Genomic DNA, 50604 nt, shown 5'->3' with positions numbered 1-50604 from the left:
CTTTGGTGACCTCCAGCTTGATCCGTGAAACCACGGAAACCGAATCCACCAACTATGGCTACAAATTTGGTCAAGAGGAAGAAACCTACAACATTGTGGCCGCTCACGGTTACTTTGGTCGGCTGATCTTCCAATACGCCAGCTTCAACAACAGCCGCTCCCTGCACTTCTTCCTCGCGGCTTGGCCAGTGGTGGGTATCTGGTTTGCTGCCCTGGGTATTAGCACGATGGCCTTTAATCTCAATGGTTTCAACTTCAACCACTCCGTTGTGGATGCGCAAGGCAACGTGATCAACACCTGGGCAGACATCATCAACCGCGCCAACATTGGTATTGAGGTGATGCATGAACGCAATGCCCACAACTTCCCCCTCGACTTGGCTAGCGGTGAATCGGCTCCTGTGGCGATGATTGCCCCGAGCATTGCAGCCTAAAAAGGTCACTCCTAAGCCTCTCTAGTGATAAGTCCAAATCTGGCTCCCTACAGGGGGAGCTTTTTTTATGGCAATTACGGGGCGGGGAGTTGATACTGATCCACAATTTTTTGGGCAAAGGCGGGCACATGAGCGGCAAGTTTTTGGGGATAGTTGCGCCGCACATAGAGATAGTTTCGGGTGAAGTGGGAATCAATGGAAAAGCGGGCATATTCAAGCCCTTTGGGGCCAATACGCTCAATCACTAAGCCCACCAGTTTGGCCGCCCACAGGGGCAGGGTAACGCCTTTATCGTAGGCAGGAATGCTTTGTTGCACCGCAGCGTGGCGATCGCCGGCACTCGTGACGGGCTGGATTTCCAATTGATCCTGCACAAGGTCCAGCATTTCTTGGCCAAGCTCATTGCGCACCACCAGCCACTGCCAACCTAAGGGGGCCCCCATATATCCCACCACCAAATCGGCAAGGCCATTGACGTAGTCAAAGCAACTCATGCAGGAGGGGGCAAAGACATCCTTGAGTTGATTGGTTTTGAGGCCAAAGAAGGGCACGGTTTCTGTGGAGCCGTCGCTGTGCTTGAAATGTACGCGAAAGTCCTGCATGAACTCGTAGTAAATCACCGTGTCGGGCGATCGGCTGGTGGTTTCCAGGAATTTTTGCAGACCCGCACGGGTGACGTTATCCACGCAGGGGGTTCCCAGCACATAGAGCTTCTCTAGGCCCAGTTTGTCTTGAACGGCTCGCAGGGCCTGAATTTGACAGCCAACCCCAATCACCAAGAGCCGTTTGAGGCCAGCTTGTTCCACCTGCTCTAGCACCGAAAGATTGGGAGATAGGGTGGGCTTGTTTACCCGCGCCGCCAAAATCTCCTCACGGGTGCGGGCAATCACGGGCTTGGGGGTAAAGCGATCGCTCTCGCTATTTTGAACACAGACAACGCCCTCAACCCGTCCCGATTCCAACAGGGTAATGGCAATAGTGCTGACAATGCCCGTCCACTGGGCTCCCGGAATCGGCTCTGTTTTGCGAGCCGCCATCATCTCCCGGTGAACGCCAAAGTAGCACTCATCCCAGTTGTCAAGATCACGGGCACGGCCATGACTTTGCTGCTCAAGGGTCTCAAACTGTTGATTGAGGAAGGCACAGGCCTCTTTGACATAGTGGATATAGTAGGTGTCGCAGAGGCCACACTCACTGCATAGGGTCTTGGCGGGGCGGGGACTACCGGGCTTAAGGGCACGGGCTTTGCGATGGGCAGCAGTCATGGGCACTTACTTCAGCAGTGAACGGGCGCGATCGCAAATGGCTTCGGGGGTGAGGCCATTGTAGGCCATCAGTTCGGCAGGGCTAGCTGTTGTTTCGCCGCGCTGCCAAGCCAGTAGATCGCGAGGACAAGTGGCACGCAGCAAAATGGGTTCTAAAAGGGCAGAGGCCCCCCCCGTTACCCCCAAGAGGGCATCGCCGTCAAACAGACGCTGGAAGGTGGCCTCATCGGCAAAGCCGCCATCGGGTTCCGCGCAGGTTTGCCAAGCAACATCCCCAGGGCGGTAGAGGCGGCGGGGGTTAATTACCGAAACCAGCCGCACTCGATAGCCTAAATCCTCCAATTGGGGTAGGGCATGATACACGGGTTGCAAAATCATATCCCCCAGCACCGCTAGGACTAAGGTTCGTCCCCCTTGAGTGGATTCATAGAGGGTGAGTGCCCCCTCATCAAGGGCCTGTTCCGTTTGTGCAAAGGTGGTGCGCACCGGCAGTGGCGTTTTACTCGCAAAGATAGCAATTCCCTTGTTTTGGGTGTTCAGTGCCCAGCGGTAACACACTTGAATGCTGTTGGCATCTGGCGGGAAAAGGACAAAGATATTGCCATTGCGCAACAAAGCGGCATAGTAGGCTTCAATTTCCGGGCGTTGATGCGTCCAACCATTCCGTCCCTGCTCAAGGGCGCCGGCGGTAAAGAGAGTAACCGTCGAAGGGGTGGGACGGCGCAGTTCTGCCATCGCTTGGGTGACCGTTTGCCAGATGGGGAGACCATTAATGGCAAAGGATTCGTAGGAGCACCAAAGACTACGGCTGCCCATCAAACATAATCCTGCAGCTAGGCCCGCGCAGGCATCCTCGCTCAGGGGTTCGTATACTTGGCCATTGGGCAGTTGGTTGTAGAGGGGATCCGTCGTTGGGTGAATGATCTTCAGGGCTTGGTTGATGTTGCCAATCCCAGAGGCCTCATTGCCATCGGCATTGGTAACAAGGTAGCGGCGATCGCGCTGCCCCACTTCTGCCACCATGCGCCCCATGGCGGTTGTGGCCACTTTGCTTTCCCCCAAGGCATAGGCCTCAAGGGCAATCTCCCCAAGGGGAGGTAAGTCTAAGACCTGCTCTGTAACCACCACCTCCGCCGCTGGCCCGCCGGCTGCTGCCACACAGTTTTGACGCACCAGTTCCCAGGCGGCAGGAGAAAGGGCACGGGCTTTGAGGGCATTGACAATATCGGGGTTGTCGAGGGTGTGCTGGGCATAAAGGTTATGGGATTTTGCCCCCTTGGCATGAACACCTGCCCCCTTCAGTTGTTTGAGGATAAAGACGGTCAGCTTGCCAGCGAGAGCCGATCGCGCTGCCTCTTGCATTCCCTTCAGGACCGCCTGCACAAAGGCCAAGCGCTGCCCAAAGGAAAACTGAGTGCTATCGACGTAGTCCCCCGCTTGACCGCTGTCGTCAAAGTCTTTGGCATCCACCAGCACCACCTCTTGGAAACCGTTGCCGTGCCAGTAGGCCATCATTTCTGGATTGGTTTTCAGAGAAACCATGCTGTGGTGTTCTTGGCTAAAGCCATTCCAAACCAGGACAGGTAGGAAATTGGTGACCTCTGGGAAAGCGGTGTGGAAGTGCGCCATGCTGCTCATGACGTAGGGCTCCCCTAGGCCGCCATCCCCTAAGGTGAAGGGAAAGAGGGTCTGGCGGTGTAACCAAGCAGCGGCCATAGCAAAGTGCTGCCCCTGTCCCAGGGGGCCGGCCGGCGCCAGAATCCCCGGAATATAGCCTGAGAGGTGGCCAAGCAGACCATGTTTTTCGCGGAAGCGATCGCGCAGGTCCTGAACCGTATAAATGCCCATTTTCTCTAGGGAGCGATCCAAGAACAGGGCGGCATAAAAGCCTGGCGCATGGTGCCCCACTTCCGTGATGATATTTTTGTGCCCCAACATCACGAGGGCAGCATAGGCTTCTGCTTGACTGGCAAAGCCGCCAGGATGACCAGAGGCCTTACTGCCGGTCATCTGTAAGATCAGATAGCGGAGGGCATCGGCATAGAGGAGCGTTTGATAGGCGGCTTCCGGAGCCTCCAGATCCCTAAGGGCTGGCTGTTGGGTACTCAGGAGTGGCCTTTGACCATAGCGATCCCAGTCTGGCCAATCATTGCCAAAATACTGAATTCCTTCACAGAAACTGGGGACTGAAGTTACCGCTGTCATAGACCCTGACCCAACTCTTGAGTGCACGCTTAGTCTCCTATCTTACAGGGGTGGGGAGTTCCCCTGAGGGCAGTTGATCAGGGAATATCCCCGAAATAACGGTGTTGGAGTGGATTGCAGGCATAGATTGATTTTTCTTGGGGAAAGGGATTAACAATGGCGTTGGTGATAGCAGGCGATCGCAGCGGCGTGGGAAAAACCACGGTTGCCCTAGCATTAAATGCGGCTCTGAGCGCCCGGGGGCAGCGGGTACAAACCTTTAAGGTGGGCCCTGACTACATTGATCCCCTGTTTCACACGGCTATCAGTGGCCGGCCTTGCCGTAACCTCGATGTGATCTTGACCAGTCCTGAGTATGTCTGCGCCTGCGTCGGCTATCACAGTCAGGGGATGGATGCAGTGCTCATTGAGGGGGTCATGGGGCTATTTGATGGCCGGGGAGGGAGCCATGAGGGCAGTACGGCACAGATTGCCCAACTTTTGCAGGCACCTCTGCTCCTGGTCTTAGATGTCCAAAAACAGGCAGCCTCGGTGGCGGCGGTGGTCTATGGCTTTTGCCACTATGATCCATCGCTCCAGATTGCTGGTGTGGTCTTGAATCGGGTGGCCAGCGATCGCCACCGGCAACTGTTAGAAGCCGCCCTTGCCCCCCTGGGGGTGCCTATTGTTGGCGTTCTCTATCGCGATCAGGCCTTGGCACTTCCCAGTCGGCACCTGGGCTTAGTGCCACCCCAGGAATCCCGCGAGTTTCAAGCCTTGGGCGATCGCCTTGCCCATTTGGGAAACACCTGTTTTGACTGGGAGCGGCTGACACCACTGCTTGCCCCTGCCCCCACCTCCTCAGACCCTCCTTTTAGTGTTTCCCCCCTGACTCAAGTCACCATTGGCATTGCCCAAGATGCAGCCTTCCACTTTTACTATGCTGACACCTTTGATTTGTGCCACGCTTTGGGGGCAACGTTAACCCCAGTCTCACCCCTACGGGATACCCACTTGCCCCCAGATCTCAATGGGTTGATCTTGGGGGGTGGCTTTCCGGAGGTGTTTGCCCCAGAGTTAGCAGCGAATCACTCGTTCCTTGGGTCGCTGCGGCAGGCCATTCAAAGGGGCATAGCCATCTATGCGGAGTGTGGTGGCCTCATGTATCTCAGCCAAGGTATTCAAACCTTCGAGGGACACTACTACCCCTTGGTGGGATACTGGCCGCCGGTTGCCCACATGGGTAAAAAACTCACCCTTGGCTATCGCCAAGCCACGGCTTTACAAACAACGGTGTGTGTGCAGGCAGGAGAGAAGGTTCAAGGCCATGAATTTCACTATTCCTGTTTGAGTGTGCCGCCCCCAAGGCCTCTGTGGCAATTGGCGGGTGAACCAGAGGGCTGGGGCAACTCCCGAATCCACGCCAGTTATCTGCATCTCCATTGGGGCGGCCATCCCCAGTGGGCAATGCGCTTTCTCCAGCAGGCAGCAAAGGTTGGATAATGCGACCCACGGCAACGTAATTTTTGAAGGTGTTTTTTAGGGTGTTGTTGGGGAAGGTCAATGCCAAAGCAATACCGCTATGGGCTCTACCTTTGCCTTGGGCTGCTAGTGATGCTCAGGGTAACTCTGGCGGCTTGGGCAACGGCACCCTCCCAGAATCTGGAGTATTGGCAGCAGGTGATCCAACAACACCAGCAGCACCAGCAGGCAGTAGGTCAGCAGCGTCAACAACTAGAACGCCTTGAGGCAGCGGCCAGCGATCGCCTGGAGGGTTTAGAAACCAATGTGGATGCAACCACCCAACAGTTGGCGGCGGCCAGCGATCGCCTGCAAGCGGCAGAAACCCTGCTCAAGGAGCTCAAGGAGCAGCAACAGGTTCTGAGTCGCCGCTACAAGGCCAGTGTTGCTGTGATTGGCGATCGCCTACGGCGGCTGCAACGCTACCGTGAGATTCCCCAGTGGGCCATGCTCTTTGAAGCAGAGACCCTCAATGACTGGCTGGAGCAGCAGGGGCGCCTGCGTCAGGTGTATGAGCGCGATCGCCAGCACTTGGCTGCCTTGGTTCGCGATCGCCAGCGACTTCAGCAGCAGCAGCGGCAAATTCAAGTACAACAGCGATTTATTCAAGCCCTGCGCCAGCAACTCCAACAGCAGCAGGCCATCTATGAACGGGAAGCCGAAAGTCAACGCCAACTCATTGCTCGTCTGCGGAGCGATCGCCAGGCCCTTGCCGCCATTGAAGCCCAACTGGCCCGTGACAGCGTCGCCATTCAGCAACTCATTAGTCAGCGTCTCGGCTATGTCCCCAGGGGCACTCCACCCCTGCCCCGCAGTGGCCGTCTTGCTTACCCCATTCAAGCACCGCTGACCAGTCCCTTTGGTTGGCGGATTCATCCCATCTTGGGCAGGCAGCGGTTCCATGCTGGTGTGGACTTTGGAGCTGATTTTGGCACCCCCATCTTTGCTGCTGAAGCGGGCACCGTGATCTTTGCCGGTTGGTCAGGGGGCTACGGGCAAACCGTGATCTTAGATCATGGCGGCGGGATGACGACGCTCTATGCCCATGCCCAGCGGCTCCTCGTACGGGAAGGCCAATTTGTGCAACAGGGGCAGCCCATTGCTGAGGTTGGCTCCACGGGACTGTCAACAGGCCCCCACCTCCACTTTGAAGTGCGCTTGAACGGCGAACCGAGCGATCCTTTGGCCTATCTCTAGGGGGTTGGCTGCCAAAAGACCCCAAGGGCATTGTTGACCCGCGTCGTTGTCACCGCATGGCGATCCACCAACACCCCCCCTAGATAAAGGGCCGTTGAGCTGCCGCCATCCAGATTCACCGCATTGATCAAGCCCAACTGATGGACAATTTGTGCCCATTCTGCGAGGGTGGGCCCCCTACCACCTATACGGTTGTGGGTGGTGACCCAGACAATGCTGCCATCACTGCGATTTCCCATGGCACTGCGGGGTGCCGCCTGGGCATCCAAACCCGCCCCAAATTGCTCCAGTGCCGCATTCAAGACCACTCGCCCCTGATTCACCAGTAAGGGACCCGCACCGACGATATTGGGAATGCTATTAAAGGCAGCGGGCATAGCAGTGGTTTCCAGTTGCACCGCAGCCCCCGGTGGGAAGTTTGCCAACAAGGCGGAATTCAAGTTACGCGCCACCAGTAGGAAGCCCTCTGAGGGAATCGGAACTGTTTGATGGTTACTGATGGGTTGCTGCCCCACCACCTGTTCATTGCGCACCGTAATCACCACTTCACTGCCCGTTTTCCCTTGGTAGCTCGCGCCCCAACTGGGGGTATAGAGGGCAAGACCGGCTTGGACATACCCAGAATTGAACGTGACAATGGGTACTGTGCCCGTCGGCGTCCTCACCCGCTGCTGCACACTGAGGCGACCCACAACAATCTGGCCGCGATCGTCCCAGCCAATGGCACCGCGATTGAGAATCGGGCCAGAGAGCCAGTGACCCTCACTGCGAATTGCCCCCAAGGGAGCTTGGCGATCGCGATTAAAGAACCCGCCATTAATTGCTGCGGCTGCCTGCCAGCGTTGGGCCAGTTCGGGCAGCGTTGCTAAGCCCACCAAAGTTGTGGGGGTTATTCCAAGGGGACGCAGACGCAGCCCCGGCTGTCGGGGATTGATAATGAGCAGATCCACAGGGAACTGACGAGTGCCCAGGATGACCGTTTGCTGTTGCCAGCGCAGTCCCGGTGCCCATTGAATTGTGCGGGGGGGTGGCGCATCAGTGCGAAAATCAATCACCAGCCGCGGTGGATTGAGCAGCATTGAGGCCACTGGGCGAACTGTGCCGGGAATTTGGGTCTCCAATACTGTGCGATCCGGGGTAGCCGTAACTTTGACATTGGGGAGCGTGGCCAATTCTCCTGTGGCTTCAATCGTGAGACTGAGATCCCGAGGCGTCAAAGCGGTGCGGCTAAAGGTGAGGCGATTGATCTGCCAAGGGGTGGGGCGGTCCAATTCAAAGACCCAGCGATCGCCCCAAGGTTGTCGTCCCTGCCGCCAACTGAGAATTCGGGCGGGGGGTGTGCTGATCTGGAGCGTATTGCCTTGGGGTTGCACCCGCCACTGATGTTGCTCAATCCAGGGCGTAATGTCTAGGTAGCGATACATGCCATTGGCGCTAAAGCGCACAGCCAAAGGACTAAATTGGTGCTGAAACCATGCCACTGGCTGCTGAAAGGGATCTGTGGTACTGCCAAGAAGAACACCAAAGCGCTGGGCCAGACCCCCATCACTAATGCCGGTGCGCAGTTGATTTTGGGCATCGCGCCACTGCTGCCAAGCCACCGGGTAGTCGCGGCCATTTAAGTTCAGGCGATCGCCCTGAATCTCTTGGGCAAAGACAATGTTGGCGCTCGCCATCGCCACCGTCAGTGCATTCCCAAAAACTAAATAAGCTGACCGTGCAAGCACACTTGAACCAATCCATCCATACCGAGACTACGCCAGTATAGTTGACGCCGCCGCCTTAAAGATGGCTCCAATGGTCAGACTGGGTTTTGGGAAAACGGGACTATCCCTGATCTGAGGATGAGGAGACCTGCTCTGGGGGCGGTGCCACTTGGGGCTGGAATTGGAACAGGGAGTACACGACATTGCGGCGAATCATCACCATCATGTCCAAGAACAGTTCATAGCCCTCCCGTTTATACTCCACTAAGGGATCCTCTTGACCATAGCCCCGTAGGCCGACGGACTCCCGCAGGGCATCCATCTGTTGCAGGTGCTCCCGCCACAGCAGGTCAATTTGCTGCAGAATAAAGAACCGTTCTGCCTGCCGCATCAAGCCCGGTTGAATGGCCTCAATTTGCGCTTCCTTTTGCTCATAGGCAGTGCGCACTTGCTCATGCAAAAAGGCCTGCATCTCCGGTACGCTTAGGTGCGCCAGATGCTCAGGGCGCAGGTCCGCAAGTAAATGAACAAATTCCTGCACCTTGGCTACTAAACCTTCCAAATCCCATTCCTCCGGCGGTAGATCGGGATTGACATAGGCAGCAATAATGTCATCCATGGTTTTTTCGGCATACTCTAGCACCCGATCCTTGAGGTCTTCCCCTTCGAGGACTCGCCGCCGCTCAGCATAGATGGCGCGCCGCTGGTTATTCATCACCTCGTCGTATTCAAAAACTTGCTTGCGGATGTCGTAGTAGTAGGTTTCCACCTTGCGCTGGGCATTTTCCAGACTGCGAGTCAGCAGCGGCGACTCAATTGGCATATCTTCATCAATGCGCATGGCGTTCATAATACTGGCAATGCGATCGCCCCCAAAAATTCGCAGCAGGTTATCCTCCAAGCTTAGGAAAAAGCGCGTTGATCCGGGGTCGCCTTGACGTCCGGCCCGTCCCCGCAACTGATTATCAATCCGCCGCGACTCATGGCGTTCTGTACCAATCACATGCAAGCCACCGAGGGCCACCACCTCTTCGTGTTCTTGCTTGGTAACCACCTCATATTCTTCGCGGATGCGGTTAAAGGCATCCCGCAGGGCTTGAATCACAGGGTCTTGGGTCGGTGCTTTCTCCGAGGCGATCGCCAGCATGTCCTCTGCCTGCAACTCCGGCAGACTGCGCTCACCATAGGTCTTGACTGCTACCTCCACCGCCTGGCGCAGCAGCTTTTCTGCATCCTTGCTAATTTCGCAGGGGAAAAGTCCTGGTGAGGCCTTCCAATTTTTCTGCGGCCCTTGACTGAATCCTTGACCACCGCCGCGATCCATTTTTAGTCCCAACAGCATCATCGGGTCATCACTGGGGGGCATGACAATGCGGGGCATCAAATACTCCCGCACCTTAAGGCGAGCCATGTAGTCGGCATTGCCACCCAGAATAATGTCTGTTCCTCGGCCTGCCATGTTGGTTGAGATCGTCACTGCTCCCTTGCGGCCGGCTTGGGCAATGATCTCCGCCTCCCGCTCCACATTTTCGGGCTTGGCATTCAAAAGGTTGTGGGGAATTTCCAACTCCCGCAGCAGTTGGGACAATAGCTCTGACTTTTCAACACTGGTGGTTCCCACGAGCACTGGCCGACCCGTAGCGTGCACCTCAGCACATTCAGAGGCCACTGCCAGCCACTTAGCCCGCTCGGTTTTATAGACCACATCGGGAAAGTCCCGCCGCTGACTGGGGCGATTGGTGGGCACCACCGTCACTTCTAGCTTGTAAATTTTCTCGAATTCCGCCTCTTCGGTTTTGGCTGTCCCCGTCATCCCCGCCAACTTGGGATAAAGCAGAAAGAGATTTTGGTAAGTAATTGTGGCCAGGGTTTGGGACTCATTTTGAATTTCCAGGCCTTCTTTGGCTTCGATCGCCTGATGCAAGCCATCACTCCAGCGGCGACCCACCATGACCCGTCCAGTGAATTCATCCACAATCACCACTTCACCATTGCGGACAATGTAGTTCACATCCCGCTGGAAGAGTTCCTTAGCCTTGATGGCATTAAAGATGTAGTGCGCCCAGGGGTCTTGGGGGTCATAGAGATCGCTCACCCCCAACAACTTCTCCGCCTCAATAAACCCCTCATCAGTCATCAGCACATTGCGAGCTTTTTCATCCACCTCATAGTGTTCGTCTTTTTTCAGGAGCCGAGCGACCTCAGCGGCCTTGAAGTACTTCTCGGTCGGACGCTCCACTTGACCCGAAATAATTAGGGGGGTGCGGGCTTCGTCAATAAGTACCGAATCCACCTCGTCAATAATGCAGTAGTTGAAGGGGCGCTGCACCACCTCAGCCATGGACGTGGCCATATTGTCCCGCAGGTAGTCAAAGCCAATTTCACTGTTGGTGGCATAGGTAATATCGCAGGCATAGCTTTTCTGTCGCTCTTGGGGTGCCATTTGCTGCTGAATTAGCCCGACCGTCAGACCCAAAAAGCGATGCACCTGCCCCATCCATTCCGCATCCCGCCGTGCCAGATAGTCGTTGACCGTAACAATATGTACCCCCTTACCCGTGAGGGCGTTCAAGTAGGCTGGGAGCGTGGCCACGAGGGTTTTGCCTTCGCCGGTTTTCATTTCGGCAATCTGGCCATCGTGGAGAATCATGCCACCGATGAGCTGGACATCAAAATGGCGCATCCCCAGTACCCGTCGTGAGGCTTCGCGTACCACAGCAAAGGCCTCTGGCAGCAAATCATCTAGGGTCTCGCCATTGTCGAGTCGCTGCCGAAACTCAGCCGTTTTCGCCTGTAGCTCACTATCACTCAGGGGCTGAATTTGCTCCTCCAGCAGGTTGATCTCGACCACAAGGGGTTGATACTTCTTAACCTTGCGCTGATTGGGGTCGCCAAATAGGGCTTTCAGCATGCGACGGGCACCATGGATACAAAGCTGTATACTTTACATCCTATAGCAACTGCCTGTTCCTCGCTGTCAAGACGTAGCCTAGACGTATTGACTGATGTCCTCTTGGCAGACATCGCTGAGGTAGGTCAGGGCGCGAAACCGCAGCATCATCACCTCCTCATAGAAGGGATTGAGTTTACATAGGGGGGGAATGGTAATGACTGGCCGACCAAAGAGGGAGAGGGTGCGGGCAAAGGGACATTGGGCAGGAATCCAGCGACAAATGCGGTGGGCGATCGCCGGCGTGGTAATTGGATAAGTCATTAGCCATTGGCGGATTTTGGTCATCAAAGAAGCGGGCGGGCGTTGGGTAAGGAGTTGATTCATGGGACTATCCTCACAATTGCGCATACCCTCACGGTAAAAGATAATCTATGTAAATAGCAACATGCTTTTAATATAAAAAATCTTTATCAATAATAAGCATTGCTAAACTTGCAGCAGGTTCAGGCGAGGAATGGCCCTCCTTCCGCTCAGCAGAGTGCTAAACTGTTCATCAACTCAAACTCCGATGAAGTTTTGTCTAGAAATCTTTCAATTGCTTGTATAAACTCATTTGCTATTTTTGCCCATTCATCTTGGTCTTGCTTAAATTTCCTAAGGAAGATACTCAATGAGTCCACTGGTTGCTAACTATTACCTGACCTACCGCTGTAATGCCCGCTGCCATTTCTGTGATATTTGGGCGCTGGAACCGGGCAAAGAAGCTGATTTTAGCGCTATCCAAACCAATCTCCGCGACTTGAAGCGCTTGGGCGTGAAATATGTGGACTTTACGGGGGGCGAACCGCTGCTGCGTGCCGATGCCCCAGCCATCTACCGCGAGGCCAAGCGTCTTGGCTTCATTACCAGCATGACAACAAATACCATTCTCTATCCCCGTCGTGCCAAGGAAATTCAGGGGGTGGTAGATTTCTTGAATTTTTCCCTCGATGGGCCGGATGCTGCCACCCATGATCAGTCGCGGGGCGTGAAAATTTTTGACACGCTGGTGGAATCGGTCAAGATTGCCCTCGAGCTGGGTGAATATCCCGTGCTGAACCACACCGTGACAGCCCAGAACTATGAGCGAATTGGGGAAGTCGCTGAATTTGCCCAAAGTTTAGGGGTACGGGTTTGGCTCAACCCTGCCTTTACTGCCCACGAACACTACAACGACAAAAAGAACCCCACTCCCGAAATTGCCAACAGCATTGAACAAACAGCGAAGAAGTATAACAATGTTGGTTACAATAAGGCAGCGCTAGCCCTCATTCGCGCCGGGGGAAACAGGACTCACAATCCCCGTTGTAAGGCGGTGGATGCCGTGATTGCCATTTCCCCCAATGATGAGTTGCTGCTACCGTGTTACCACTTTGCGCAGAAGGGAGTCCCCATCAATGGTCGCCTGTACGAACTGTACAAGTCCTCCGAGGTGGTAGAGGAGTATCGCCGCTCCCAAGGCCGACTTCCCGTCTGCGAAGGCTGCACAGTGTGGTGTTATCTCATTCCCAGCTTCTTTAAGGGACTGGATAAGTACTGGTTTCTCAATCAGGTGACCTATGCCGGAGAATTCCTGGCCCGAAAACAGTTTCTACAACGAAGCCGACCCCCTCGACGAACTCCTGTCGGAGTGGGTTGATGACCCAGAGAGTCCTCCATTACAACCGCGTTCTGAGGGTCGCCGTCGCAAGGCTTTCCTAGCGCTGTCTCTGATTTGGGGCAGCACGATCGCCATTCACCTGATTGTTGGTGGTATCTGGCTCATCTATGTCCTAACCCTCTTGATGAGTTTACAAACCCTGCGCTACTGGCGCGCCAAACCCCAAAGTCTGCCAGCGTCAGAGACAGCAGAAAGTGTGCCGCCGATGGTGTCCTTGGTGGTGGCTGCCAAAAATGAAGAGGCGGTGATTGGTCGCCTGGTGAAAAACCTCTGCCGCTTGGATTATCCCCACTACGAAGTGTGGATCATTGATGACAACAGTAGCGATCGCACCCCCGATATTTTGAGCGAACTACAAAAGCAGTATCCCCATCTCAAGGTGCTGCGGCGGCTGCCAGGGGCAGGGGGTGGCAAATCCGGGGCTCTCAATCAAGTCCTACCCCTGACACGGGGAGAAATTATTGGCGTCTTTGACGCCGATGCCACGGTACCCCCAGATCTGCTGCAGGAGGTGGTCAACCGCTTTCAGGTGGCCAGTGTCGGCGCCGTCCAAGTGCGCAAGGCGATCAGTAATGCCGACATCAATTGGCTGGCCCAAGGTCAAGCGGTCGAGATGATTCTCGATGCCTACTATCAACAGCAGCGAGTTGCCTGTGGCGGCATGGGAGAACTGCGGGGCAATGGCCAATTTGTGCGGCGGCAAGCCCTAGAGCGCTGTGGGGGCTGGAATGAGGAAACCATTACTGACGATCTCGATCTCAGTCTGAAGCTGCATCTCCACGGCTGGCAGATTGACGTGCTGATGAATCCAGCGGTACAGGAAGAGGGCGTGACCACACTGCTGGCACTGTGGCACCAACGCAATCGCTGGAGCGAGGGCGGCTACCAAAGCTATCTCGACTACTGGCAGCCCTTGCTGCGCAATCGCCTTGGCTGGCAAAAAAGCTGGGATGTGTTCTGCTGGTTTTTGATCAAATATGCTATTCCTACGGCGACCATTCCCGATCTGCTGATGGCTCTGCTGCGCCACCGCACGCCGGTGCTGGTGCCCTTGACAACCCTAAGCTTGACGATTTCGATGGTGGGAATGCTACGGGGCATTCCTCAGGCTCAATCCATGGGGGTGTGGCAACTGTTTTGGCAGAGCCTACGGGGAACCCTATACATGTTCCATTGGTTGCCAGTAGTGAGTACGACCACCTTGCGTATGGCCCTACGGGCAAAACGTCTGCGGTGGGTGAAAACGGTGCACCATGGCCCCTAAGGGAAAAACCTGCTGCCTGAGGATCTCAGGAGCAACCACTTTAAGCTAGGCTAGGGGCAGATTTTCACGGGTTCTGCCATGTCTCGGAATAGTAACTTGCTCCCGTTGCTCTTCTCCCTTGTCTTCACCTGTGGCCTGCTGGGGGTGGCGTCAGTGCTGGTTCTGCGGCTCCTAGGCAATCAAAATCCCCTAGAACAAGTCACTGGCCGGTTGTCCACTTCGCCGGCAGCAAAAACGCCAGAGAGGTTGGGCGCTAATTTCAGTGATGTCAGTAATGTTCCGAGCGGGACGTTTCAGTACGGCGGCAGTACCACGTGGGCGCCGATTCGCCGCGATGTCGATCCTTTAATTCAAGTGGCTTGGCCAAATTTTCGTCTGCGCTACACGGATCCAGCAACCGGTACACCGGGATCGGGGAGTGGTATTCGCATGTTACTGAACAATCAAATTGCCTTTGCCCAGTCCTCACGCCCTTTGAATGAAAAGGAGCGGCAGCAGGCGCAGAGTCAGGGTATCAAACTCGTTGAATTGCCGGTGGCGATCGATGGCCTTGCGATCGCCGTCAATCCAACCCTCAAGATTCCCGGCTTAACAGTCCAGCAGGTGGTTGATATTTACACCGGTAAACTCAGGAACTGGAGTCAAGTGGGGGGGCCGAATCTGACCATTACCCCCTTTTCACGACGCTTGGAAGATGGTGGTACCGTGGAATTTTTTGTCCAAGAGGTCTTAGGGGGGCAGCAACTTAGCACTAATGTCGTTATGGTACGAGATACCACGGATGCACTGCGGCGCTTGGGGACGACCGTGGGCGGAATTTACTACGCATCGGCACCGGAAATTGTTGGTCAGTGCAGTGTGCGACCCTTGCCCTTGGGGCGTCAGCCGAATCAGTACGTTCCTCCTTACCAAGAACCCTACGTTGATTCTTCCCAATGTCCACAGCGGCGCAATACGCTAAACTATCAAGGATTTCAGGACGGCACCTATCCGATTACCCGTCGCCTGTTTGTCATTACTAAGGATGACAATAGCCTAGATGCCCAAGCCGGTCGTGCCTATGCGGCTCTGCTGTTGACCGACGAAGGACAGGCAATCATTGAAAAAGCCGGGTATGTCCGCCTGCGTTAGGGGAGGGCTGTGTTGGATAAGCCCCTGAACCGAACCTATGAGCGGGTAATGGCGGCGATCGCCAGCCTCAACCTGGCGTTGGTGCTTTTTGATCTCACCTATATTCCGCTGCGGGACTTTTGGCTGTTGGGAAAAGTCCGCATTCCCCTAATTCAGCGGGTCATTTATCTACCCCAGCCGTTGCCGATTACCCGCCTCTATGACCCCATCAAAGGCATTCAACCCCACCGAGTAACGCAGCAGTACATCAACACCGTCAACCAACTACGGCACACCATTACCACTGAAGGCGTGGATGCCCCAGGAACACAAGCGCTGTTGACGCAGTTGCGACAGCAGAGCAAAACCATGGTGGACACCAATCCCTTTGCTCTGGCCAATAAGACCGGCACCCTTGAGCAGATTAAGAATCGCATGCGGCAGCGGGTCTTTGGCAATCGGGATGCATCCTCCAAAGAGTCCTTTGAGCGCTTTTGGAGTTCGGAGTACATCAATGCACAGGACTGGCGGAGCAACCTGAATTGGTTTGAGAAGCACATCATTCCCCTAATAGCGACCAACTATTGGCGCGCCTATGGCGAGGATGGGGATTTTCTGAATCGGTTTGGCGTTCTGGATCTTCCCTTTAATCTCCTCTTCTTTGTTGAGTTCTTGGGTCGCACGTTTTGGCTGAGTCGGCAGTGTCGCGGTTGTCGCTGGCGAGATGCCATGCTGTGGCGCTGGTACGATGGGCTACTCTTTTTTCCCTTTTGGTGGTTGGCACCGACGTGGGCATGGCTGCGGGTGATTCCCGTCATGATTCGCCTCGATCAAGCGGGTCTGATCTGCCTTGATACCCTGGAGCGGCAGCTATCTCAGGGCTTGGTGGGGGCGATCGCCACCGACATTTCAGAGGTCGTTGTCCTGCAAGTGCTGACACAACTGCAAAAGGCCATCCGCCGCGGTCAGTTTAGCCAGTGGCTTCCCCGTGCCTCTGACTTACAGGTCAATAGCGTCAATAGCGTCAATAGCAGGGCGAATGACATTGATGAGTTGGGGGAACTGGCGGCCTTGGTGGTTCAAGTGATCCTCTGCCGTGTCGTGCCCCAACTGCGGCCAGAAGTGGAAGCATTAGTGGCCTACAGCGTGGATCAGGTCCTACGGCAAGCACCCCCCTATCGGCGATTGCTGGAGAGTCCAACCCTAGCGGCCTTACCCCTGCAGTGGCGCCAATCCCTTGCCAAGGAGATTAGCGATCGCCTCTTTCTGCTGTTGGAGCAAGCAAGCAAAAACCAAGGCAATCCACCCCGCGAAGGCGCCTTGCTGGTGAGTCAACTAGCGCAAAAATTTGGCCAAACCCTGAGTGCTGAACTCCAAGAGGAACAGGTGGGCAAGGTGATCCAAGACCTCCTGGTGCTATGGCTAGAGGAACTGAAAATTAACTTTGTGCGCCAGACCCACCTTGAAGGCATTGAAACAGTTCTAGAGGAAACTCGCACCCTTCAGGAACGTTTGGCGCAGAACATACTCGAACCCTAGGCTATTCAAGGGGTTGCAGCAGCCACAGGGCAGTGTAGGTCGTGTCCTTGGGAGTGGGCTGAATGAGCAGAAAGTGCAAGCCTTGGCTTTTTTGCAGGCGATCGCGAAACACCTCTCCCGCTTGCGCAATTTCCGAATCCTGAAACGTTAAAAACACCCAGCGATCGCGCAATCCACTGTGCAGGAGAATGCCACAGGGCTGCCCCGGTACAAACTCTAGGCGATAGGGCACCTGCTCTTGGAACCAGCGAGCCAGCTTCAAGGATTTGCGACCCCCATAGAGCATAATTCCCGGAATCAGGGTGTCTGCCGCCAAGCCTAGGGACTCCGGCAGCATCTCCATTTCCAAGGCCAGAATCCGTAAAGGGTACCGCATCAGTTGCTGCAAATCGGGGGGCGTAATCGCTGCAAACTGCCAAGATTCTCCCCAAATATCATCCGGCAAGGGCAGGGGCGGGAGCTGCTCAATGGCCAAGGGATCGTAGGCTTCACCCGTGTAGGTTTTCAGGCTTGGGTATTCCTGAGCGCGTTGGCACAGGTAGCGCTTCAGAGCAGAAGTGCGGCGGGTGGGCTCTAGGGGGATGTTGAGTTGTCGGCAAGCTCCTTCCACTAGCCCTAAACTTTCGGGGCGAAAGACCTTTACTCGCTCAGGCAAGGGCTGACCGCAACGGTTGAATTCTGTGGCAACCCAGGTACTACTCACCAGTGGTTCGGGACAAAAAGCCGTGTAGTAAAAATGTTCTTCAGGATCACAAATCACAAGTTCCCACAGATCAGCACCACTGGGGGTACGCAAAGGCCGACGGTAAAGGTCAACTTGCCAACGGGACATCGACGGAATAGATGAACAAAAGAGGTGATCGCCTTTTTCAAACTGAATACGGGCTATATTTATTTTCCTTGCTTTTTCTTGGATTTGTTAGAGCTATTCCAATAAAGAATGAAAAATTATCTCGGACAATCCTTGCCAATCACCTCATCCATAGAACCGCTGCATCCCGCATAGATCTGCTGTCGCTTTTCCTCACGGCGTTCTTGGCAACGCATCTGCTTTTTCAGGTGATGCCCAGCCGGCCGAGGGCGGAACTCATCGTGGAAATTTGTACCCCAAATTGCTGGGCACCGTCGACTAAAGGGTCCTCGGGACGCGCAGCAGCATCTGGCTCTAAGGCCTGCCAATCCAGTTTCCATTGACACAGGTCTGGCTCGCGATCGCGCCCCCGCCGTTTCCCTGATGCAAACTCAGAGCTTAGATCAGCCTAAGGATAAACTGCTAAAAACAATGGTCATGGCTTTGATGGGCACTTTCTTTAAGACATTGAAAGCAATTGATTGCCTTTAGGGTCAAAACGCCCCTTGATTTACCGTATTTCGCCGCCCCAATTCTGATGATTGCCATCAGCCCATAGTTGATGCACCGCCTCAGTTCCGAAGCCCATACCTAGGGACGTCAGGTTTGCAATAAAGTTCTCTTTCTAGGGGGTGTGACTCTGCGCTAATAGGGCAACCACCTCCTCAGTCGTCAGGGGTCGGGAGAAATAATAGCCTTGGACATAGTCACAGCCGAGTTCCCGCAGTCGCGTCACTTGATAGGGATGCTCTACCCCTTCAGCCACCACTTCCAATGCCAATCCCTTGGCAAGGCTAACAATGGCATCAATCATGAGGGGTCTTTGGTCGGTTTCAGGGATGAGCTTCACAAAGCTGCGATCAATCTTGAGGATGTCGATGGGCAGATGGGTCAAATAGGAGAGAGAGGAATAGCCAGTGCCAAAGTCATCAAGACTCAGCTTGATTCCCTGTGCCTTCAGTTTGCATAATGTCTCTCGCACCTGATCGGGCTGATCAATCCCCACACTTTCAGTTATTTCCAGGTGCAGGCAATGGGGAGGAATCTGGGTCTGTTCCAAAGCAGCCAACACTTGCTCGGCTAGAGCAGGGTACATCAGTTGCCGATTGGATAAATTCACGTTCACGGATAACTGACACTGGGGAAATTGCTCGTGCCAGTACTGGAGATCACGGCAGGCGCGCCAGATCACCCAGTCCCCAATGGACAGAATCAATCCCGTTTCCTCCGCAAGGGAAATGAAACGATCGGGCAGGAGTAAGCCCTGAGTAGGATGCTGCCAGCGAATCAGGGCTTCAAAGCCGTAGAGAGAATTGTCCCTAAGGCGGTAAATGGGCTGATAAAAGAGGGTAAATTCGTCCCGCTCAACGGCTTGGCGCAACCCGATTTCTAGGGAGAGGCGATCGCGCGCCATCAAATGCATGTCTTCACTAAAAACTTGATAGCGATTCCCCCCCGCCAGCTTGGCACGATACATGGCAATATCGGCATTGCGCAAATAGTTTTCTGCCTTCTCAATGTGGGCCGATCGCGTGGCCACGCCAATACTAACCCTGAGCGCGATCGGCTGATCATTCACGACAAAGGGTTTATTCAATTCACTGTGAATGCGATCGCAAACCCCCAAAGCGTCATTGTTGTCACTAATGTCATCCAGCAAAATCACAAACTCATCGCCCCCAATACGAGCCACCGTGTCATCGGCGCGGACAATGCGGGTGAGACGATTGGCCAATTCAATCAAAATTAAGTCGCCACAACTGTGGCCAAGGCTGTCGTTAATGACCTTAAAGCGATCAATATCAATAAACAAAATTACAAACTTGTAATCGGAACGACGACGAGCATGGCGAGTCGCCTGTTCAATGCGGTCAAGGAGGAGCGTGCGATTGGCTAACCCCGTCAGCGAATCATGGAGGGCATCATAGAGCAACTGGGCCTCTGCAAGGCGATGTTCCGTCAAATCGGTCAAAGAACCCGCCATCCGTCTGGCATTGCCATAGGCATCCCGCAGCACCAGCCCCCGTGCCAAAGCCCAACGATAGGCCCCGTTGCGATGTTGAATGCGAAACTCTTGGTGGAAATGGGGGATTTGGCCGCGGATATGGAGCATTAAATTTAACTTCACCCGCTCCACATCTTGGGGGTGAATGCGCTTGAACCAATCATCAATGTGATTGCCAATTTCGTCATCCTGATAGCCGAGAATATTTTTCCAACGCGAGGAATAAAACGTCTCATTGGTGGTCAAATTCCAGTCCCAAATACCATCATTGATGCTACGGGTCAGCAGCGTATAGCGATCGCTGGTTTCCAGGAGCGCCGCCTGAGTTAACTTCACATCGGTAACGTTGTAGCCACAGATTAAACCTGCCCCGTTGGGAAAGCGCACAAAAGCCCAAATCATCTCTAAAACTTGACCATCGGCGCCATGGACAGGTACCTCCTGCCAACCATTGGGGGGATGAATCATCCAATAACGCATCTGCCGCTGGGTTTCTGGATCGGGAAAGCACTGACTCAAAAAATCCCCTGAGATCAAGTCCCCTGTATCCCAGCCCAACTGGGTCATCACCTCTTGGTTAAGGGAATGAATCTGCCCCTCATTGTCATAGAAGAGAATGAGCAGGGGTAAACGGGCACAAACATCCCGCAGTAAGTCATAGGGATCAGTACCTAGCGGAAAATCAAATCCATGGCCCGTTTGACCATTCACCATTGGCCACCTGAACTGAAAAAATAAAGATGAGTCATCCTGCTCCATGGAAATATCCTAGCTTAAGTGCTCAACAAACCAAAAACTGGCTCTCCTAGGCCGTAAGACTCCTAGGTCTCTTTGAAGTCTCTTTGAAAATCTTGATGCGCAGGCACAAAAATTTCTATCCTCTGCTGGCTAGCCGCTCATAGATACTAATCCCACGTGGGGTAGCGTGTATTTTAATCCCAAAATCCAAAAAATTTGCTGGCTAATTGCCTCATACTGTTCAGTAGAAAGTAGCTCTTTTTTCTGGTGCAAAACAATCAGTCTAGCCAACTGTTCCATGACTGTAGCCAATTGCTCCGCATCGGGATAAAGACTCTCAAGTACAGCATAGAGATCGGCTTCGGGATTAGCCACTAGCCCTGCTCCTTCATAGATGACAGGCTTAAGAAATGGCTGATACTGCCGCAACAACCGCCGCAGGTGGTAGATCATTGAGATCGACAGTGGGGAAGTCATAAGCTAGAACCTTACATCTTATCAGGCACAGCGAAATTGCCTATTACTCTCGTTGTGCTAGTAAAAATTAGACCATGAAAAAAAGGTCACCGTTGTTATTGAGAATACAAACTGCCCAAGTCACTTCAACTTTTTGCATCCTAAGATTGCCCTCAGGAGAGTAATTTTCTCAATGAATTAACTTTGATAGTTTGCCAATACTCATGTCCTAGGCAACCTCCCTCATTTTTGCCAAGGGAGTTTAGTATTGAAGGAGTACTGATTCTTCTTTTTTTACGGGATTTAAGTTTTAATTAATTTTTGTCTCGGTATTTTAATGCATATTGATTTAGTCATCTTTTTAATCTCGAAATCATTCATTAAGTGATCAATTTTGAGACATTGAACCGCATCTTGAAATTGACGATTATTCATTGATTTTCCCCAAAAAACTTGATTTTTGACACTCCATCCAAGGAACCACATCAGGCTAGAAAAGCATTTTCGCTTTAGAGACTGTCTGTAAATCATCCTAAAACTTGGACCACTGATTCTTCAAGGATTCGTAATCCCTTTTTTGCTTTTTAATAACTGATGGGTTGAATAATTAAGAACTATTTAATTTTCTTAATATTTCTTAGTAATTCCTGCCCCACCAAAACGACTTCGCCACAGGGAGACTTTGGCGCAGCAAATCCTCAGCAGCAAAGGATGCTGAGATGTTGATTTTTTTGATTTTCAATGAAAAATAAAGTTTTTAGCCTTTATGCTGTATCTATCGCAAGTGATTTTGTTTTTTTAAGGAATCCTAGTGTACAAAAAAGCCGACGATCAGCAGCGGCATAAAGAGACTCAGGGCAACAATGAGCAGTAAATTTTCGGGTTCGACGTTAATGATCGTGGGTTGATTGCGTTTCTTTTGGGGGTTTGGATTGGTCATGGCAGGATACCCAAGGAATACCCCTAGCCTAGCAAACGCTGTCGCAGTCCTAGCAAAGGTTAATGAGTGAAAAGAATCGGCTATGATACTCTACAGGTGCCTGAATCCGTGGGATCCCTATGCAGTGTCCCTATTGCCACCATACAGATAGTCGTGTTCTAGAGTCTCGATCGGCAGAAGGGGGGCAAAGTATTCGGCGACGGCGGGAGTGCCTAGCCTGTGGTCGTCGTTTCACCACCTATGAGCGGATTGAGTTTGTGCCCATTACGGTCATTAAGCGCAACGGCGATCGCGAGTCCTTTGATCGCTCGAAATTGCTGCGGGGCATTATGACCGCCTGTGGTAAAACCAACATTCCCCAACAAAAAATTGAAGCCCTTGTGGATGATATTGAGGCGGATTTGCAGTTGCGATCGCGCCGCGAAGTTACCAGCACCGAATTGGGGGAAGCAGCCCTACAACGATTGCGCCACCTGAGTGAAGTGGCCTATGTCCGCTTTGCTTCGGTCTATCGCCAGTTCCAGGGCATTAGTGATTTTGTTGCTGAACTTGCCCATCTCCAAGAGACTTCTGACTCGCCAGAGCTGCTGACAGCCTCCCAGCCTTAGTGCTGCTTCATCGGTAAATCGGCATTAATTGTATCAATGAGCCTTTGCTCCTCGTCATTGATCTGGTCAATGTAGTGGTCAAATATTTCCGCTAAACGTGGCTCATAGAAACGGTGCAGGCTGTAGTTGGGAGTTGCTGGAAAGCCGCGCCGCTTTTTATGGCGTCCACCGGCGCCGGGATCAAAGCGCTGAATTCCTTGGGCGATCGCCCACTCAATGGGTTCGTAGTAGCAGGCACTAAAGTGCAGGCAATCAATTTCACGGGTACAGCCCCAATAGCGACCGTAGAGATGGGTTCCCTTGGTAATGCAAAAGGACATGGCAATGGGACGCTGACTGCCGTTGTTGGGATAGGCGGCAAAAAGAACCACTCGATGGCGATAGCGATCGCTCAGGCCTTCAAAAAACTGCCGCGTCAGATACTTGCTGCCCCACCAGCCAAATTTGTCGCAAGTATCGGCATAGAAATCGTACATCTGTTGCAACAGGCTACGGCTGACCTCATGCCCCTGATGAACCCGAAACGTGAGATCTGCTTGAGCCACGGCCTTGCGTTCTCGCTTGATGTTGCGGCGTTGATTGGCATTGAAGTCCGCTAGGTAGTCGTCGAAGGTCTGATAGTTGCGATTTTGCCAGATGTAACTGTGGTGGAGCCAAGCCCGATAGCCGTAGGCCTCGGCAGCGGGTTGCCATTGGGGATCGACATAGAGAAAGTGGCAACTGGAAAAGCGGTGGCGCTGACAAAGGCGATCAATTTCATGGAGCATCACCTTGGTCATCATGGCCACATCCACCCCCTCTACCATGAGAAAGCGATAGCCCACCGCCGGTGTAAAGGGCGCCATCCCCAGCAGCTTTGGATAATAGCGAATCCCCAACCGCGCGGCTAAATCTGCCCACTGGTGATCAAAGACAAATTCCCCTTGACTGTGACCTTTGATATACAGAGGCGCTGCGGCCACCAGTTCCCGCTGACCCTGGCGATCGCGCCAAACTAGCAAATGCTGGGGGAGCCAACCTGTTTGGGGCGTTGCACTGCCGGAGGCTTCAATTTGATGCAGCCATTCCCATTCCAAAAAGGGGGTTTCTAGGGGCAACGCCAGGGCATCCCACTGGTCTTGGGGAACGCTGGCGATCGCATTCACCCACTGAATGGTTAGCTCTGGTGCCAGTGCCGCTGCAAACTCTACCATGTTTCTCAGGGAAACTGCTTCTGTGTTGTACTATAGCAAGCCCCCTAGAGAAAGATACTGCCATCGGGCATCAGTGCCTGCTCCAAGCAAGCCTCCAGCAACAGAGCACTACTGAGATCAGCACGCATTAGGTTGGCTTGGCGCAAATTGGCACCCTTGAGATTCGTGCGGGCGAGGTAGGCATCAATCAGACGAGCTTCCTGCAAATCGGCCCCCGTCAAATCCGTACGCCGCAAATCCGCTTTGTTCAAAACCGCTGCCTGCAAATTCACCCCTTGAGCTTGGGCATCATCGAGCCGCGCCTCTGAGAGAATTGCCTGACTCAAATCCGCTTGATTGAGAATTGCTCCCCGCAAATCCGCTTGGACGAGCCGTGACTGCCGCAAATTGCTCCCCACCAAATTTGCCTTGTAGAGAATGGCACGGGTGAGAATCGCCCCTTGAAGATTGGTATTTTCCAAGTTTGCTTGGACAAGGTTGGCAGCATTAAGGTTGGCTTCCTTGAGATTGGCCCCCTTGAGGTTCACCCGCGATAGATCTGTCCCTGCCAAATTTGTTCCTTGGAGATCCACCTGGTGCAGATCCGCCCCCACCAGACTTGCCCCCTCCTGATAGTTCTCTTTGCGAAAGTTGGCACTGCGCAAACAGGAACCCGCCAAAACCGTATGGCTTAAACTGACCTGTCGCAAATCACTACTCAGGAAGTTACAGTCGCGAAAAGCCGCTAACGTGAGATCTGCTCCTTGGAAATTGGCGCGATCGAAGATGCAACCATGACATTGAGCATCGCGAAAATGACTGTCATTAAAAATCGCTTGGGTAAAGTTGCATCCCTCCAACCGTGCACCCGTGAACAGGGCATCGCTAAAGTCGGCACGGCCAAAATGACAAAACCGAAAATATACCCCCTGTAAACTTGCACCGCGCAGATCAATGCCGATGAAATCGGCGTTCACAAGACTAATGCCCGCCAAATTCACACTTTGAAAGTTGGTTTGGCCCTCGGCATAGCGAGCGAGAAACTCTTCGGCTTGCATCGTCAGTCTATAGTAGGGAGCACCACTTCGTTTCTAAAAAATGCCGATCGCTAACATTGCCGCCAGCCGCCATGCTGAAGGCCGTAGTGTTCCAGAATCTCCTCATATCGTGCTTGAGTACTGGGGTCAAGCGTGGGGGGCACAGCCACGGCAATGCCCTCAATTTGACTCAATTCGTAGTCAAAGTGGGAACAGGTTTGGGGCAACAGCCGCACAGAAACCCCATCGAGTAACTGCAAGTGGGCAGCCAGCTCACGATAGACGGCCAGCGGCATTCGGGAATTGTAGTACACACGTTCACTCATGGGGCTGGGTAGGGGGGGTGGGCAGAGCACAACAATTCACATCATTCAAGCACACTTTACCCCACGCTAACGCCCAGCGCACAAGTGCCACCCGATTCTCTGATTTTGTTTTCGTGAGAATATTACTGATGTGGTTATCTACCGTGCGCTTGCTGATGTCTAGTTTGGCAGCAATATCTTGGTTGGTTAGCCCTGCGGCCACAAGCTCCAGCACCTGTAGCTCACGCTCCGACAGCAGTGAATATTCCAACCGATCGTCTGGCGGTATAGACATCCCTAAATCCGTATAATTACTTAGAAGCCTAGTATTAATTGTAATTGTAGTTGACGACTTCTCTCCTTGCTGCTCTTTTAGCCCAAAACCACACAATTCCCTTGCACACACCCGGTCATCAACGGGGTCGAGGCATGGAGCCGCTGTTGCGTGCCCTTTGGGGAAGGGCCTTAGCCCAAGACTTGAGTGAGTTGCCCGGCCTTGATAATTTGGCTCAACCCACAGGGGTGCTGGCAGAGGCACAGGCGGCAGTGGCGGCGACAGTGGGGAGCGATCGCGCGTGGTTTCTCGTAAATGGTGCAACCGGTGGCCTTTTGGCCGCCCTTTTGGCAACAGTTGGCCCTGGCGATCGCGTTCTCGTGGGTCGCAATGTCCACCGCTCAGTGATTGCGGGACTGGTGTTAGCGGGGGCAAAGCCTGTTTATTTGGGAGTTGGGGTTGATCCGCAGTGGGGGCTGCCATTACCAGTCACTCGTGATGTGGTTGCTGCTGGCTTGGCCGCCTATCCCGATACGAAGGCCGTGGTGCTTGTCAGTCCCACCTATGAAGGCCTCTGCTCACCCTTGCTAGAGATTGCCGAGTCTGTCCATAATCACGGTGTGCCGCTCATTGTCGATGAAGCCCACGGCAGCCATTTTGCCTATCATCCAGCCTTTCCCGTTACCGCTTTGGCCGCAGGCGCGGATGTGGTGGTGCAGTCGTGGCACAAAACCCTCGGAACGTTAACCCAAACGGCAGTGCTGCACCTGAAGGGAGAGCGGGTGTCTGCTGAACGCTTGAGCCAGGCCCTAAACCTTGTGCAAACCACCAGTCCTAGCTATTGGTTGCTGGCAGCCCTTGAGCGAGCAGGCGCTCAAATGACTCAGCAGGGAGAGCAAATCTACGGGCGACTTCTCCAGTGGATCCAGACCTCTGAATGGCCTCTGCCGCGATGGCAGCCCACGGGTATCCCTCAGGATCCGCTGCGATTGACCCTAGGGACTTGGCCGATAGGTCTGACGGGGTTTGCCCTCGATGAGCTTCTGCAACCGCAGATCATTGCTGAATTTCCCAGTGGGCGATCGCTGACCTTTTGCCTTGGCCTTGGTACGACGCCAACAATGCTAGAAACCTTGACCGATCGCCTGAAAAGTGTTTACACCCAATACCGCCACAATGCCCCTCTGCCACCCCTGGCCATCCCATCAATCCCCAACTTCAAAGAACCGGTACTCTCACCACGGGAGGCCTACTTTTGTCCACAGAGAGCGGTTCCCCTGAGGGCGGCCCTCAATGAGATTAGTGCCGAAACAATCGCCCCCTACCCACCCGGGATTCCCACTGTCATCGCTGGCGAACGATTCACTGAATCAGTGATTGCAACGTTGCAAACCCTCCAAGAAGTCGGGGCAGAGATTGTGGGGGCCACCGATCCGACGCTGCACACCCTAAGAGTTTGTAAGGTCTAGTTCTCCCAGTCCTCCTCTTCCAGCAAATGGGTCACCAAATGCTGCTCCAAGAGGGGTTGCAGGTGTTGAAAGTCTTGGGGCGAAAGCAGTTCAGGCTCTTGACCAGGGACCAGGCGAGCCACATAAAGGGTGGGACTCAGGGGCGTATAAACACTGTATTCCCGTGTCCCATAAAAGAAGCTACTACCGAGGGGTTGATACTCCTCGATGCCATCATCGGCTTCCACCTCAACCATGAGAATTTCATCTTCGTCTAGGTCTGGCAGTTCGCCTTCTACGGTGAGGGTGAGTGCGGTGCGCTTGAGGGTGAGGTTTTGTTCTTCAAGGATGGCACAGGCTGTATCAAAGACCTCATCAATTTCCTCCTCCTCTAGGGGCACCAAGGTTTCTTCCTCGTCGTTTTCAGCCACGACCGCAAAAATTTCTACGGGGTAGTCCACCGGGCGCAGCAGTGCATAGGTTTCCCCTTGCACATTCAGACGAAACTCAATGTAGCAGTCAAGGAAGCGACCCTCATCGTCGTAGAGGCGAAGCTGCTCCATTTCCTCTGCGAAGTCTTCCTCTTCCCAAGGCTGCTCATTACTGTTTTGCTGGTTTTGATAGTTTGAGCCCATGCTGCTTCGGTAAAAAGATTCCTATGGCATTGGAGCATACCACGCAGCGGGTCGTCGTGGGTCATTCCCGGTGGCAACCTTAGCTACTTCTTCTCCAAGAAATTAAAATCAAGGGGAATCCAAAGCTGCAAATAGCGCTGCAACCACCTGTGCTGCCTTCCGATCAAGCTTGTGCCAGTCCACTTCCCCGGCAGGATCAAAAAGACTGAGGTCAGCTTGCACCTCCCCCACCTGAAAGTCATGGATACCGCTGTAGTCGAGTTCTGGGGTGTACTGCTGAAAACAAATTTGGTAGCAAAGCTCCCACAGATTCACCCGCTGCTGGCGATCGCCCTGACGTAAATGCAGCCAATAGAGAATTTGGGGTTCGGCCTCACCACAGGGAATCTCGACGGTTTCATAGGTGCCCTGCCAAGGGGAAGTTTCTAGCGATCGCCGCAGCTGATCAAGGAGTCGAATCAGAGCCGGTTGCATCAGTTGAGCCGCCGCATACCAAGGGTGGTCAGTAGGTAGGGACATCGCATCACGCGAGGGGTTTTTTGACATTGTAGGCCTCATGGGAGAGGACACTGCGGGGTTCAATGCGATCGCCGGTGTCGTAGCAGACGAGGCGATAGTGATAATTCAGGGGAATGCTAATCACCTGGCGATCGTGATTGAGACGCTTCCCCTTAAATTGACGGTAGTCAGCTCCTGCAAGGAGTTGGGCAATCACTTGGCGCGCTTTAAGGACAATCTCCTTGGGCAATCCCCTTAGATCCACCACATCGCTGGCAAAGGAGGCCTGCCATTCCTGTCGCGCTAGGCGGGCCTTTTCCCGTTGAGCTGCCTCTAGAGCTTTAGCTTGGGCTAACTGGGCGCAGCGATGACACACTTGACCATACCCGTAATGGCCGCAGGGAAATCGTTTCCGACGACGTGGCATAGGGTCTTTACCAAAGGAGAAAATAGGGCAGAGAGGTATAACCCTCCACCCTGGGCATCTATTGATATTTTCCGTCTAAAGGCGTACCACTGGCACTTAGCTGAGAAGGGCATTGGCTTTGGCCACCACATTGTCCACAGTGAAGCCAAATTTCTCCATGAGGACGTTACCAGGAGCCGAGGCACCAAAGCGCTCGATTGATACCGTTGCATCGGCATAGCGGCACCAACCAAAACTAGAAGCCGCCTCCACAGCAAGGCGTTTTACCCCCGCCGGCAGCACACTGGCTTTGTACTCAGGGGATTGCTCCTCAAAGAGTTCCCAAGAGGGCATGGACACCACCCGCACCTTTTTGCCATTGGCGGTCAGGGTTTCAGCGGCCTTGACACAGAGGGAGACCTCTGAACCTGTTCCAATCAGGATCAAGTCGGGGGTACCTTCACAATCCACAAGGGTATAGGCACCTTTGGCGACATTCGCCGCAGAGCTACCGGCCAAGTTGGGCACATTTTGGCGGGTCAGGGCCAGTAGGGTGGGCTGTTTGCGCCGTTGGACGGCCACTTGGTAAGCCCCCGAGGTTTCATTGCCATCGGCCGGCCGGATCACCAGTAGGTTGGGAATGGCACGCAGGGAGGCCAAGGTTTCCACAGGTTGGTGAGTAGGCCCATCTTCCCCAAGGGCAATGGAGTCGTGGGTCATCACATAGATGACACCCGCTTGGGAGAGCGCGGAGAGGCGCAGGGCAGGCCGCAGGTAATCAGCAAAGACTAAGAAGGTAGCGCAGTAGGGAATCAAGCCGGAATTGTGGAGAGCAATGCCGTTGCAAATAGCGGCCATGCCGTGTTCACGGACGCCAAAGCGAATGTTGCGATTGTGGTACTGACCTTTTTGGAAGTCACCGGAACACTTCAGTTCAGTGAGGTTGGAGTGGGTCAGGTCCGCAGAACCGCCAATGAGTTCTGGCAGGTTAGGGGCAATCGCGTTCAGGCAAATTTCCGAATGCTTGCGGGTAGCCACGGCCTTATCCGCAGGCGTGTAACTGGGGAGATTGGCATCCCAGTTGGCGGGCAATTCACCCCGTAGCAGCCGTTCAAATTCGGCGGCCTCCTCAGGATATTTCTGGCGGTAGGTGGCCAGGGTTTGGTTCCACTCTGCTTCATAGCTGGCACCGCGCTCAATGGCTTTGCGGAAGTGGCTCAGAACTTCCTCGGGGACGACAAAGGGTTCATAGTTCCAGCCAAGGTTTTCACGGGTAAGCTTGACCTCCTCAGGGCCGAGAGCAGCACCGTGCACACCGGCAGTGTTGGCTTTGTTGGGGGAACCGTAGCCAATGGTGGTGGTGACTTTAATGAGTGACGGTTTATCGGTTACGGCCTTAGCAGCTTCAATGGCCTTGGCAATGCCGGCAAGATCTGTATTGCCATCGGCAACGTGCTGCACGTGCCAACCGTAGGCTTCAAAACGCTTGCAAACATCCTCTGTAAAGGCAATGTCGGTGGAGCCGTCAATAGAAATGTGGTTATCGTCGTAGAGGGCAATGAGTTTACCCAAGCCCCAGTGACCAGCAAGGGAGCAGGCTTCTCCGGAGACCCCCTCCATATTGCAGCCATCCCCAAGGATGACGTAGGTGTAGTGATCTACCAGTTTGATGTCGGGCTTGTTGAAACGGGCGGCCAGATGGGCTTCAGCCACCGCTAAGCCAACGGCGTTACAAATCCCTTGACCGAGGGGACCTGTGGTCACCTCCACACCGGGGGTTTCAAAGTTTTCGGGGTGACCGGGCGTGCGCGACCCCCACTGGCGGAACTGTTTAATATCCTCAATGGTAACGCTGTCATAGCCTGTGAGGTAGAGCAGGGCATACTGCAACATACAGCCATGACCCGCCGACAGGACAAAGCGATCGCGATTGAACCACTGCGGATTTTTGGGGTTAAACCGCATGAACTGGTTCCAGAGCACATAGGCCATGGGAGCCGCCCCCATGGGCAGGCCGGGGTGCCCAGAGTTGGCCTTTTGTACCGCATCGATCGCCAGGAAACGGATCGCATTAATACAGAGTTCATCAAGGGATTGAGTAACCGCAGGCATTGCTTTCTCTCTCTAATCTCTAATTAGGTTTGCAGCAGACAGTTAAAGGTCGGGAGTAAACTTGCGGAAGGCCAACGTGACGTTGTGCCCACCAAAGCCAAAGGAGTTGGACAAAGCCACCGTCACCGGACAGGCCCGGCTCTGATGGGGAACATAGTCCAGATCGCAGGCGGGATCCGGTTGCTCCAAGTTAATTGTAGGGGGGATGCGATCGTGGGCTATGGCCATTACCGTGGCGATCGCCTCGATACCCCCTGACCCCCCCAGCAGGTGCCCTGTCATGGATTTTGTCGAACTCACGGCAACGCGACGCGCATTTTCTTCGCCAAGGGCACGTTTAATGGCGGCGGTTTCCGTACTGTCGTTGGCGGGGGTACTGGTACCGTGGGCGTTGATATAGCTCACCTGATCCGGGGCAATCTCCGCATCCTTGAGGCAAGCTTCAATGGCACGGGCAGCCCCTTCTCCCCCCGGTGAGGGAGCAGTCATGTGGTAGGCATCACAGGTCAAGCCGTAGCCCACCATTTCCGCATAGATGCGTGCTCCCCGGGCAAGGGCAAATTCCAATTCTTCCAGGATCAAGATGCCGGCCCCTTCCCCAAGGACAAAGCCATCGCGGTGGAGGTCAAAGGGGCGGCTGGCATGGTGGGGATCATCATTGCGGGTAGAAAGGGCGCGAGCTGCCGCAAAACCTGCCACCGATAGGGGCGTAATCGCCGCCTCTGTACCCCCACAGATCATCGCCTTGGCGTAACCGTGTTGCACCATGCGGAAGGCATCGCCAATGGCATTGGAACCTGCTGCACAGGCGGTTACCGAACAGGAATTGGGGCCCTTGGCACCGGTGTGAATGGCGGTGAGTCCTGCGGCCATATTGGCAATCATCATCGGGATCATAAACGGACTACAGCGATCGGGCCCCCTCGTGAGATAGACCTCCTGCTGATCCTCCATTACCTTTAGACCACCCACACCCGTACCAATAATGATGCCAATGTCAGTGGCGTTGCCCTCGTCAATTGTCAATTGGGCATCCGCAAGGGCTTGCTTACTGGCAGCCACGGCAAATTGAGCAAAGCGATCCATGCGCTTGGCATCTTTGCGATCCATGTAGAGGGTGGGATCAAAGCCACGCACCTCAGCCGCAATGCGGCAGTCATGACGACTGGCATCAAAAGCCGTGATGTAATCAATGCCGTTGCGACCGGCCATTAACCCTTCCCAATACTCCGCAAGGGTGTTGCCGAGGGGGGTAATTGCCCCCATCCCCGTGACAACGACCCGTTTTTGATGCGCCTTTGCCATGGATCTATGCAGCTACCTTATTGTTGATAAAGTCAAGGACATCTTGGACGGTTTTGAGTTTTTCTGCCTCTTCATCGGGAATTTCCACACCAAACTCTTCCTCAAGGGCCATGATCAACTCCACGGAGTCAAGGGAGTCAGCGTTGAGGTCTTCGGCAAAACTGGCTTCGGGTACAACTTTTTCTGCATCAACACTGAGTTGATCGGCAACAATGGCTTTTACTTTTTCAAGAATTTCAGATTGATTCATAGATGCCTTAACTGGATGGACAACGACTGAGAACAGTAATTCATGCGGGCGATCGCCATTCCTCAAATCTAGGATGTTTCGTGCCCAGAATCAACGCGCCCTAATTATAGGACAGATTGGGGATCCCCTAAGATACTCCTGCAACTGTGATAAGCTACAGTTTGAATACTTGAGACCAACAACGCCACATCCACCGTTGCCCTCTCTTCACCGAGTTGCCGATGCATTTTACGATTGCCAGTCTACTTGCCAACTTTAGCGAAGATAAATTTGTTGCCCCCAAAGTTCTCGAAAAAAAACTCGGCTGTGACGATCCTGAGAGCCAGCGAGAACTGGAAATTGCCCTTGATGCCCTAGAACGCATTGGCCTGCTCATCAAAGAACGGGGCAAGTATCGCCGTGCCAGTGATGATGGGTTGATTGAAGGGCGGCTGCGCTGCTCGAGCAAGGGCTTTTGCTTTGCCATTCAAGATACCGAGGGTGCGGAAGATATTTTTGTACGCGAGCATCAACTCAGTACTGCTTGGAATGGCGATCGCGTGCTGGTGCGGGTCACCCGTGAAGGCCGCCGCAAGAAATCTCCAGAGGGGGAAGTGAAACTCATCCTTGAGCGAGGAAATCCCTCGGTGATTGCTCGGGTTAAACAGACAGAAGATGGGTTTCGTGGGACGCCCCTCGACGATCGCCTGCTCTTTGAAATTGCCCTTGAGCCAAATGACCTTGTGCCCGATCTATCGACGGTGGTGGATCAGCTGGTGCATGTAAACATTCGCCGCTATCCTTTGGGGGGCTACCTGCCCACGGGAGAAATTGCCCAGATCCTAGGGAGCGATGCCCAATCGGCACCTGTCCTTGACTTGGTTTGCTGCAAACACAACCTTGTCCGCCAATTTAATCCAGCCCTGCGCACAGCAGCCGCCACCTTGAATGCCCAGTTGGAGACCTTGGACCTCAGCGATCGCCAAGACTTGCGGGAGCTGGTCACCATTACCTTAGTCGCCCCCGGCCAAGAGCCCCAAGTGGCCTTTTCCCTCGATGCTCTTGGGCAAGATCTCTGGAAGTTGGGGATTCACATTAGCGATGTGGGGGGATTACTTCCCCAGGATGAACTGCTGGATCGCACGGCTCGCCGTCAGGGCATGAGCCTGGCAACGCCTGAACTCAGTTTGCCCCTATTGCCGCAGGAATTGGAGAGGCTGCGCTTACTGCCGGGGGGCGATCGCGCTGCCATTTCGCTGCTGATTGAAATCAACACCGCCGGCGAAGTTCAGTCCTACAGGATTTACCGCAGTTGTATCCGCATTGATGCCTGTGTCACCAGTGAACAAGTGGCGGCTACCCTTGCCCTAGGAGACAGTTCTGGGGATTGGTTGCGCGCTTTAATTCACCTCGCCAATGCCGTGAGCGAGCGGCGACAGGCACGGGGGAGTATTGAAGTGACCCCAGCGGCGGCCCTGAGCCTTGCCTATGCCGATGAGGGCCTTGCCCCCGCCATTTTCCTACCAAAGGTGACCCCTTGGACCAGCTTGGTTATTCTTGCCAATGAACTCCTTGGCCGTCATTTGGCGAAGTTGGGGGTACCGGCCCTCTATCGCACGCAACCTGTACCCGAACTTTATGCGGTGCAGGATTTTCTCAAGCTGTGCCAAAATTTGAACTTGCCCTTGAGCCTAGACAATCCCTCCCAGGTCACGTCCCGCGACTATCAGCGGTTTATGGCGCAATTGGCCCCTTCGGATCTGGCAGCTGTGTTGCAGGAACTCTTGCTCGATAAACTCAAACCCGCCAGTGATTCCCCTATGGCGCTGAATCACTTTAGTTTGGCCACTGGAGAGGGCTATGCCCATTTCTGCTCGCCGTTGCAACGCTACACCGATATTGCCAATCAGCGCATTTTACACATTCTCCTGACACAAGGGCGCGATCGCCGCGGGCCACGGGCAAAAGAGCGCGTCAATCTTGGCGAGTCCAGTTGCTTGGAGCAGGTGAATTGGACAGTTTTCACCACCGACATTCAGCGGGAAGTAGACACGCTCGTTAACGAATTAGCCCCCCACCTCCAAGAGCGGGAGCGGCAAACCTACATGGCTTGGAAGGATTTAGTAGGGCTGCAACGGGTGCGCCAAGTCCAAGCCTGTATCGGCGAAGTGCGTCCTGGCATTATTACGGGCGTGCAGTCCTATGGCTTCTTTGTGGAACTGCTTGATTTTAATGTGGAGGGCCTAGTCCACGTCAGTTCCCTCAAGGATGACTGGTATGAATACCGCGCCTATGCCCAAACTTTGACGGGTCGGCGTAATCGCCTGCGTTACCGCTTGGGCGATCGCGTTGAAGTGCTGATTAAAAATGTGGATTCCTACCGCCAGCAGGTGGACTTAACAGTCATTAGTGGCGGCTCCCAAGCAACCGAAGAAGATCTCAACGACAGCAGTGACGGCGGGGAAACCCTCACCCCTCCTGAGGATGACGCCACTGAGAATCTGTAAACCAAGAGTTGATGTTTTGCAGGGAGTAGGCGGCGCTTGAACATCGTTTATTTTGGCACACCGGAGTTTGCCCTTGCGCCCCTCCAACGGCTGTTGGCAACAGAGACCTATCAGGTGCTGGGGGTGGTCACCCAGCCCGATCGGCGGCGGGGACGGGGCAACCAATTATCCCCTTCTCCTGTTAAGGCCTTAGCCCTTCGCCACAGGTTACCCATTTGGCAGCCCCCAAGTCTGCGTCGAGATCCACAGCTGCCTGAAGTCCTGCGATCGCTGGCTGCTGATGTCTTTGTGGTTGTTGCCTACGGTCAAATCCTGCCCCAGTCCATTCTTGAAATTCCCCGTTACGGCTGCATCAATATCCACGGCTCCCTGCTGCCGAAGTATCGCGGTGCAGCTCCAATTCAGTGGGCACTCTACCACGGCGAACAGGAAACCGGCGTAACGACGATGCTCATGGATGCCGGTCTGGACACAGGCCCAATGCTCCTGAAGCGAAAAGTCGGCATTCATTTAGAGGATAACGCTGCTACCCTCAGCGCCAAGCTCAGCGAGATAGGTGCTGACCTACTACTAGACACCTTGCAGCAACTGCCACAGCTTCAAGCCGAACCCCAAAATGACGCTGAGGCTACCTACGCGCCGCTCATTCAAAAAAGGGACTATGCGATTGATTGGGAGCGATCGGCCCTAGCCCTCCACAACCAGGTGCGCGCCTTCTATCCCTATGCCTATACGCAGTGGCAAGGGACACCCTTGAAAATTTTGCAAACGTGGCCATTGATTCCCGAAGTGGCGGCCAAATTACCCGAACCCCTACAGTCTTGTGTCCGTGAGCCTGAGGCCTCTGCCGCCCCCGGTACGGTGCTAGCTCTCGTCAAGGGCTGGGGGCCAGTAGTACAGACGGGCAAGGGTGGCCTACTCCTGAGTCAAGTGCAGTTGAGTGGTCGCAAAGCGCAATCGGGGTGGGATTTTGTCAATGGGGTTCGCCTGGCGATCGCCACTCAATTCGGTATTCTGTCCTCAGCTCTGTAACTAAGTTTTAAGCACGGCGGGCCTAACGTAACTAAATGTTAAGATTTTGCCGTTTTGACAGCATTTCGCCTTGACACCCCTCGGATTGGCTCACTACACTGACACACATACCTAGGTACGTCTCTAACCCCTATGGAAGATAAGCAAAAGGTTACGTTGTATCTCTCCCCCGATGTGCACCGCCAGCTAAAGATTGCCGCTGTAGTCGAGCAGGAAACAATGTCCACCCTTGCTGAGCGTGCGATTGAATTTCTGCTGGCTCACCCAGAGGTACTGGCGGAATATGCCGAGCAAAAACATGGCAATGTGCATCGGGTTTATCACTGCCCAGAGTGTGCCAGTGCCCTTGTCCTGCGGGGGGATGAGCTAACGGCCTTGGTCAATCAGCCCACTGTGATTGATGACAACAGCCTCAGTGTTCCTGCGCTCTCCGTCGAGTTGGTGTCTGCCCGCTAGGCCAGTGGCGGGGGTGTTGGGTCAGCCTTGAAAGAAGGAGGTGATTGCTGTGCAAGAAGAGTTGAGTATCCTAATCCAAGCGCAATATCCGTTGATCTACCTCCTGACCTCTGAAGAAGAGCGGGCTGAACAGGCGATCGCCACCATTGCCCAAAGTCAAGTCGGGCCTCAAGGGCGGTCTCCCCGCAAGCTCTACATCTGGACAGTGACCCACGGCATGGTTGAGTATGGCCATCCCCGCAACAATAGTCACCACAATACCGTCTCACCGGAAGCCGCCATTCAATGGGTTGTTCACCAACGGGAACCGGGCATCTACGTCTTCAAGGATTTGCACCCCTTCATTGATTCGCCCCCTGTCACTCGTTCTTTACGGGACGCGATCGCTAGCTTCAAGAGCAGCCACAAAACCATTATCCTCATGTCCCCTGAAGCGGCGCAGCGAATTCCCGTTGAACTGGAAAAAGAAATCGTTGTTGTTGACTATCCCCTACCCAGTATTAACGAACTAGATGAAGTTCTCAGGCAACAGTTAGATCCCCGCGATCGCCGCCTCACCCCGGAAGCACGGGAAAAGCTCGTCAAAGCCACCCTGGGTCTGACGCGGGATGAAGCCGAAAAAGTCTTTCGCAAAGCCAAAGTCACCGCTGGGCGGCTCACCGAAGCGGAGGTGGACATCATCCTCTCCGAGAAAAAGCAACTCATCCGCCGCAACGGCATCCTCGAATACATGGAAGTGGATGAAACCATTGATTCTGTGGGGGGCCTAGAGGAACTGAAAGTATGGTTACGTCAGCGCGCCAACGCCTTCAGTGAAAAGGCTCGTGAATACGGCTTACCGCAACCGAAAGGGATGTTGATTTTGGGTGTCCCCGGCTGTGGGAAGTCCCTCATTGCCAAAACCACCTCCCGCCTTTGGGGCTTGCCCCTGCTGCGCCTTGATATGGGTCGGGTCTACGACGGTTCAATGGTGGGGCGATCGGAAGCAAATTTGCGCAATGCGCTGAAAACCGCTGAATCCATTTCCCCTGCCATTCTCTTCATTGACGAAATGGACAAGGCCTTTGCTGGCGGGGCAGGCTCCTCAGACTCCGATGGCGGTACCTCTAGCCGCATCTTTGGCTCCTTCCTAACTTGGATGCAGGAGAAAAAGTCTCCCGTCTTTGTCCTGGCAACAGCCAACCGAGTTGAACGGCTCCCCGGTGAATTCTTGCGCAAAGGCCGCTTTGATGAAATTTTCTTTGTTGATTTGCCCAATGCCGAGGAGCGCAAGGAAATTTTTCGCATTCACCTCACTAAGCGCCGCCGTGAGATTGATCGCTTTGACCTAGAGCAACTGGCCAATATCTGTGATGGCTTTTCTGGTGCCGAGATTGAACAGGCGATCATTGCTGCCATGTACGAAGCCTTTGCCCAAGGGCGGGAGTTTACCCAGTTAGACATTATTGCCGCTAGCCGTGCCACTCAACCCCTTTCCAAGACGATGCAAGAGCAGGTCACGGCACTTCGAGATTGGGCCCGCCAACGGGCGCGCCCGGCGGCAGCTTCAGTGGCTGAATACCAGCGACTGGAGTTCTGACAAGCTTCCTTCTATCTGTTTTGTGCAGATGGGAGAAAGACCCGACCACAGGGGTTTGGTTCGCCATAAATTGTGGTTCATTCAGTCCAATGTTTCTGTCTCAATCTGGAGGAAATTCACATGTCTCACTTCAGCACCCTGCGTACGAAAGTTACCGATGCTGAAATCTTGAAAGCATCCCTGCGGGATCTGGGCATTACGGTGAAAACCAATGCCGATGTGCGTGGCTACAACGGCCAACGCGTTCGTGCCGACATCGTTGCCGTCCTCGACGGTGAGTACGATCTGGGCTGGTCTCGCAATGCTGATGGCACCTTTGATCTCATTGCTGACCTCTGGGGTGTGGCCAAAAAACACAACCAAACCGAGCTAATCAACTCGATCAACCAAAAATATGCCATCAACAAAACCTTGGCTGAGGTGAAGCGCCCTGGCCTTCAGAATGCCAACGTCAAGCTTGTGGTGCATAGCTAATCCTGTTGCCAATTGCTTTGTACTGTCTAGCGCGCGTTCCCAAGTAATCCGCTGGCTGACTCCCGAGGGGTCGGCCTCTTTTTTATCTCAGGATTAAGAATATGGTATTTTGGCCATGAAGGTAAGGATTGTTTGTAGTTATTGAGTTCTGGTCAACCTATTCAAGAACGCTTTTCTCCAGAGGCTAGGCTCGTGATTGCCACCGGGGATGTCTGTGAGGTGGTTCGTCAGGTGCCGGATGAGGCCATGACGCTCATCTTTACGTCGCCGCCCTACAACCTCGGCAAGGCCTACGAAACGCCGGTGGCGATCGAGGACTATCTCCAAAGCCAAAGCAGAGTGATGGCTGAGCTATATCGGGTGCTCCGGCCAGAGGGAAGTCTGTGCTGGCAAGTGGGGAATTTTGTTCAAAGGGGAGAGGTGTATCCCTTGGATATTTTGTTTTATCCCCTCTTCAAGCGATTGGGTTTGAAGCTGCGCAATCGCATCATTTGGAAATTTGGCCATGGTCTCCATGCCACAAAGCGCTTTTCTGGCCGCTATGAAACGATCCTCTGGTTCACAAAGTCAGATGACTACATCTTTAATTTGGATGCGGTGCGCATTCCAGCCAAATATCCGGGGAAACGCCACTTCAAGGGTCCTAAGAAGGGCAAACCCTCGGGCAATCCCTTGGGTAAAAATCCATCGGATATCTGGGAAATCGTTCTTCAGGATTGGCAAGAACTGGTGTGGGATATTCCCAATGTCAAGTCCAATCATCCCGAAAAAACGCTCCATCCCTGCCAATTTCCCATTGAGTTGGTGGAGCGGTGCGTTCTTGCCCTCAGCCATGAGGGGGATTGGGTCTTTGACCCCTATATGGGGGTGGGATCATCGCTCTTGGCTGCCCTAATGCATAATCGGCGGGCAATGGGCTGTGAGCAGGAACCCGTTTATGTCAACATTGCTCGCCAACGGATTCAGGCCTATGAAAATGGCACCCTGCCTTACCGTCCCCTTGGCAGACCGGTGTACACCCCCACAGGACAGGAGAAAATAGTGCAAATTCCTGAGGAGTGGCAACAGTAAGTTGGCGATCGCTCGATGAACGGGTACGCATTCCATCCAAGTGGGTGACCTTGATTGGCGAGAAGTGGCTGACGGACACCGGTGAAACCCTAGAATACTGGCGGGTAGAAAAGGCGGACTCTGTAATTGTCTTGCCGCTGCAAGGAGATTATTTCATCTGCCTGCCGCCAACCTTTCGGGTGGGCGTTCAGCGAGCTACGGTGGATTTTCCCGGTGGGCAAGTGCTCCCCAATCCCCCCCAGGGCAATGGTGCCGCAAATTTTGACCCAGGAATTGGGGATTACGTCCGATGGGCTTCAAGCAATCACCCCCATCCGTTAGGGAGTCCGGGCATCTCAGCGCTTCTTGGGCAGTTGGAGTGCTTGCAATGTCCTGCCGTTCTCTTGAAATGGCTGTATCAGTGCCAACTAGCCTCGGCGATCGCTCGCTTCAGATGATTTTGCAGGGTTTTAGTGGGCAGGCCACTCTGGAGATGCTGCCACGGTAAGATAGTCTCCTCTGGCCAATTGGCAGTAACATAGGCTTCAAAATCAGGCAACTGTCCCTGCAGTTCCTTAAAAGCACGGCGATAACTGCCTAAGGAGGTGCCATAGTGGCGCACCTGCTCTAAAAGGGGAGCAAGCCGGCGATCGCCCCGCGAAATCAAGGCTTGAATCAACGAGTCATGATAGGATTCAGGGCGAAACTCAATCCCCAATTTGGCCAATTCTTTTTTCAAAAACTTGAGGCGTTTTTCGGCCACGGGTTGTACACCCCACCACTGAAAGGGGGTATGGGCTTTGGGAACAAAGGTACTACAGCCAAGGGTGAGCCGCAGTCGCGGGGCTGTTTTTTTCAATTGGCAAAAGAGCTCTACTGTGGCTGCGACATCGGCATCGGTTTCTGTGGGCAGCCCCACCATGCCATAAAACTTCAGCCCCTTGAGGCCACCGGCTTGGGCATGGCTGGCAGCAGCCAGAATCTCCGCCGTCTCAAGCTTTTTGTTGATCACTTGGCGCAGGCGCTCAGACCCCGTTTCGATGGCGATCGTCAGGGATTGACTGCCCCGTTGACTCAACAGGTGGGCCAGGGATTCGGTCACCGTATTGGTGCGCACCGAAGCTAAACTTACCCGCACATGATCAAATTGTGGCTGACCCAGATGCTCAATCAAGGCAGGAAATTCGGGATGTTGGGTAATCGAGGCGCCCAAAAGCCCTAGGCGATCAGTAACGGCTAGCCCCCGCTCAATGGCAGGAATCAGTGTGTCTAGGCTCGGTGTGCGAAAGGGCAAGGTCAAATAACTGGCCAAGCAAAAGCGACACAGCTCGGGGCAACTGCGCACCACCTCCACCATATAGATATTTTCCCAAGCGGCGAGGGGGGTGACCACCGTGGAAGCGGCAAGGGTATTACCGCGATGGACTTGTTTAGTGACTGTCGCCGGTACACTGGCCTTGATGGGTTCAATCCTTTGAATGGGACCGGTGGGATGGCTGTAGCTGACGTGGTACAGGCTAGGAACATAAATACCGGGCACTTGGGCCAGGGCTTCCAACTGTTGCGATCGCGCAGCGGTGCGCACCTGCGCCATTGCGGTCAGAAAGGGATCTAGGAGAGGTTCGGCGTCCCCCAACAAAATCACATCGAAAAAATCGGCAAAGGGTTCGGGATTTGCCGTCAGCACTGGGCCACCGCCAAAGACCAAGGGGTGGCGATCCTGGCGATGGCGCTGCCAAATGGGAATGCCCAACTGCTCCAAGAGCAGCAGTAAATTGCCGTAGTCTAACTCCCACGAGAAGGAAAAACCCACCAACTCTGGATCGCGAGGCAGTGGCTCCTGCACATCGGTAAAGAGGCGACTCACCGCCACATCGGCACGGCTGGCCAGTTGTGCCCACACCAGTTGATAGCCCAAGCTAGTAATGCCAACGCTGTAGGTATTGGGAAAGCCATAGATAACCCGCAGCGCCTCTGGCAGGGGGCGCGATCGCTCAAAGAGGAGGGTTTCAGCAGCCAAGGGGGAGTTCACCTAGGTTTCCGTTGACTTACGGCGGCTAGTTTTTGCGGTCTGGGCAACCGTCTTTTTACTGGTTCTTTTGGTTGTTGATTTGGGTTTGGGGGCAGTAGTTGTTGCGCTGCGGCGGGTTTTCTTTGGTGCTTTTTCCGCCAACAGGAGCAGGGCTTGCTCAAGGGTCATTGTCTCTGGTGTCACCCCCTCCGGCAGGGAGGCATTCACCTTACCGTGGTTGACATAGGGGCCATAGGGGCCGTCCAAGATCTGTACCGGTTCCCCATCCTCCGGGTGAGTCCCCAACACCGCGAGCACCTGTTTTTTGGCCCGAGCGCGACTCGATTTGGGTGTTGCCAGCAGCTCTAGGGCACGCTCTAGGGTAATCGTGTACACATCATCTTCCCCCTTGAGGGAACGATAGTCTTTTTCACCCTCGGGATCGTGGACAATGTAGGGGCCAAAGCGACCTTGATTGGCTTGAATTGGTTTACCGGTTTCAGGATGAACCCCCAATGTCCGCGGCAGCGACAACAGGGTAATTGCCAAGTCTAGGGTGACTTCATCGGGACTCACGCCCTTGGGTAGGGAAGCTCGTTTGGGTTTTGGATTGGCCTCTGTGGCTTCTCCCAACTGCACATAGGGACCAAAGCGCCCCGTCAGCAGAAAGATCGGTTCGCCGGTTTCAGGATGCAGGCCCAGCTTGTCGGGACCCTCTAGTTTTTGGCGAATTAATTGCTCCACCTGTTCACGGGTGAGGCTACCCGGGGTGGCGTCTTGGGGCAAGGAGGCCTTAATGGGTTCACTACCATTGCCATTTTGATAGACCACAAAAGGACCAAAGCGACCCACCACCACTTCAGCATTCAGTTCTGGCAGGGCGATCGCCCGCGCTTCAGTCGCCTCAATCGTCCGCTCCCGCTCTTTAACCTGCTGCTCAAGGCCATTTTCACCCAGATAGAAGGATTCAAGGTAGGGCTGCCACTCCACCTCCCCTGTGGAAATATCATCCAGGGTTTGCTCCATCCGCGCCGTGAAGTTAATATCCACCAAGTCGGGGAAGTATTTCTCTAGCAGCGCCGTCACCGCAAAGGCCGTAAAGGTGGGTTCCAGGGCATTGCCTCGCCGAATGGCATACTCGCGGTCTTGGATGGTACTGAGGATCGTGGCATAGGTGCTGGGACGACCAATGCCTGCTTGCTCGAGGGCTTTGACCAAGCTTGCTTCCGTGTAGCGCGGCGGCGGCTGGGTCTCGTGACCCACACTTTCCAGGGCGTGACAGCGGAGAATCTCTCCGACTTGCAGGGGGGGCAGGATCACCTCTTGGCTTTCGAGGGCGGCCTCGGGATCATCGGAACCTTCCACATAGGCCCGGAAAAATCCTGGAAAATCAATGCGTTTACCGTGGGCACGGAAGAGGGCATCCCCAGCCGTAATCGAGACCGTTAGCAGAGTGATATGGGCATCAGCCATCTGGGAGGCCACCGTGCGCTTCCAGATCAGTTCGTAGAGTTCCAGTTCCCGATCTTGAAGGCCGGTTTCTTGGGGAGTGCGAAACTGGCTACCTGCAGGGCGAATCGCTTCGTGGGCTTCTTGGGCCCCCTTGGTTTTGGTGGTGTATTGACGTGGCTGGGGCGACAAAAAGGCTTTGCCATACATGGCTTCCACACAACTGCGGGCGGCGGCGATCGCCTGATCCGACAGATGCACCGAGTCCGTACGCATATAGGTGATGTAGCCCTCTTCGTAGAGCTTTTGGGCAATGCGCATCGTATCCCGCGCCGAGAGGTGCAGTTTGCGGTTAGCCTCCTGTTGCAGGGTTGAGGTGGTAAAGGGGGGAGCCGGTTTGCGGGTTTGTTGGCGCTCCTCTTGTTCGGTAACCGTCCAGGTTTCCGTTAGCAGGCGATCGCGCAGAGCGTTGGCAGCCGCCTCATCCAAGAGCAAGACAGCATCAGGGTTACGTAGCTGTCCTGTAGTGGGATCAAAATCATGGCCCGTGGCCAAGCGTTGACCGCCAACACTCACCAAACGCGCTGGAAAAAGGGCTCCCCTTTGATCTAAGGTGGCCTTGAGATCCCAAAATTGCCCCTTACGGAAGGCCAACCGTTCTCGCTCCCGTTGAACCAATAGGCGCACTGCAACTGACTGCACCCGCCCCGCTGACAGATGGGGGGCAATTTTCCGCCACAGCAGGGGCGACAGGGTATAGCCCACCAAGCGATCGAGGATACGCCGCGTTTCTTGAGCACGCACCAGTTGTTGATTGACATCGCGGCAATTGCGTAGTGCTTCTTGGATTGCTTCCTCGGTAATTTCATGGAAGACCATCCGCCGCACCGGCACCTTTGGCTCCAACAGTTGCAGCAAGTGCCAACTAATGCTTTCTCCTTCGCGGTCTTCATCGGTCGCGAGCAGGAGTTCATCAGCGGTTTTGAGGGCAGTTTTTAATTCTTTGACAACTTTTTGTTTCTCTTTAGGAACAATGTAGAGGGGTTCAAAGCCAGCAGCGACATTCACCCCTAGGGTTGCCCACTCTTCCCCCCTGAATTCGGGGGGCACATCAGCAGCACTGCGGGGCAGATCACGGACATGACCCATTGAGGCTTCAACGCGATAGTCCGGCGGCAGAAATTTGCGAATGGTACGGGCTTTTGTTGGGGATTCAACGATGACAAGGGTGGACATAGCAGATGCTGCGGGATGGGTTTTTCGGCACTCTCAAGTTTAGCGACAAGTTGAGCAATCCATCATAGAATGGTGTTCTCCCACCGTATCATGGGAACCTAGGAGAAGCACTTCCTTGATTGATAACCCTAGCCTAACCAATGGGCGATGGGGAGAGTCTGTTTAGTCAGCATAACGGTTTTTAGGCAGCAGCGATGACTTAGGGGGGGCCGCTCCAGACATTGTGATCCAAACACGCCACCTAATAAAACCTAATAAACCTAATAAATATTTTGGCGATCGCCCCGTCCTTAAGGACATTAACTTCACCGTTGCTAAGCCAGAGGGGGTCGCCCTCATCGGCCCCAGTGGCTCTGGCAAAAGTACCTTGCTCCGCTGCTTGAATGGGTTAGAGACCTACCAATCGGGACAGATTCTCATTCTCGGCCATTACCTGCCACCAGGGCTGAGGCCGCAGCAACTGCGGGTGATTTCTTGAGATGCCGGTATGGTCTTTCAGCGCTTTAACCTCTTTTCCCACAGGACGGTGTTGCAGAGCATGATTGAAGCATTGAAGCGCCGCTCCTTGGGCACAAACTCCCCCGCGGCCTGGCTATCGAAATGGCTGAAAGTTTATTGGCCAAAGTGGGATTGCTGGACAAACGGGATGCCTAGGCAAGCCAACTCTCTGGTGATCAAAAACAAGGGGGGGCGATCGCCCGCGCCTTGGCCAGGCAACCGGAGATTCTTCTCTTTGACGAATCCACGACGAATCCACCTTCGCCCTTGATCCAGAACTGATGGGGGATCTCCTAGCCGTGATGCGACAATTGGCCGAAGAGGCAATGACTATGGTGGTGGTCACCCAGGAAATGTCATTTGCCCGCGCAGTGTCCTGCCGCGTGGTCTTTCTCGCCGATGGCCAAACTATTGAGGAAGGATCGCCCCAAGAACTGTTTTATCGTCCGCAACAGGAGCGAGCCCGCCTCTTTCTAGAGCGTGTGCTAGTCAGGCCCTAGCCCTTGTAGGCTTTGATGCATTTTTCGACAAGGGGTTGCACCGCATCCACATCCTGCCAGCCAAGAATTTCAGTGACTTTCTTTTGCAGATTTTTGTACGTGCGGAAGAACTCGGCGATTTCTTCGAGACGGTGGGGAGCAATGTCCTTGAGGGATTTCACCTCAGCATAGCGAGGATCACCAACAGGCACACAGAGAATTTTCTCGTCGCGATCGCCACTGTCAATCATCTCCAGCATGCCAATGGGACGGGCAGCAATCACACACCCCGGAAACGTTGGCTCATCCATCATCACCAACCCGTCGAGGGGATCACCATCCTCGGCTAAAGTATTGGGAATAAAGCCGTAATCATACGGGTAAACCACCGCCGAGTAGAGGACGCGATCGAGGGCAAAGACGTTCATTTCCTTGTCAAACTCATATTTATTGCGGCTACCGCCAGCAATTTCCACCAAAACATTGACAACGCCCGGCTTGGGTTGAGCAGGAATGCGGCTTAGGTCAATACTCATAGCAGGATGTCCAGAGCAACAAGTCTCCATTTAATCGAGATTGGGACATGGAAGCAAGCACCTAGCCTAAGGCCACTGACTTTTGCCAATGGCTCTCCAGGGGCAATGCTCAACAAAACAAAAACAAAACAAAATAGCCAAAAAATAGCGCCCGCCATCTAGGCGCTCAGGTGTACGGCGCGCTGCGAAAGCGCCAATACATCCACGCGAAGAGCAGCGAAGCAACGTCGGCTGCAACCCTTGTTAGCCTCCCGTTCTCGCCTCCTGGCCTTGCAGGAGCACATCGCGAATCTCGCCAGGTTGTCGTGCAACCGCCCAGCGCCAATGGCCAAAGCCGCCATGCGCGTTCACCGCCTGCACCCATTCATCCAGGTAACGACGTTTGGCTTTATCCTGCTCCGTATCCTGACCCTTGGTTTCCAGAATCAGATGGTTCCCATTCGTGAGCCGCACAAGAAAATCGGGGCGGTACTTCCGCACGACACCGCGATGGAGGTAGCGCACCTCAAAGCCGAGATGGTCGTTCTTGACCCAGGCGGCCACCGCGTCACCTTCGTCGAGCGCGAAGGCATCGGACGCCTCCCAGGTGCTGTCGTACACGCAGACATTGATGTGTGACTTCCTGGTGCGCGCGCAGGGCTTCCCCGTGTACCAAGTACGCATCTCGCCCGTGGAGCGGATGGGATGATCGCGGTCGAAGACCGGCGTCAACCGCTCGGTGTTCTCCTGCCGCACTGCCGCGACGACATGCTGCACGACCCGGGACATGTTCAACGTGATGATCAGCCGGCGGCGCAATTGGTCCTGATAGAAGAGCGGCGGCGAGATGACGATGCGGTCGGAGCGAATGAACTGCTCGACGATCCGCACCAACTGGGCCAGCAACACCTCGCGGCTGCCTCGCCAGGTGTGCTTCATCTGGTCGAACACATCCCGCGCCGTCTCGAAGATGATGCGCTGGGTGCGGAACTCACGCGCCAGCCGCTCCAACTCGATGCGGTCGATCTTGGTGACGTCCGGCTTGCCTTCGAGAATCGGGGCGAGTTCGGCGACCTGCGCCGTCTGCGCTGCGTCCAGTTCCAACGGCCGCGCCTTCGACCAATCCAGGGTCAGGGTGGGCGTAAGCACGTGCTCGATGCGCACCACATTCGGCCAGCGGATCTCGAACTGGGCCTTGGCCGGGTCGGGTTCGACGGCGGTCTTGGGTGTGGGCGGGGGTGGGGGGCTGTCTCCCCCGCCTTCGTGCGGCAGGAACGTGAAGGGGACGCCGAAGATGTTGACGTACTCGGGCTCAAACAATTCGATTTCTTTGCCCGAAACCGGATCGACGGTCTTACTGGTCTCATAAGACGTGCGCCGCAAGCCGCGGCCCACCACCTGCTCGCACAGAAGCTGCGACGTGAAGGCCCGCAGTCCCATGATGTGGGTCACCGTCTTGGCGTCCCAGCCCTCGGAGAGCATGCCGACGGAGATGACGTTTTGAATCTTCTCGCCCGGCTGTCCGATCTTGCCCACCGTATCCACGGTCTGCCGCAGGCGTTCGGCCTGCTCGGCCTTGGTGAGTTTTGAGTTTTGGGTTTTGAGTTCCGCGTTTTCAGTCGTTGGATCCGAATCCTCCGATACGCCCTCCTCGTCAACCGAAAACTGGCCACTCGAAACCAAAAACTCATCTTTCGCCTCCGCCTCATCCAGCACCTTCGAGTCGATGTGCAGGATGCGATCGGGATCGCATAGTTCCTCGATGTGGATGCGCCGCGAATCAAAGGCGTGCTTGACCCGCGCCGCCGTCTCGGTGCGGTTGCAGACGGTGATCATCACCGGCGGGGTGGGCAGCCCAGCCGCGCGCCACGCCTTCCACGTCTCCCGCCAGTCGTAGCCCAGCAGGTAGTAGGCGTTCAGCACCAGGTCGGGCAGGGGTTCCTCGGGGTTGGCGCGCCGGTTGAGATCATCCTTCACATCCGGGTCGTTGTAGACATGGTAAAGGCGCGACTTGTAGGTCTTGGCGTCCGGAACCGCATCGTCGCGCACCACCACGCGCGGGGTCTTGACCAGCCCCGATTCGATGGCATCGTTCAAGCCAAAGTCGCTGACGATCCAGCCGAACAGCGCCTCCTCGCTGCTTTTCTTGCCCGAGGGCGTGAAGGGTGTGGCCGAAAAGTCGTAGCATTTCAGAATGCCACGGGAACGGTGGAGGCGGTCCAGCCCGCCAATCCAGACGGTCGCTTCTTCGGCGCTGTCCTTGAGGTCACGTTGGCGCAGGTACTTGCCTTCGGCCTCCCAGTTGACGCGCCAGGCGTGGTGGGCCTCGTCGTTGATGACCAGGAGATTGTGGGCATTCGCCATCTCACCCAGGACCTCGCGGGTGTAGGCTTCGTCGCTCTTGACCCCGCGCTTGTCCACGCTCTTGCGCTTCTTGAGCTGCTCCTCGCTCTCCCAGGCCAGGGCGTGCCAGTTGCGCACGAGCACCTTGCCTTGGCGGAGCTTGTCGAGCAGGGCCGAGGGTACGATGTCGAAGGCTTCGTAGTAGTTGCCCTCGGCGGCGGGGAGAAGCACCGCGAGCCGTTTTTTGACCGTCAGCCCTGGGGCGATCGCCAGCACGTTCTTGGAAAAGCGGGCGTCCTGCGGTGACATCACCTTGTTGAGGATGTGCCAGGCGATGACCATCGCCATCACAATAGTCTTGCCGGTGCCGGTGGCCATCTTGCAGCACTGCCGCATGAAGGCCCCGCCGTCGCCGGGAATCTCGATACCGACGCGCTCCGCAGCGGGCGCTTCCGTGAGCCAGATGAGCGTTTCTACAGCCTCCAGTTGGCAGAAGAAGAAGCGCCGCCGGTCAAAGTTTTCGGGGTCGGTCCAATGGTCCAGCAGCCGTTTGGTGATACTGGTCACACCCGGATAACCCGCCTCGCGCCAGGCCTTGACGCGCGGGCGGATCTGATTGACCAGAGGGATCTCCACGAAGATCCCGGGATCGTCGAAAGACTTAGCTCCCGGGGTTGCCACGATGTAGCCGGCTGGACGACGCCCTTCGACCAAATCGAAGGTGCGCGTTTCCCGGTCGTAGCGCCAATATCGCTTTGGCTCCTCATAGGGTGAGTTGACGATCAGGCGGTCGATGGTGGGGCGGGGCATGGCGGTGGTCTCTTCCCTTCGCTCAACCGGCCTGGGGCACCGTTTCGAACAGCAGTCGCCGCAGATCAAGGTCCGGCGCCCGTCTCGACAGGTACAACATCTCGATGCCGACCACCCGGTCCTGGTCGTCGTAATCCACGATAACACCCGGCGAGACTTCCTCGGTCCGGCTCGCAGGCGCATCGCTTAAGGAGAGATACAGGGCATCGGCCTGTTGGTCCACTTTGAGCCTCATGGGATAGTCCTCCTTCGATCAAAGAATGCGGTCACGACAATGGGCGGTGTTTTCTTGCCATTGACGATCACGCGCAACACCCGGTTGCCAAACTCTGGAATCCGGGCCAGCCGGTGTTCCAGGTCCGGGTCCACCCGGTCGACCTCGGTCACCTCCGGGGCGCGCAAGACCCGTTCCATCCAGGCGAGCGGAATCTGCCGCTTTTGCAAAGCGTCCCGGGCATGTTCCGATAGCACATAATCCATCAGGCCGCCCCGTTCAAGTCGATGACCTTCAAGCTCTCAATCCCGCGGTCGTCCACGATCTTAACCGCGATGCGCTTGTGTTCGCCCGCCTCGAAGGGCAGCGACACCGTGCCGCGGTAGGCGTCGATCCGCTCCGCGTCAATCTCGGCCTTGAGGTTGCGCGCCAGTTTCGCCCAGCCCTCGTTCTCGCCTGCCATCGGGAAGAAGACCTGGCGTGGATAGAGACTGCGGCCGTCGTAGTCGGTGTCGAGTAGCCAGACGGCAATCTTGTCCGCGCCGCCCGACTCGATCTGGCCGGTTTTGGTGTTGTAGTAGTCAAAGCCGTGCACTGCAAGGCAGTGCAAGTTTTTAGTTTTGAGTTGCCAGTTTTTAGTTGGGGGCTGGATCGGAAAATTCAGGAGTTGAGCGAGCGCTTCAAGCCCGCCAACAATTTGCTGATCTCTTCGCAGTCGTTCAACAATCCTTCGGCATCCGTTGAGGTCAGATATCCCAAATTCTGCGAGATCAGCAGCAAAGTCTCCAATTCCGCCAACGAGCCCTGCGCTATTCCAAGAAACTGGAGGAATTCTCCCTTGCTGTTTCTGGCCTGGCCTTCCGCGATATTTGCCGGTATGGAAATCCCAGCCCGCCTGATCTGCGAGGTAAGCCCATATATCTCTTCCTTGGGAAAGGAGCGCGTACAGGAATAAATCCTGCCAACTAATGCGATGGACTTCCGCCAAACTATCAAGTCCCGATAGCTTCTTGAATGTTCCATACTCAGCAATCCTTTCTTGGCTCCCACTCAAAACTAAAAACTCAAAACTCGTAACTTCCACATCGGGCTGGCCGATGAGCCAGAAGGATTCGTTGCTGGCGCGCTTCTTCTTGAGGTCCTCGGTGAGCAAGTCGGCGTTCATCTGCACTTTCAAGAACTGCATGCCGGCAAGTTCCGGCTTCATCTCGTCGATGTCCTTGGCCGCTTCCGGGTCGAACTGAAAGGCGGCGAAGACGATGAGCTTGGGTTTGGGCACCAGCGCCTGCGCCTCTTCGATGGCGTGCGCCACCTGGCGCTGTTCCAGCGGTGCGTGCTCGGGACCGAAAGAGACCACCACGCGCATCGGGTCGTAGGCGGGCGCCGTCTCGCGGACTCGGTCGGCCCCCTCGTCGCTCGGGCGGGTCTCGCCGTCGGCGTGGAGCCAGCGGCAGCCGGGCAGGGGTTCGAGCCGTGTAAAGCGGATGTATTGCCCCGCCTTGCCGCGAATGCCGGTGCGCAAGAGTTCATCGCGCCATTCGGCCTGGCGCAGCGTCTCGCCGGAGCGGGCGATGGAGGTGTCGGCGGGTTGCGGTTTGTCTTCGAGAATCTCCTCCGGCGATTTCACCGCCGGAGCGGGCACCGCCTCCACCGTGAACGGCCCGGTCACGCGCACCTTTTTGCGGTCCACGAAGGGCTGGTCGTAGAGCGTCTCCTGCGGGGCGTGCCGGGCGATGGCCTCGTCCATGGCTTTCTGCATGGCGCGGCGGGCGGTATGGAAAGCCTCGAACGGTTTGCGCGCCGCCTGGGGCCAGTCCGCGGGAAACTCGAACGGCACCTCCCATTCCACCAGTTCGTTGACCTTCACCACCTGGCCGCTCGGCATGGTGAAGGTGGCGCTATCGGGCGCGGCGAAGTCCACGACCTGTCCGGCGCGGCCGCCTTGCGTGACCTTGAATTTGATCGATTGGCCCTTGAGCGCCGCGTTGAGCTCGGCGAGCGCCTTTTCGATGGCCGGGTGCATGCGGGCGTAGATGCCATCGATCTCGGGGTTGTTGGCGATGGATTTGAGCGTGACGTGCGGCACGGTCTTGTATTTGAAGCCGCTGCCCACGCCCTCTT

At 54.9% G+C, this 50604-nt stretch carries 41 protein-coding genes and 2 pseudogenes; 17 read left to right on the top strand and 26 right to left on the bottom strand.

Annotated features, from left to right (window positions below; all coding sequences use genetic code 11):
- A pseudogene (locus tag IGQ16_RS07535) lies at positions 1 to 434 on the top strand (photosystem II q(b) protein); the annotation flags it as partial.
- Positions 435 to 508: 74 nt separating this feature from the next.
- Here IGQ16_RS07535 and IGQ16_RS07530 read toward each other — a convergent pair.
- Together IGQ16_RS07530 and IGQ16_RS07525 are read right to left on the bottom strand one after the other, a co-directional pair.
- Positions 509 to 1699, bottom strand: coding sequence for a Coenzyme F420 hydrogenase/dehydrogenase, beta subunit C-terminal domain (locus IGQ16_RS07530; RefSeq protein ID WP_024124884.1), 1191 nt, complete (start codon positions 1697 to 1699; stop codon positions 509 to 511).
- A gap of 6 nt (positions 1700 to 1705) precedes the next feature.
- Positions 1706 to 3904 carry a phosphoketolase gene (locus IGQ16_RS07525; RefSeq protein WP_297041318.1) on the bottom strand — a complete coding sequence of 733 codons (2199 nt, stop codon included), beginning with the start codon at positions 3902 to 3904 and terminating at the stop codon, positions 1706 to 1708.
- Between the two features lie 156 nt (positions 3905 to 4060).
- On the opposite strand from IGQ16_RS07525, the gene IGQ16_RS07520 reads away from it, so the two are divergent.
- Both IGQ16_RS07520 and IGQ16_RS07515 read left to right on the top strand, forming a co-directional pair.
- Positions 4061 to 5386 (top strand): cobyrinate a,c-diamide synthase, encoded by a 1326-nt coding sequence (locus tag IGQ16_RS07520; protein ID WP_024124885.1) that lies wholly within the window; start codon positions 4061 to 4063, stop codon positions 5384 to 5386.
- Positions 5387 to 5446: 60 nt separating this feature from the next.
- Positions 5447 to 6601: a M23 family metallopeptidase gene (locus IGQ16_RS07515; protein ID WP_297060867.1), complete on the top strand. Its 1155-nt coding sequence runs from the start codon at positions 5447 to 5449 to the stop codon at positions 6599 to 6601.
- On the opposite strand, the gene IGQ16_RS07510 is transcribed toward IGQ16_RS07515, so the two are convergent.
- From IGQ16_RS07510 to IGQ16_RS07500, 3 genes are all read right to left on the bottom strand, one after another.
- Complete coding sequence (locus IGQ16_RS07510) at positions 6598 to 8277, bottom strand: phosphodiester glycosidase family protein (protein ID WP_297060875.1); 1680 nt, start codon at positions 8275 to 8277, stop codon at positions 6598 to 6600. The genes IGQ16_RS07515 and IGQ16_RS07510 overlap by 4 nt on opposite strands.
- Positions 8278 to 8428: 151 nt before the next feature.
- Positions 8429 to 11218 (bottom strand): preprotein translocase subunit SecA, encoded by a 2790-nt coding sequence (gene secA / locus IGQ16_RS07505; RefSeq protein ID WP_024124888.1) that lies wholly within the window; start codon positions 11216 to 11218, stop codon positions 8429 to 8431.
- Between the two features lie 78 nt (positions 11219 to 11296).
- Positions 11297 to 11608: a Mo-dependent nitrogenase C-terminal domain-containing protein gene (locus IGQ16_RS07500; protein WP_051372802.1), complete on the bottom strand. Its 312-nt coding sequence runs from the start codon at positions 11606 to 11608 to the stop codon at positions 11297 to 11299.
- 262 nt (positions 11609 to 11870) lie between these two features.
- On the opposite strand from IGQ16_RS07500, the gene IGQ16_RS07495 reads away from it, so the two are divergent.
- From IGQ16_RS07495 to IGQ16_RS07480, 4 genes are all read left to right on the top strand, one after another.
- The gene (locus IGQ16_RS07495; protein ID WP_024124890.1) at positions 11871 to 12878 is read left to right on the top strand and encodes a radical SAM protein; all 1008 of its coding nucleotides are present in this window, start codon (positions 11871 to 11873) and stop codon (positions 12876 to 12878) included.
- Positions 12799 to 14163, top strand: a complete 1365-nt coding sequence (locus IGQ16_RS07490) for a glycosyltransferase family 2 protein (protein ID WP_297060865.1) — start codon at positions 12799 to 12801, stop codon at positions 14161 to 14163. Before IGQ16_RS07495 ends, IGQ16_RS07490 begins: the two co-directional genes overlap by 80 nt.
- 78 nt (positions 14164 to 14241) lie before the next feature.
- The gene (locus IGQ16_RS07485; RefSeq protein ID WP_297060863.1) at positions 14242 to 15294 is read left to right on the top strand and encodes a PstS family phosphate ABC transporter substrate-binding protein; all 1053 of its coding nucleotides are present in this window, start codon (positions 14242 to 14244) and stop codon (positions 15292 to 15294) included.
- 9 nt (positions 15295 to 15303) lie between these two features.
- On the top strand, positions 15304 to 16812 hold the full coding sequence (locus tag IGQ16_RS07480) for a hypothetical protein (protein ID WP_367116118.1): 1509 nt from the start codon (positions 15304 to 15306) through the stop codon (positions 16810 to 16812).
- Between the two features lies 1 nt (position 16813).
- Here IGQ16_RS07480 and IGQ16_RS07475 read toward each other — a convergent pair whose 3' ends face one another.
- The 4 genes from IGQ16_RS07475 to IGQ16_RS07460 form a co-directional block, all read right to left on the bottom strand.
- The gene (locus IGQ16_RS07475; RefSeq protein ID WP_024124894.1) at positions 16814 to 17644 is read right to left on the bottom strand and encodes a Tab2/Atab2 family RNA-binding protein; all 831 of its coding nucleotides are present in this window, start codon (positions 17642 to 17644) and stop codon (positions 16814 to 16816) included.
- Between the two features lie 643 nt (positions 17645 to 18287).
- Positions 18288 to 20381, bottom strand: a complete 2094-nt coding sequence (locus IGQ16_RS07470; RefSeq protein ID WP_225871739.1) for a bifunctional diguanylate cyclase/phosphodiesterase — start codon at positions 20379 to 20381, stop codon at positions 18288 to 18290.
- 174 nt (positions 20382 to 20555) lie between these two features.
- Positions 20556 to 20882, bottom strand: coding sequence for a hypothetical protein (locus IGQ16_RS07465; protein WP_051372803.1), 327 nt, complete (start codon positions 20880 to 20882; stop codon positions 20556 to 20558).
- 787 nt (positions 20883 to 21669) lie between these two features.
- The gene (locus IGQ16_RS07460) at positions 21670 to 21801 is read right to left on the bottom strand and encodes a hypothetical protein (protein ID WP_255325213.1); all 132 of its coding nucleotides are present in this window, start codon (positions 21799 to 21801) and stop codon (positions 21670 to 21672) included.
- Between the two features lie 119 nt (positions 21802 to 21920).
- On the opposite strand from IGQ16_RS07460, the gene nrdR reads away from it, so the two are divergent.
- Positions 21921 to 22409 carry a transcriptional regulator NrdR gene (gene nrdR / locus IGQ16_RS07455; protein WP_024124897.1) on the top strand — a complete coding sequence of 163 codons (489 nt, stop codon included), beginning with the start codon at positions 21921 to 21923 and terminating at the stop codon, positions 22407 to 22409.
- Here nrdR and IGQ16_RS07450 read toward each other — a convergent pair.
- Genes IGQ16_RS07450 through IGQ16_RS07435 form a run of 4 tightly spaced genes read right to left on the bottom strand, consistent with a single transcriptional unit; the run spans position 22406 to position 25218 of the window.
- Positions 22406 to 23602, bottom strand: coding sequence for a GNAT family N-acetyltransferase (locus IGQ16_RS07450; protein ID WP_024124898.1), 1197 nt, complete (start codon positions 23600 to 23602; stop codon positions 22406 to 22408). The two genes, nrdR and IGQ16_RS07450, sit on opposite strands and share 4 nt — an antisense overlap.
- A 44-nt stretch (positions 23603 to 23646) precedes the next feature.
- Positions 23647 to 24639, bottom strand: coding sequence for a pentapeptide repeat-containing protein (locus tag IGQ16_RS07445; RefSeq protein WP_024124899.1), 993 nt, complete (start codon positions 24637 to 24639; stop codon positions 23647 to 23649).
- Between the two features lie 50 nt (positions 24640 to 24689).
- Positions 24690 to 24944 (bottom strand): hypothetical protein, encoded by a 255-nt coding sequence (locus tag IGQ16_RS07440; RefSeq protein ID WP_024124900.1) that lies wholly within the window; start codon positions 24942 to 24944, stop codon positions 24690 to 24692.
- Positions 24937 to 25218 carry a helix-turn-helix transcriptional regulator gene (locus IGQ16_RS07435; protein WP_024124901.1) on the bottom strand — a complete coding sequence of 94 codons (282 nt, stop codon included), beginning with the start codon at positions 25216 to 25218 and terminating at the stop codon, positions 24937 to 24939. The genes IGQ16_RS07440 and IGQ16_RS07435 overlap by 8 nt, the downstream gene beginning before the upstream one ends.
- A gap of 50 nt (positions 25219 to 25268) precedes the next feature.
- Between IGQ16_RS07435 and IGQ16_RS07430 the strand changes: the two genes are divergently transcribed.
- Positions 25269 to 26666 (top strand): aminotransferase class I/II-fold pyridoxal phosphate-dependent enzyme, encoded by a 1398-nt coding sequence (locus IGQ16_RS07430; protein ID WP_297060856.1) that lies wholly within the window; start codon positions 25269 to 25271, stop codon positions 26664 to 26666.
- Here the strand turns inward: IGQ16_RS07430 and IGQ16_RS07425 are convergent.
- The 6 genes from IGQ16_RS07425 to acpP all read right to left on the bottom strand — a co-directional run bounded on the left by IGQ16_RS07425 (position 26663) and on the right by acpP (position 31851).
- On the bottom strand, positions 26663 to 27280 hold the full coding sequence (locus tag IGQ16_RS07425) for a DUF3727 domain-containing protein (RefSeq protein WP_024124903.1): 618 nt from the start codon (positions 27278 to 27280) through the stop codon (positions 26663 to 26665). The genes IGQ16_RS07430 and IGQ16_RS07425 overlap by 4 nt on opposite strands.
- Before the next feature lie 108 nt (positions 27281 to 27388).
- Positions 27389 to 27799, bottom strand: a complete 411-nt coding sequence (locus tag IGQ16_RS07420; protein ID WP_024124904.1) for a hypothetical protein — start codon at positions 27797 to 27799, stop codon at positions 27389 to 27391.
- 4 nt (positions 27800 to 27803) lie between these two features.
- Positions 27804 to 28205, bottom strand: coding sequence for a hypothetical protein (locus IGQ16_RS07415; RefSeq protein ID WP_041429107.1), 402 nt, complete (start codon positions 28203 to 28205; stop codon positions 27804 to 27806).
- Positions 28206 to 28301: 96 nt separating this feature from the next.
- Positions 28302 to 30296, bottom strand: coding sequence for a transketolase (gene tkt, locus IGQ16_RS07410; protein ID WP_024124906.1), 1995 nt, complete (start codon positions 30294 to 30296; stop codon positions 28302 to 28304).
- A gap of 42 nt (positions 30297 to 30338) precedes the next feature.
- The gene (fabF, locus tag IGQ16_RS07405; protein WP_024124907.1) at positions 30339 to 31601 is read right to left on the bottom strand and encodes a beta-ketoacyl-ACP synthase II; all 1263 of its coding nucleotides are present in this window, start codon (positions 31599 to 31601) and stop codon (positions 30339 to 30341) included.
- Between the two features lie 4 nt (positions 31602 to 31605).
- Positions 31606 to 31851, bottom strand: a complete 246-nt coding sequence (gene acpP / locus IGQ16_RS07400) for an acyl carrier protein (RefSeq protein WP_024124908.1) — start codon at positions 31849 to 31851, stop codon at positions 31606 to 31608.
- Between the two features lie 221 nt (positions 31852 to 32072).
- On the opposite strand from acpP, the gene IGQ16_RS07395 reads away from it, so the two are divergent.
- From IGQ16_RS07395 to IGQ16_RS07365, 7 genes are all read left to right on the top strand, one after another.
- Positions 32073 to 34337, top strand: coding sequence for a ribonuclease R family protein (locus tag IGQ16_RS07395; protein ID WP_297060852.1), 2265 nt, complete (start codon positions 32073 to 32075; stop codon positions 34335 to 34337).
- A 36-nt stretch (positions 34338 to 34373) separates the two neighbouring features.
- Entirely contained in the window at positions 34374 to 35369 is a 996-nt protein-coding gene (fmt, locus tag IGQ16_RS07390; RefSeq protein WP_024124909.1) for a methionyl-tRNA formyltransferase, read from the top strand.
- 132 nt (positions 35370 to 35501) lie between these two features.
- Positions 35502 to 35825, top strand: a complete 324-nt coding sequence (locus tag IGQ16_RS07385) for a ribbon-helix-helix domain-containing protein (protein ID WP_024124910.1) — start codon at positions 35502 to 35504, stop codon at positions 35823 to 35825.
- A gap of 49 nt (positions 35826 to 35874) precedes the next feature.
- Positions 35875 to 37404 (top strand): AAA family ATPase, encoded by a 1530-nt coding sequence (locus tag IGQ16_RS07380; protein WP_024124911.1) that lies wholly within the window; start codon positions 35875 to 35877, stop codon positions 37402 to 37404.
- Between the two features lie 120 nt (positions 37405 to 37524).
- Positions 37525 to 37878, top strand: coding sequence for a DUF1257 domain-containing protein (locus IGQ16_RS07375; RefSeq protein WP_024124912.1), 354 nt, complete (start codon positions 37525 to 37527; stop codon positions 37876 to 37878).
- Between the two features lie 192 nt (positions 37879 to 38070).
- Entirely contained in the window at positions 38071 to 38949 is an 879-nt protein-coding gene (locus tag IGQ16_RS07370) for a site-specific DNA-methyltransferase (protein ID WP_157869779.1), read from the top strand.
- Positions 38937 to 39386 carry a hypothetical protein gene (locus IGQ16_RS07365; protein WP_024124914.1) on the top strand — a complete coding sequence of 150 codons (450 nt, stop codon included), beginning with the start codon at positions 38937 to 38939 and terminating at the stop codon, positions 39384 to 39386. The genes IGQ16_RS07370 and IGQ16_RS07365 overlap by 13 nt, the downstream gene beginning before the upstream one ends.
- Here IGQ16_RS07365 and IGQ16_RS07360 read toward each other — a convergent pair.
- Complete coding sequence (locus IGQ16_RS07360; RefSeq protein ID WP_024124915.1) at positions 39347 to 40960, bottom strand: radical SAM protein; 1614 nt, start codon at positions 40958 to 40960, stop codon at positions 39347 to 39349. The genes IGQ16_RS07365 and IGQ16_RS07360 overlap by 40 nt on opposite strands.
- Complete coding sequence (gene topA / locus IGQ16_RS07355; RefSeq protein WP_297060844.1) at positions 40961 to 43624, bottom strand: type I DNA topoisomerase; 2664 nt, start codon at positions 43622 to 43624, stop codon at positions 40961 to 40963.
- A gap of 244 nt (positions 43625 to 43868) precedes the next feature.
- Here topA and IGQ16_RS11745 point away from each other — a divergent pair.
- Positions 43869 to 44622: pseudogene (locus tag IGQ16_RS11745) on the top strand (amino acid ABC transporter ATP-binding protein).
- Here IGQ16_RS11745 and IGQ16_RS07340 read toward each other — a convergent pair.
- The 5 genes from IGQ16_RS07340 to IGQ16_RS07320 all read right to left on the bottom strand — a co-directional run bounded on the left by IGQ16_RS07340 (position 44619) and on the right by IGQ16_RS07320 (position 49506).
- The gene (locus tag IGQ16_RS07340) at positions 44619 to 45131 is read right to left on the bottom strand and encodes an inorganic diphosphatase (RefSeq protein ID WP_297040969.1); all 513 of its coding nucleotides are present in this window, start codon (positions 45129 to 45131) and stop codon (positions 44619 to 44621) included. The pseudogene IGQ16_RS11745 and the gene IGQ16_RS07340 overlap by 4 nt on opposite strands.
- Before the next feature lie 249 nt (positions 45132 to 45380).
- Positions 45381 to 48269, bottom strand: coding sequence for a BPTD_3080 family restriction endonuclease (locus tag IGQ16_RS07335; protein ID WP_297060839.1), 2889 nt, complete (start codon positions 48267 to 48269; stop codon positions 45381 to 45383).
- A gap of 22 nt (positions 48270 to 48291) precedes the next feature.
- Complete coding sequence (locus IGQ16_RS07330; protein WP_297060837.1) at positions 48292 to 48504, bottom strand: DUF2283 domain-containing protein; 213 nt, start codon at positions 48502 to 48504, stop codon at positions 48292 to 48294.
- Entirely contained in the window at positions 48501 to 48749 is a 249-nt protein-coding gene (locus IGQ16_RS07325) for a DUF4258 domain-containing protein (RefSeq protein ID WP_297060836.1), read from the bottom strand. Before IGQ16_RS07325 ends, IGQ16_RS07330 begins: the two co-directional genes overlap by 4 nt.
- Before the next feature lie 394 nt (positions 48750 to 49143).
- Positions 49144 to 49506 carry a four helix bundle protein gene (locus IGQ16_RS07320; RefSeq protein WP_297060871.1) on the bottom strand — a complete coding sequence of 121 codons (363 nt, stop codon included), beginning with the start codon at positions 49504 to 49506 and terminating at the stop codon, positions 49144 to 49146.
- Positions 49507 to 50604: the final 1098 nt, after the last annotated feature.

It is taken from the genome of Thermosynechococcus sp. M3746_W2019_013, assembly GCF_015296045.1.
Taxonomy (GTDB): Bacteria; Cyanobacteriota; Cyanobacteriia; order Thermosynechococcales; family Thermosynechococcaceae; genus Thermosynechococcus.
The sequence above is the reverse complement of the archived record's forward strand: the minus strand, read 5'-3'. Positions and strand labels throughout refer to the sequence as shown.

Coding starts and splice junctions, on each gene's coding strand:
- IGQ16_RS07530 (WP_024124884.1), bottom strand. CDS start 1,699: ATGACTGCTGCCCATCGCAAAGCCCGTGCCCTTAAGCCCGGTAGTCCC.
- IGQ16_RS07525 (WP_297041318.1), bottom strand. CDS start 3,904: ATGACAGCGGTAACTTCAGTCCCCAGTTTCTGTGAAGGAATTCAGTAT.
- IGQ16_RS07520 (WP_024124885.1), top strand. CDS start 4,061: ATGGCGTTGGTGATAGCAGGCGATCGCAGCGGCGTGGGAAAAACCACG.
- IGQ16_RS07515 (WP_297060867.1), top strand. CDS start 5,447: ATGCCAAAGCAATACCGCTATGGGCTCTACCTTTGCCTTGGGCTGCTA.
- IGQ16_RS07510 (WP_297060875.1), bottom strand. CDS start 8,277: ATGGCGAGCGCCAACATTGTCTTTGCCCAAGAGATTCAGGGCGATCGC.
- secA (WP_024124888.1), bottom strand. CDS start 11,218: ATGCTGAAAGCCCTATTTGGCGACCCCAATCAGCGCAAGGTTAAGAAG.
- IGQ16_RS07500 (WP_051372802.1), bottom strand. CDS start 11,608: ATGCGCAATTGTGAGGATAGTCCCATGAATCAACTCCTTACCCAACGC.
- IGQ16_RS07495 (WP_024124890.1), top strand. CDS start 11,871: ATGAGTCCACTGGTTGCTAACTATTACCTGACCTACCGCTGTAATGCC.
- IGQ16_RS07490 (WP_297060865.1), top strand. CDS start 12,799: ATGCCGGAGAATTCCTGGCCCGAAAACAGTTTCTACAACGAAGCCGAC.
- IGQ16_RS07485 (WP_297060863.1), top strand. CDS start 14,242: ATGTCTCGGAATAGTAACTTGCTCCCGTTGCTCTTCTCCCTTGTCTTC.
- IGQ16_RS07475 (WP_024124894.1), bottom strand. CDS start 17,644: ATGTCCCGTTGGCAAGTTGACCTTTACCGTCGGCCTTTGCGTACCCCC.
- IGQ16_RS07470 (WP_225871739.1), bottom strand. CDS start 20,381: ATGGTGAATGGTCAAACGGGCCATGGATTTGATTTTCCGCTAGGTACT.
- IGQ16_RS07465 (WP_051372803.1), bottom strand. CDS start 20,882: ATGACTTCCCCACTGTCGATCTCAATGATCTACCACCTGCGGCGGTTG.
- IGQ16_RS07460 (WP_255325213.1), bottom strand. CDS start 21,801: ATGACCAATCCAAACCCCCAAAAGAAACGCAATCAACCCACGATCATT.
- nrdR (WP_024124897.1), top strand. CDS start 21,921: ATGCAGTGTCCCTATTGCCACCATACAGATAGTCGTGTTCTAGAGTCT.
- IGQ16_RS07450 (WP_024124898.1), bottom strand. CDS start 23,602: ATGGTAGAGTTTGCAGCGGCACTGGCACCAGAGCTAACCATTCAGTGG.
- IGQ16_RS07445 (WP_024124899.1), bottom strand. CDS start 24,639: ATGCAAGCCGAAGAGTTTCTCGCTCGCTATGCCGAGGGCCAAACCAAC.
- IGQ16_RS07440 (WP_024124900.1), bottom strand. CDS start 24,944: ATGAGTGAACGTGTGTACTACAATTCCCGAATGCCGCTGGCCGTCTAT.
- IGQ16_RS07435 (WP_024124901.1), bottom strand. CDS start 25,218: ATGTCTATACCGCCAGACGATCGGTTGGAATATTCACTGCTGTCGGAG.
- IGQ16_RS07425 (WP_024124903.1), bottom strand. CDS start 27,280: ATGGGCTCAAACTATCAAAACCAGCAAAACAGTAATGAGCAGCCTTGG.
- IGQ16_RS07420 (WP_024124904.1), bottom strand. CDS start 27,799: ATGTCCCTACCTACTGACCACCCTTGGTATGCGGCGGCTCAACTGATG.
- IGQ16_RS07415 (WP_041429107.1), bottom strand. CDS start 28,205: ATGCCACGTCGTCGGAAACGATTTCCCTGCGGCCATTACGGGTATGGT.
- tkt (WP_024124906.1), bottom strand. CDS start 30,296: ATGCCTGCGGTTACTCAATCCCTTGATGAACTCTGTATTAATGCGATC.
- fabF (WP_024124907.1), bottom strand. CDS start 31,601: ATGGCAAAGGCGCATCAAAAACGGGTCGTTGTCACGGGGATGGGGGCA.
- acpP (WP_024124908.1), bottom strand. CDS start 31,851: ATGAATCAATCTGAAATTCTTGAAAAAGTAAAAGCCATTGTTGCCGAT.
- IGQ16_RS07395 (WP_297060852.1), top strand. CDS start 32,073: ATGCATTTTACGATTGCCAGTCTACTTGCCAACTTTAGCGAAGATAAA.
- IGQ16_RS07385 (WP_024124910.1), top strand. CDS start 35,502: ATGGAAGATAAGCAAAAGGTTACGTTGTATCTCTCCCCCGATGTGCAC.
- IGQ16_RS07375 (WP_024124912.1), top strand. CDS start 37,525: ATGTCTCACTTCAGCACCCTGCGTACGAAAGTTACCGATGCTGAAATC.
- topA (WP_297060844.1), bottom strand. CDS start 43,624: ATGTCCACCCTTGTCATCGTTGAATCCCCAACAAAAGCCCGTACCATT.
- IGQ16_RS07335 (WP_297060839.1), bottom strand. CDS start 48,269: ATGCCCCGCCCCACCATCGACCGCCTGATCGTCAACTCACCCTATGAG.
- IGQ16_RS07330 (WP_297060837.1), bottom strand. CDS start 48,504: ATGAGGCTCAAAGTGGACCAACAGGCCGATGCCCTGTATCTCTCCTTA.
- IGQ16_RS07325 (WP_297060836.1), bottom strand. CDS start 48,749: ATGGATTATGTGCTATCGGAACATGCCCGGGACGCTTTGCAAAAGCGG.
- IGQ16_RS07320 (WP_297060871.1), bottom strand. CDS start 49,506: ATGGAACATTCAAGAAGCTATCGGGACTTGATAGTTTGGCGGAAGTCC.